The following is a 55,642-nucleotide window of genomic DNA, read 5'->3' as shown; positions in this document are numbered from 1 at the left end:
CTCGGCCAATAAAGTGCCTGGCATCCGTGCTGCTCTGACGCACGACACCTATTCGGCCGAGCGTGCTGCTCTTTCGAACAACGCGCAGATCATCACGATGGGCGCGCGCGTCATTGGACCTGAGCTCGCAAAGTCGATCGCCGACGCATTTCTCGCTCAGACATTCGACCAGAACGGCCGTTCGGCCGGCAATGTCTCCGCGATCGATGAGCTCGACGCAAAATACAGCGCGCGTTGAGAGCGTCACGCAAGCGGCCGGCTATCCGCCGGCCGCTGCGAGCGCATCAGCGTCGTCATCACTATCAACCTCAGCTTCAGGCGATGGCTGCGGTCGTGGTAGGGCCGGGTCTATCAAGTCCTTTTCGCCGTTAGAATCTCCCCTGCGGACGAAATCTTCTCGCCGGTCTCCGCGGTGTCGCGCCCGACCCAAAGTCGCCCCGATCTATTGAGAGGCCTAGACCGGTTTCTCATGAACAACGGCATCTCTAAATGCCTCGCAGATGACGCGATGACCGGCATCGTTGGGGTGTGTGAAATCAGGCGAGGCCAGTGCGCCATCGCCATATGCTTTCATTCGTTCATAGACAGGCGCGTAGAAGATGCGAAAATTTTGCGCCAGTTCTCGCACGGTTTGGACATAGACTTCAAAGCCCTGACGTGTCTGTCCGGTGAAGCCAGTGCTTCCTACCGAAAAACCTCGATCGGGAATATGGGGCGGGCTGCCGATCGCAAGCCTTTCCGCATGGCCTGCCTCGATCAGTTTCTCCAGCATATTCGCATAATCACGACGGAAGCTCTTCGCGTTCATGCTGTCCGGCGCGGCCGTATAGCGGGCGTCGTTATAGCCGTAGAGGATGAGGATCGCGTCGCGATGCGGGGCATCGAGCAGCGCCCCGGCAAATCGGCTGACGCCGTTGTCTGCTCGCGCTTTGCCATCGGCAAGCAGTGAGGCCTGCAGCACCGTCCCCGGGATTGCGTGATTGTAAAGCGGTAAGGCGTCGAGCTCAGCTGGGAAGAGAGCCGGCCAGGCCAGATGCGGCTGGCTGGCGTTGAACCCGGCGGTGATGCTGTCGCCGAAGACGCGGATTCCGGAAATCCCCAGCGATTTCAAATGCTCTGCAAATGTCATCGATCGTCACACATTTTCGCGCTTGACAGCAACTCGGAAAATCCCGTTTATACGTATTAGCTGCTAATACGCATTAGCAGTCAAGAGGAGATCCGGAGGATGCGACGTGGCAGGCACTAAGCGCTTGACTCAGCACGATATTGCCAAACTGGCCGGCGTCAGTCAGGCGACCGTCTCGCTTGTGCTGAACGGTGCACCGACGGCCTTGGCGCGTATTCCCCAGGAAACCCGCGAGCGCGTCCAGCAGGTCATCCGCACGACGGGGTATGTGGCCGATCCGATCGCCCGGCGGATGGCCAAGGGTCTCAACCGCATTCTCGGCGTCTTCACCTACGAGCCGGCTTTTCCGAGCGAGCAGGCGGATTTCTTTGCGCCGTTCCTGCTCGGCATCGAGGAGGAAGCGCAGGCGCAGAATTATGACCTCTTGCTTCTGACCGGCGCCGGCGTCGGCCGGGAGCGGAAGATTTTCGCCGACGGCAACCGGCTGCGGATCGCCGATGGCTGCCTCGTCCTTGGCCGCGAATTCGATCGGGCCGAACTCAAGCGGCTGGTTACCGGCGATTATCCCTTCGTGGCGATCGGCCGACGTGAGGACGCCGGCGGACCCGTTCCCTACGTCGGCGGTGATTACGCGAATGGCACGCGGGCGCTGGTCGAAAAGGCGCGCGCACTCGGTCATGATCGGCTGGCCTTCATCGGCCCAAGCGGATCGGCTGAATCCATCGTTGACCGCTGGCGCGGATTTTCAGGCGCGATCACCGGAAGTGCCGACCTGGTTTTGCATGTGGACGAGGTCGGCCGGAGCGCCGTCGATACGCTCGATGCGATTGTCAGAAGCGGCGCGAGCGCGGTCTTCTTCGTCGAACTGGCCGACGCGGTGCGTGTTGAAGCGGCGGCGCGCGAGCGCGGCCTGTCCATTCCGAACGACTTTTCGGCCGTGGTGCTTGGAAGCCACGTACGGGCCGAGCGCAGCCATGTGCAGTTCACCTCCTTCAACATTCCTCGCGAGGAGATGGGGCGGCAGGCGACCGCAATGCTCGTGCGCCGCATCGAGGATGCCGCGCCCGTCGAACAAATTCTTCTGACCTGCGAACCCGTCGAGGGCCAAACCCTCGGACCAGCAAAGAAACGGACCTGAGAACGTGACAGACATGGCAGCAAAAGAGATGCGAGCGGATATTCTGGTGGTGGGCGGTGGCCTCGGCGGCGTGGCGGCGGCGCTCGGTGCCTGCCGGGCAGGCAAGAGCGTCATCATGACCGAGGAATTCGAATGGATCGGTGGCCAGTCGACCAGCCAAGGTGTGCCATCCGACGAACATAGCTGGGTCGAGCAGTTCGGCATCACGCGCTCCTATCGCAGGCTGCGCAACGGCGTGCGGCAATATTATCGCGACAACTATCCGCTGACCGAGGGCGCCCGCACCTGGGGCGATCTCAATCCCGGCGGCGGCTGGGTGAGCCGCATCTGCGCCGAGCCGCGCGTCAGCCTGGCGGTCATGGAAGCGATGCTGATGCCGTATCGAGGCGCCGGCCGTCTTAGGGTGTTGCAGCCCTATCGTCCCGCCGCCGCTGATGTCGAAGGCGACACCGTGCGCTCCGTCACCGTCCGCCATCGCTATACGGACCGTGAGGTCGTCATCTCGGCCGATTACATCCTTGACGCCACCGAGCTCGGCGATCTGCTGCCGATGACCGGCACGGATTATGTGAAAGGCTTCGAGGCACAGTCCGATACCGGCGAACCGAGCGCGCCGTCCGAAGCGCAGCCCGACAATGTTCAGGCAGTCTCGATCTGCTTTGCAGTCGATTGCGTCGATGGCGATCAGACGATCGACAAGCCTGACAATTACGACTACTGGCGCAAATACCAGCCGCAATTCTGGGGCGGCCCACTGCTCGGCTTCACCGCGCCCCACCCGCGCACGCTGGAATCCACCACGCGCAGTTTCACGCCCAATGTCGACGACAACCCGCTGCTCGTCGATGCCGATCAGCGCAAGGGTGGCGGTGACGAGAATCTCTGGCTCTTCCGCCGCATTGCGGCACGGCGCAATTTTGAGCCCGGCTTCTACCAGTCGGACATTTGCTTCGTAAACTGGCCGATGATCGACTACATGGACGGAACGATTATCGACGTGTCCGAGGAGGACAAGGCCCGACATCTGAAGGCGGCCGCCGATCTTTCCTATTCGGTCTTTTACTGGCTGCAAACCGAGGCGCCACGCATCGATGGCGGCCAGGGTTACCGGGGCTTGAGGCTTCGCGGCGACATCACCGGCACCGAGCACGGCCTCGCCATGGCGCCCTATATCCGTGAAGGCCGCCGCATCAAGCCAGTCACCCGCATTACCGAGCAGGATCTCTCCTATGCGGTGCGCGGCGACAAGGGCGCGATGAGCTATCGCGACAGCATCGGCATCGGCATGTACCGCATCGACCTTCATCCCTCGACCGGTGGCGACAATTATATCGACGTGCCGTCCTGCCCCTTCGAGATTCCGCTCGGCGCGCTGCTGCCGCAGCGCATGACGAACCTCATTGCCGCCGGCAAGAATATCGGCACCACCCATATCACCAATGGCTGCTACCGCCTGCACCCGGTCGAATGGAATATCGGCGAAGCGGCCGGCATGCTTGCGGCCCACTGCCTCGACAAGGGGCTGAAGCCTCACCAGGTCCAGGAAAACGACGCGCATCTCCACGACTTCCAGCAGGAACTCGTCCGGGAGGGCATCGAAATCCGCTGGCCGGTCATCGGGGCCTACTAAGCAGCCATCTCAGCAACCCATCTTTGGAGGAGGAACGGGAATGAACAAGAACAGGACACTGAAAACGGCAATTGCGGCGCTTGCCGTTGCCGTGCCGCTCGCCTGGAGCGGCATCGCCAAGGCTGAGGACGCGATCAAGCTGCGCATGACCATCTGGAGTGCGGCAGAAGCGCATCTGAAGCTGTTCAATGAGATCGCTGCCGGCTTCAAGAAGGACCACCCCAACGTCACCGCGACCTTCGAGTCGCTGCCGTTCGACACCTATACGACGGCGCTGACCACCCAGATTGCCGGCGGCAATGCGCCTGATATGGCCTGGATCTTCGAGACAGCTGCCTATGACTTCGTCAATTCCGGCGCGCTCTATCCGCTCACCGATACGCTGAAGGCGACGCCAGGCTACAATCTCGACGAGGTGAGCGCGACTGCCACGGAGCGCTGGCAAAAGGACGGCACGCTCTATGCCTATCCTTTCTCCACTTCACCCTTTGCGGTGTTCGTCAACAACGACCTGATCAAGGCGGCAGGGGCAAAGACACCTGCCGAGTTGATCGCGGCTGGCGAATGGACCTGGGACAATGCCATTGCTACCGCTTCGGCCGTTGGCGAGAAGGGCAAGGGTGGCCTGATCGTGCGCGATTTCAACTACCAGATCTGGCAGAACCTTGCTTCGATCTGGAACGGCTTTGGTGCGGCCCCCTGGAGCGCCGATGGCAAGACCTGCACAATGACCGAGAAGCCGATGGTCGATGCGCTCACCTTCGTCCATGACGCGATCTTCAAGAAGAAGGCGATCCCCGGTCCCGGTGAAAATGTCGATTTCTTCGCCGGCAATGCGGCGATGACCATCACTCAGATCAGCCGCGCCTCGCTGCTGCCGAAGGATAAGCCCTTCTCCTGGGATCTCGTGCCGCTGCCGAAGGGACCGGCAGGAGATTACGCGCTGATCGGCCAGGCCGGCATCGGCGTCATGCAGTCGGGCAAGAACGCCAAGACAGCCGCTGAATTCATCGCCTATATGACGAACGCGGAAAACTCGGCCAAGCTCAGCCAGTTCTTCCCCTCGGCCCGCAAGTCGCTACTCAACGCCGAGGTGCTGAAGAAGACCAATCCGCTGCTCAGCCAGGAACAGATCGACAAGGTCGTCATCGCGGGCATCGCGACCGGCAAGGTCATTCCCGGCCATACCGGCTTTGCCCAGATCCAGCAGACAGTTCGCTCCGGCCTAGATGCCGTCTGGCGTCCGGATGCGGATGTCGCCGGCACGCTCCAGACGATCTGCGGCCAGATCGGCCCGCTGCTCAAGCGCTGAGGAGATAAGAGATGGCTGTCACGCAGGATAACGCAATACCGGAAGGCCGCTCCTCGTCGCCGTTCTGGACGGTTGCGCGGCGCGACAGCCTTGCCGGCTTTCTGTTCATTGCCCCGCAGTTGATCGGCATCATCGTCTTCGTGCTGATCCCGCTCGGTCTGGTCTTCTGGTATTCGCTGCACGAATGGAACGTGCTTGCCAATACCTTCACCTATACGGGTACGCAGAACTACCAGATGCTGATTGAGGATCCGAACCTGCTGCAGGTGCTCGGTTCGACTGCCATCTTCTCCGCCGGGCTTGTGGTTCTCAACCTGTCGCTGGCCTTGCTGCTGGCGGTGCTGTTGAACCAGAAGCTCGCGGGCATCACGATCTTCCGGACGTTGTTCTTTTCGCCTGTTGTCGTGTCGCTGGTGGCCTGGACGATCGTCTGGGGGTTTCTGTTGCAGAAGAACGGCGGCATCAACGGCATGCTGCTGCTGTTTGGCATCGAGGGTCCGAATTGGCTGCGGGGCGAAACCACCGCGATGATCTCGGTCATCGTCGTGCAGGTGTTCAAGAATGTCGGCCTCAATATGATCCTGTTTCTTGCAGCCCTTCAGGGCGTGCCGAAAGAGCTCTATGAGGCGGCCCGCATCGATGGCGCCCCGCGCTTCAAGCAGTTCCGCCGTATTACCCTGCCGCTGATCAGCCCGACTATCCTTCTGACTTCGATTATTACCATCGTCGGATCTCTGCAGGTCTTCGCGCAGATCGCGGTGCTGACGCAGGGCGGTCCAGGTCTCTCGACGACGGTGCTCGTCTATTACCTCTACCAGCAAGCCTTCCAGTTTCACTTCTTCGGCTACGGTTCGACGCTTTCGATCCTGCTCTTCCTGATCGTGGCCATTCTGACATTCGCCCAGTGGCAATTGCGCAAGAGGATCGTATTCTATGAAAGCTGAGATCTCGCCGCGGATGAGGGTTATTCTCTACGGGCTGATGTGCGTGCTGCTCATCCCCTTCGTCTTCCCGACCTGGTGGATGGTGACGTCTTCGGTGAAGCCGATCAGCGATATCTTCGCCTTTCCACCGCAACTTTTCCCGCAGAGCTATGACTGGACGACCTATGGCAAGGTCTTCGAGCTGCAGCCTTTCGTCAAGCAATACTGGAATTCGGCCTATATCGCCGCCCTGGTGACGATCGGCACGATGATCGTTTCGTCGATGGCCGGCTACGCTTTCGCACGCATCAGGTTTCCCTTCGCCAACACGATCTTCATGGTCGTGCTGCTCGGCCTTTTGATCCCGTCGGAAGTCACGATCGTGCCGCTCTTCCAGATGTTTTTGAAGGCGGGCATGGTCAACACCCATTGGCCGCTGATCCTCGTGCCGATCTTCGGTGCGCCGAGTGTTTTCGCCACCTTCGTCATGCGGCAGTTTTTCGTGACGTTGCCGGTCGAGTTGGAAGAGGCAGCGCGCGTCGATGGTCTCGGACGTTTCAAGATCTTCCGCAAGATCGCGCTGCCACTTGCCAGGCCGGCACTGGCCTCCGTTGCGATCTTCACCTTCCTGCATTCCTGGAATCTCTATCTTGAACCGATCGTGTTCCTGTCGAGCGCGGAGAAGTTCACTCTGCCCCAGGCTCTCACCCAATATACCGACGCCTATGGCGGGCCGATGTGGAATATCCAGCTCGCCGCGGCAACACTCACAGCGTTGCCTGTTCTCGTCGTCTTCATCATCGCGCAGAAGCAATTCGTCGAAGGGCTCGCGCATACCGGCCTCAAGGGCTGAAGAACCGGATTTTCCTCATGGCTGACGTTACCCTTTCCCGTGTCCGCAAGAGTTATGGTGCGCTCGACATCATTCATGGCGCCGATCTCGGCATCCGCGACGGCGAATTCGTCGTGCTCGTCGGGCCATCGGGCTGCGGCAAGTCCACTTTGCTCAGGATGATCGCCGGGCTCGAGACGATTACCGGCGGCGATATCAGGATCGGCGGACGGGTCGTCAACGATCTCGACCCAAAGGACCGCGACATCGCCATGGTCTTCCAGAACTACGCGCTCTATCCGCATATGACGGTCGCGACCAATATGGGCTTCTCACTGGAGCATCGCGGCACCAGCAAGTCGGAGATCGCGAAGCGGGTGAAATGGGCGGCCGATATTCTCGGCCTGTCTCAGCTTCTCGATCGCTATCCGCGCCAGCTCTCCGGCGGTCAGCGCCAACGCGTCGCCATGGGCCGAGCGATCGTTCGCGATCCGCAAGTTTTTCTGTTCGACGAACCTTTATCGAACCTCGACGCCAAGTTGCGCGTTGTCATGCGTGGCGAAATCAAGAGCCTGCACCAGAGGCTCAAGACCACGACCATCTATGTCACCCATGACCAGGTGGAAGCCATGACCATGGCCGACAAGATCGTCGTGCTGAACGCTGGCAGAGTGGAACAGATTGGCGCGCCGCTTGACCTCTACGACCGCCCGGCCAACCAGTTCGTGGCCGGTTTCATCGGATCGCCATCCATGAATTTCCTGAACGGCACAATCACCAACAAGGGTTTCGCAGCACCCGGCATTGTCTTGCCACTGCCACAGACTGCACCTGAATTGAGCGACCGCGAGGCTGTTTACGGCATCCGGCCCGAACATTTCTCGCTCGACGACGCTGGCGTGCCGGCCGAGATTGTCCTGGTCGAGCCGATGGGTTCGGAAACCCAGGTGACGATGAAGCTCGGCGAGACGCAGGTTACCGGCGTCTTTCGGGAGCGCGTATCGATGTCTCCGGGCGTGAGGATCCGCGTCCGGCCGGAGCTCTCCAATATCCACCTCTTCGCCGCCGATGGTGGCCAGCGTCTGAACTGAGGCCGTTCCCATGCCTTCCTATCCGGAAACCAGGCTAACAAAAGCGCTGCGCGAGGGCGAATTCCCGATCATCGTCTCGCTCGCGCGTCACGATCTCGACCTCGCCAGGGCTGCTATCGACGCGGGTGCCTTTGCGATCAAGGTCCATCTCAACGCCTATCATCGCGCCACAGGCACCACCTTCGGCAGCTTTGCCGAAGAGCGACCGTTTTTCGAGGATCTTGCAACGCTCGGCGTGCCGCTTCTTGTCATGGCCGGGCAGGAAAGGGTTCCGAGCCCGCAAGAGATGGACGCGCTCGCCGATCTAGGTTTCGAGGGATTCAACATCTATGTCAGCGACATGCAGCCGCATCTGCTGCAATCGAAGCTACGGCCCATTCCTGCGCTTGGCGAGGCGAGTACCGACGAGGACCTGACGAAGATTCTCGACATTCCCGGTGCGATGATGGAAGCCTCGGTCGCTTCCTTTGCAGACTATGGAAAGCCGCTCGACGGGACCGATCTTGATCGCTACCGGACCATCGCGAGCAAAGCGGGTATTCCGGTCATCGCGCCAAGCCAGAAGAAGTTTGTGCCGGATGATATGCCGAAGCTGAGGGACGCGGGTATCGCGGCCCCTCTGCTTGGCGTTATCGTCACCGGCACGACGCCGGAGAGTATGAGAGCGGCGGTCAAGCCGATCGTCGCCGCAACGCGACGATGAATCTCAGCGCCGATGGCGCGGTCTTACTCCGCGGCCAGCTTCGCCTGGCCGTTGGCCTCGACAATCGACTGCAGCACGGAAAGCTCCTCGGCTGTCAGATCCGTGAGCGGAGCGCGCACGGCGCCCGGATCGCGGCCGATGACTTTCAGCCCGGCCTTGATGATGGAGACTGCATAGCCCTTCTTGCGATTGCGTAGCGCAACGAAGGGGAAGAAGAAGTCCTTCAAGATCTGGTCGACGGTCTTCTGGTCGCCTGCCCTGAGCGCCTTGTAGAACCGTTGCGAAAGAGCCGGCACAAAGTTGAAGACGGCCGAGGAGTATGTGGTAACGCCGGCGGCGAAATAGGCCTGAGCGTAGACTTCGTGGGTCGGCATGCCGCCGACATAGACAAGCCGGTCGCCAATCTTGGTCGTGATCTCGATGACCCGATCGACGTCGCCGACACCGTCCTTGAAGCCGACGAGATTGGGGCACTCATCGCAAAGCTGAGCGATGCTGTCGGCCGACAGGATCGCATTGTCCCGGTTATAGACGATCACGCCGATCCCGACCGACTGGCAGACAGCCTTCACATGGGCGACAAGCCCGGCCTGCTCGGCAAACATCAGATAGGGCGGAAGAAGGAGCAGACCATCGGCACCGGCCTTTTCGGCAGCGCGCGCAATATCGACGGCAAGTGACGTGCCATAGCCAGTGCCGGAGATGATCGGCGTTTTGCCTGCGGCAGCCTTGGCGGCGCGAATGACGGCGGGGATTTCGGCCGGATTGAGGGAGAAGAATTCGCCCGTGCCGCCAGCGGCAAAAAGTGCGCTTGCATCAAAACCGGCTAGCCAGTTCACATGGTCGCGGTAGGCGGCTTCATTGAACTTGTTCTCGCTGTCGAAATGCGTCACCGGGAAGGAGAGGAGGCCGTCGCCCACGGCTTTCTTGATGGCGTTGGGATCCATGTTGAATTCCTTGAATAATTGCTGATTGAAGGTGAGCGCCTCGCTCACATATGACCGGCTTCCATCGCCTCGAGCACCGCGGCTATGTAACCGTAGCAGAAGCTGAAGGCGACGCCCGTCGCGTCGCGGCCGCTGATGCGCGGCACATGGTCTGGCATGACCATATATTTGTAGCCGACCTCGCGGTAGACCTTCAGCGACCGCACCATGTCCATATCGCCTTCGTCGGGAAAGGTTTCCATGAAGGAGAGTTTGCCGCCGCTTATGTTGCGGAAGTGCAGGTTGAAGATCTTTCCACGCGTGCCGAACCAGCGGATGATGTCGTCGATTTCCTCGCGCGGATTGTCGAGCATCTCGCCGATTGAGCCCTGGCAGAAATTCAGGCCATGATAGGGGCTTTCGCGCATCTGCACGAATTTCTTCAGTCCATCCACAGTGCCAAGGACCCTGGTGACGCCGCGATAGCCCGGTGGCGTATAGGGATCGTGCGGATGGCAGGCAAGGCGCACCCTGTTGCTTTCGGCAACGGGAACCACGCGCTCGAGGAAGTAGTCGATGCGCTCCCAGTTCTCATCTTCTGAGAGGACGCCGGCAAGACCGGGCGCGGCCTGCTGATCGGCCCTTTCCCAGCGAAAGGCTTCGTTCAGAGAACCGCCACGGCCTTTTTCGAGCTCCGTCCTGGGAATGCCGATGAGATTGAGATTGTATTTCGTGGCGGGGATCCCGGCCTTTGCGCAATTCTCGATCATCCGGCAGACGGCATCGATCTGCTGGTCGCGTTCCGGACCTCCGAGCAGGATATCGGGATAGGACGCCTTTTCGATCGGCTTGGAGGGGAGGGGAAGCTGGATCATGTCCAGAACGAGGCCGAAGCTCTCTACATGATCACGATGACGCTCGAGATCCTCCAGCGTCCAGCTCGACGGCGCACCGGGCGGGTCAGCGGAAATATGCTTTACGCCTAGCTGAGCAAAAACGCGAAAATCATCGTCGTCCCGCGCAGCGACCTGGGTTCCCAAATACACGATTAACCTCCCGATCATTCAAATCATGTCATATGACATAATATGAATTTCTGTAGTTGTCGAGCCTCATTGCTGCTCTGCAAGCATCCGGTATCGTCGCTGGCTCGCCATCATATGCGCGCGCATGGCCTGTCTCGCGCGGTCGGGATCCTGCTCGGCGATAGCCGCCAGGATCTCACCATGCTCTGCATGGACTTTTTCGAGATAGGCGCGGTCATTGGCCTCCGGCAAGGTCGGGAATTGGCCGCGCGGGATCGCGCGCGGTCCGAAATGACGCAGGGCATCGATGTAGAATCTGTTGTTAGAAGCATTGGCTATGGCGGTATGGAATTCATAATCGGCCTCGACTGTGGGCTCACCGCTCTCGATGAGTTGGGCCATTTTCCGGTTGGCAAGCCGAATTGCCGCCTCCTGTTCGGCTGTTCGGCGATAGGCCGCAATAGCGGCAGCTTCTCCTTCGACAGCCATGCGAAACTCCAGCAATTCCAGCGTTTCCGGAATGCTCTTGACTTCGACCGGCGTCAGGATCAGCCTGCCATGTGCCTTGGGATCGGAGACGAAGACACCCTTGCCTTGAACGGGACGGACGAATCCGGCCGCGCGCAGGTCGGCGATCGCCTCCCGCACGACCGTACGGCTGACGCCGAAGGCCGCCTCAAGCTGCGGTTCGGTTGGAAGCTGATCTCCCTCGCGAAGCTTTCCCGTTTCGATCTGCATGCGCAGCTGGTCGATGACCTGCTGCGCCAAACGCTGTCTGCCACGCGTGCCCGCCACCATTTCGTTGTTCCCCATTTTCTCGTCCTCGTCCGCATGGCACTTGCAAACTTCTTTGAAAAGTCATAATACGACATACGGACGACATATTATGTCTTGTATAGTAACTCAGGGAGGAGTTGCAATGAAGCATTTTTCTAGAAGCCTGTTTGTTGGCGTCGCATTCTGCGCGCTGACCTTGGCGGCGCCGGCACTTCGGGCGGCCACGCCTGCCGATCAGCTGGTCATCGGCACCTCGCTTGCCCAGGTTCTTTCGCTGGACCCGCAGCAGGCGACGGAGGCCAAGGCCAACGAAATCATGTCGAATCTCTACGACCGCTTGGTTGCCTCGACGCCTGACGGCAAGATCGTGCCGCAGCTTGCTGAAAGCTGGCAGGTCGATGACAAGGGGATCACGTTCAAACTGCGCGATGCGACCTTCGCCTCCGGAAATCCGGTGACGTCCAAGGACGTCGTCTATTCGCTCGGCCGTTTGCTGAAGCTCGATCAGGCCGCAGCCGCCAACCTCAAGCGCGTCGGCTATACGAAGGACAATGTCGATCAACTGGTCAAAGCCGTCGACGACAAGACGGTGCGCATCGATCTTTCGGGCGAGGTGACATCGGAGCTTCTGCTTTACCGTCTGGCCATGGTGATTGCGAGCGTCGTCGACAGCGTTGAAGTCCAGAAGCATGTCGCCAACGACGACTATGGCAACGCTTGGCTGAGAACCCATTCGGCCGGCTCCGGACCGTTTACGTTGAACCGCTGGGCGCCCAATGAACTTGTCATTCTCGACGCCAACAAGAATTATGTTGGGGGTGCTCCGAAGATGCGCCGCGTCATCGTCCGCCATGTTCCCGAAAGCCAGGTGGAGCGCCTGATGCTGGAGCGCGGCGATATCGACATAGCAAGCGCAATGACCGCGTCGGATCTCGCCACCTTCGACAACAAGAAAGGTTTCGAGATCCAGCGTGTGCCCACAGGCGGCTTCTACGTGCTGTCGATGAACGCCGGTAACAAATACCTATCCAACCCGAAGGTGCGCGAAGCGATCGCCTACGGTATCGACTACAAGGGGATCGAGAAGACCATCATGGGTCCCTACGGGCGTGCGCGTACAGTGCCTGTTCCGGAGAACTTCGAATATGCAATCCCAAGCCCCGATTGRCACCTCGATGTCGCCAAGGCGAAGGCGCTTCTTGCCGAAGCCGGCTTCAAGGATGGCTTTACACTCAGTCTGAAGACCATCGCACAGACGCCCCGCATCGATCTTGCCACTGCAATCCAGGCTTCGCTCGGTCAGATCGGCATCAAGGTCGACATTCAGCAGGGCAACGGCTCCGACATCATCGCGGCCCACCGTGCGCGGAATTTCGATCTCCTCATTCCGCAGACAGGCGCCTACATGCCGAATGTGCTCGGGGCGATGGAGCAGTTCGCCTCCAATCCCGACAATTCTCTCGAGGCAAACAATGCAGGTAACTTCGTCTGGCGCTCGGCATGGGACATTCCCGAACTGACGGCTCTGACGGCAAAAGCCTCGCTCGAGGCAGACCCGAAGAAACGCGGCGAACTCTACGTCGAGATGCAGAAGATGTTCGTGGATCAGAAGCCGGCCGTCCTGCCGATGTTCGAGCGCTTCGAGCCCATCGTGCTGAATGGTGACGTCCATGGCTATGTCGGCCATCCGAACCAGACGACGCGCCTTGAGGGCGTCACGAAAGCCGAGACCGATTAAGCAAGGTCGCCGATCATGAAGGAACTCTCCGTCAAGGAACTGGCGCTCCGGGTGGCACACCTCGCCGTCAGCCTGTTCATCCTGCTGTGCGTCACTTTCGTGATCGGCCGTATTCTTCCCGCTGATCCGGTCGGAGCGATCGTCGGCGAGCTGGCAGATCCAGCCGCCTATGCCGCCATGCGCCAGAAGCTTGGTCTGGACCTGCCGATCTACCAGCAGTTCCTGATCTACCTGAATGGCCTGGCGCATGGCGATTTCGGAACGGCGGTGCTGACAGGCAATCCGGTCTCTTCGGACCTTGCCCAGGCATTTCCGGCGACCTTCGAACTCGCCACCCTGGCGATCCTGATCTCGACCTTCGTCGGCGTTCCGCTTGGGCTGACGGCGGCGCTCTTTCGAGACACTTTTATCGACAAGATCGCCCGGATCGTGGCGCTTGTCGGTCATTCGATCCCGGTCTTCTGGTTTGGGATTGTCGGCCTGGTCATCTTCTACGCCGGACTGAACTGGGTTGGAGGCCCCGGCCGTGTCGATGTCTTCTACGAGGGCATGGTGACGCCGCAGACGGGGCTGCTGCTCGTCGACAGTCTGCTGCAGGGAGAAACGGAGATCTTCTGGAACGCGGCTGGTCACATCATCCTGCCGGCTGTCATCCTGGCCTATGCCGCCATGGCCTATATCACCCGCATGACCCGCAGTTTCACGCTTGAGCAATTGAGCCAGGATTACGTGATTGCCGCGCGTGCAAAGGGTGTCGGCCCGGCACGCACTGTCATCGGTCACGTCCTGCCGAATATCGCCGTCCAGTTGATCACTATCCTGGCTATTTCCTACGGTGGCCTCCTGGAAGGCGCCGTCGTGACGGAGATCGTCTTTTCCTGGCCGGGTATCGGTCAATACATGACGAACGCACTGATGATCGGCGACATGAACGCCGTCGTTGCCGCCACCATCATCATCGGCTTCATCTTCATGTTCCTCAATTTCCTGGCGGACATCGCCTATGCGATATTCGATCCGCGGACTCGGGAGGCTGCTCAATGAGCGATGCAATCCAAACGGACCTCACTGTGCGCCCACCGAGCCTACCGGCACGGATCTCGGGCTCAACGATGCGGATCGTCTCAAGACTTGGGCAGGAACCGCTCGGCATGGCCGGCTTCGTCATTCTGGCGGTGCTCTGCGTCGTCGCGATCCTTGCGCCTTTGCTCGCGCCCTATGATCCCAACATCCAGGTCCTGTCCGACGCGCTGCAGCCGCCGAGCGCCGAGCATTGGGCAGGCACCGACGAGTTCGGCCGGGATATTCTGAGCCGTCTGATCTACGGGACGCGGATCACCGTCCAGACCGTGTTTTCGATCTCCCTGATCGTCGGCCCGATCGGTCTGCTGATCGGTGTTGTCGCCGGCTTCTTCGGAGGTCGAACGGACGCGCTCTTGATGCGGGCAACGGATATCGTCCTGTCCTTTCCCTCGCTGATCCTGGCGCTGGCATTCGCTGCCGCACTCGGAGCCGGACTGACGACGGCGATCATAGCCATTTCACTCACAGCATGGCCACCCATCGCGCGTCTGGCGCGCGCCGAGGCGCTGGTCGTCAGGAATGCCGACTATGTTGCCGCGGCCCGCCTCTATGGTGCCTCGCCCCTGCGCATCCTGTTGGTCTATATCGCTCCCATGTGCATTCCGTCGGTGATCGTACGTCTGACCTTGAACATGGCAGGCATCATTCTGACGGCTGCCTCGCTAGGCTTCCTCGGATTGGGCGCGCAGCCGCCGGCGCCCGAATGGGGCGCGATGATATCGAGCGGGCGCAAGTTCATGCTCGACTATTGGTGGGTTGCCGTGATGCCAGGTGTTGCCATTCTCGTCACCAGCCTCGCCTTCAACGTCGCAGGCGATGCGCTTCGCGACATTCTGGATCCCCGTCATGCCAGGTCCTGATATGAAGCCAGTTCTCTCCGTCGAAGACCTCAATGTCAGCTTCGGCAGGAACGCCGTGCCTGCCGTTTCCCATGTCAGCTTCGAAGTCGGGCGCGAGCGCGTCGGCATTGTCGGCGAGTCCGGCTCCGGAAAATCGACGACCGGTCGCGCGATCATGCGCCTTCTTTCGGCAGGCGCCACCGTCTCGGCAAGGCGTCTCGAACTCGATGGCAGTCCGCTTCTGTCTCTGTCCGAGAGGCAGATGGGAAAGATACGCGGCAAGGATATTGCGCTTATCATGCAGGACCCTCGCTATTCGCTCAATCCTGTGCTCAGCGTCGGCAAGCAGATCGCCGAAGCGGCCCGCCTGCATCTCAACCTGCATGGCGCAGCGGCGACCGCTGCCGCCAAGGCAATGCTCGAGCGCGTTCGCATCAGGGACGCCGAGCGCGTGATGGCGCAGTATCCGCATCAGATATCTGGTGGCATGGGGCAGCGTGTCATGATTGCGATGATGCTGCTTGCCAAGCCAAAGCTCGTCATCGCCGATGAACCGACCTCGGCGCTCGATGTCAGCGTGCGCAAGGACGTGCTGACGCTGCTGGACGAACTCGTCCGGGAGAACGATTCCGGCCTGCTGTTGATCAGTCACGATATCCGGATGGTCTCCGCCTTCTGTGAGCGGATCATCGTCATGTATGCGGGGCGCATCGTCGAGACGCTGACGAGGCTGGAAGATGCCAGCCATCCCTATACGAAGGGGCTGATCGCTGCGATGCCGGATCCACGACATCCCGTCCGGCGGCTTGCGGTTCTCGACCGCTCGAAGATCGACCTGGAGAGAGCATGATGATCGAAGTCCGCGACCTCAACGTCACATTCTCGTCCGGCAAACAGCAAAACCATGTCGTCAAGGATATCAGCTTCAGCGTCGCTCGTGGGGAAACGCTGGGCATCGTCGGCGAGTCCGGCTGCGGCAAGTCCACTGTCTTGCGATGCCTGTCAGGCATGGAAAAAGGCTGGTCGGGCGAAATCGCGCTCGCCGGTCGCACCGTCGGCAAGTCGAGAAGCCTCGACGACCTCAAATGCGCTCAAATGGTGTTTCAGGATCCCTATGGCTCGCTGCATCCGCGCCACCGGATCGGCACGGCACTTGCCGAGCCTTTGCGGGCCATGGGCAGACAGGAGATCTGGCAAACTGTGGAGCATTCTCTGCGCCAGGTTGGTCTGCCGACCGCATTTGCAAACCGTTTCCCACACGAACTTTCCGGCGGCCAGCGCCAGCGTGTCGCAATCGCACGGGCGGTGATCCTCTCCCCGCCTATCCTGCTTCTCGACGAACCGACCTCAGCGCTCGATGTGTCGATACAGGCGGAAATCCTGAACCTGCTGGCGGACCAGCACGACGAGATGGGGCTGACCTACGTGCTTGTCAGTCACGATCTGGCAGTGATCGCCCATATGTGCGATCGCGTGCTGATCATGAAGGATGGCCGGTTCGTCGACGAGCTCTCGAAACGGGATCTGCAGGATGGAAAAACGCACAACGAATATGCGCGTGAGCTGTTCGAAGCGACTTTCATCTGACACTTTCTATGTTGCGGCGACGGACCATGGGCGCTGCGGCGCCTCGGCATGATGCCGACCGGCCAGAAATCATTCCTAGGCTTCGGGCGCATAGACCGAGGCGGATCGCTGTCGCAGCGACGTGCGGCGCACCTTGCAGATCCTGGCGGATAGCTCAGTAACTGATCAGTGAATAGGGAACATCATTCGAACCGAAGCGAGGCTGGACGCCGAGCAGCGGGGCTGCTCGACCGATGATTTCCTTCACCATCGGGGCAGCGGTTGACGCTGCAGTTCGCCCGCCATGCTCGCCGGTTTTCGGGGCATCGATGATCGAGAGAACCATGTATTTCGGCTTATCCATTGGAAAGGCCGCGACGAAGGCGTTGAAATTCAGGTCGCTGGCATAGCGTCCATTGACGACCTTGTCGGCGGTGCCGGTCTTGCCGCCGACGTTGAAGCCCTCGACCTGGGCGCCGCGGCCGGAGCCCTTCAGCCCGTTCCAGGTGAAGAGGTAGCGCATATCCGCGCTCGTGCTTTGCTTGATGACGTTTCGCGACAATGCTGCGGCCTGTTCCGGCGACCGTGGTAGGAAGGTCGGCGAAATGAGGTTGCCGCCATTGATAAGAGATGCAGCCGCAGACGCCGTTTGCAGCGGGGTCGTCGCGACGCCGTGGCCGAAGGAGATCGTGACGGAGTTGATCTTCTTCCAGGTGCGTGGCTGTGTCGGCGTTGCGACACCCGGCATCTCCGTCTCCATCTTGGAGAGAAGGCCGAGCTTGGTCAGGAACTGTTGATGCCCTTCAATGCCGACCATATCCGCGACGGCGGCAGTGCCGATGTTCGACGAATACTGAAAGACTTCCGGGATCGACAGGGGCCTGTGCTTGCCTTTGAAGTCCTTGATCGTGAAGCCGCCCATGCGGATCGGACGGGATGCATCGACGACGGAGTTTAGTGTGATCTTTTCCGCGTCGAGGCCCATTGCCAGGGTGAAGCTCTTGAAGGTCGAGCCCATTTCGAATGTCGCATTGCTGATCCGATTGAACCAGCCTTTCTCGTAGTCCTTGTCCGGTCTGCCGTCCGCCAATGTGCGCGACGGCTCGTTAGGGTCGTAGTCCGGCACCGAGGCCATGGCCAGGACCTCGCCCGTCTCGACATCGAGAACGAGTGCGCCGGCGGCGTCTGCCTGATAGGCGTTCATCGCCTTGGCGGCGACCTCTCGGGCGATGTTCTGGACGCGGATGTCGATCGACAGCCTGACGGGCTCAAGTGGAACCCCAGATGTCAGTCCCACAGCCCTCAGATCGGCCAGGCCCTGCTGGTCGAGATACCGCTCCATGCCGGCCAGTCCTTGATTGTCGACATTGACGTGGCCGAGAATATGCGACGCAGCGCGCGCGCCGGGATAGAAGCGACGTTTTTCCGGTCTGAAGCCTATGCCGGGAAGGCCAAGGGCCAGGATGTCAGCTTGCTGCCTCGGCGTGAGTTGGCGCCGCAACCACTGGAAGCCGCTGTCCATCTTGAGTTTCTTGTGGGTCTCCCTCCAATCGAGGCTCGGGATGACGGCTGCGAGTTTCTCCACCACTTCGTCGGCGTCGATGATGCGACGGGGGTCTGCATAGAGGGAGACCATGTTCAGGTCGGTAGCAAGGAGCTGGCCGTTGCGATCGATGATGTCGGGCCGGGAGGCGACGCTGTTGGGATTGCCAAGCGAGCTGGCGGCAAACGGCTCAGCCAGCCCATACTGGAGGAGGCGACCTCCGATCAGTAGGAAGCCGAATACGAAGCCGGCGATCAAGATTCCCAGGCGCCGCCTTGCCTGGCCGCTCCGCTTTTTTCTCGTGCCCGGGATCTTGTCGTGAATGCCGATCCTCTGACGTTCGACGCGGATGTGGGAACGGCTTTTGATCTTTAAAATTCGCGAGATGATAGTCATTGCGCTAATCCAGAACAGGCGGCGGAAATCGAAGAAGCACCTCCGAAAACGCGGCGCGTTTTCAGGCCTGTTTCTCCTGGGGCAACTGGTGACGAGATTTGCGTCGAATAATCTAAGAATTTGTTAACCGTCGCTTCTAGAAGTGCCACCGGCACCGTGCTCGACGCCACGTCAAGCCATCCGCGGAGCGTTGTCTGGAGATCCAGATGGCGGCCAGCAATATCAGCCGCATCGTCGGGGTGATGAAGGACGCCGGCCTCTGCGGCATGCGATAAACTCCCGATCGCCTGAAATGAGCGATAGAGGTGCGGATTGGTCACCATTGTACCAACAGCTACCACTCCCGAACAAACCGCAACCCCTCACGGCGAAACGTCATGACGTCAATATTTTCCGCGCCGTTCTCGGGACCAGTTGGTTCGCTGGCGAGTTCCTATACGTCGATCAATCGTTGAGCGGTAAACTTATCCGTTACCAGCATGTCGATGACGCCAACGCGAAGGGCGCCTGAGATCGCTGCCGTCTTCTTTGCGCCGCCAGCCAGCGCGATGACCCGATCCACCCGCGCAAGGTCCTCGAGTGGAAGGCCTATGACCCGGTCATCCAGCGGCGTTTTCACCGGTTTGCCGTCCTTGTCGAAGAAACGCAGTGAAATGTCACCGACGGCGCCGGCCTCGGCGAGATCGGCGAGTTCTCGCGACGAAAAGATGTTGCCGGAACGGGCAAGCAATTCGGACGGCTCAACCGCGCCGATGCCGACGATGGCGAGCGTGATGCTGCCGAAGAGATCCATGGTCTCACGGACGAAGGGATCTGACTGCATCAGGAGCCTGGCTTCCCTCGACGTTGTCACGCCCTGTACGGGAAGCAGCTTGGGTTCGGCCCCGGTGAGGCGAGCAAGCCGCGTGGTGAGCTGCGTTGCATGTGTCTGCACCGAGGGGTCGCCCATGCCGCCGAGGGTCTGGACGACGTATTTTACCTGGGCGCTTTTCTGCGGATGGATGTTTTCGACCATCTTGAAGATGGTCTGGCTCCAGCTCGACACCCCGACGATCTCGCCAGGTGAAAGTGTGATCTCCAGAAGATGGGCTGCGGCTTCCCCGATCCGGGCCATGATTGCCCCGTCCCGGTCCTCGCTGCACTCGACGACAATTGCTTCGGGAAGGTCGAACTTTTGTCGCAGCGCCCCCTCGAGCTCGCTATAGGTGCCGACCGGCGGGATGACGCTGGTTCGAACGATATCCTCGGCCTCGGCCCTCTTCAGCATTCGCGAGACAGTCGCCTGGGAAAGCCGCAGATGCTGTGCGATCTCCGCCTGCCGCCGCCCTTCGATGTGGTACATCTGGGCAACCCTGGAAATCAGGCGGAGTTCGTTGAGGCGGGACATGGGCGATACCGGCTTGAATTTTTATTCACATTTAACCGGTGTCGGTCGCGACGTCGAGCGGGCCAGCGCATCATTCCATGTATTGAGAAGGCCGATGCGGTCGATCTCTTCGGGGCGGATCACTTCGGTGCTTCGGGGCAGTGCCTCGATCACATCGAGATCCTTCCACAGGCCGAGCGAAAGCCCGGCCAAATAGGCTGCACCGAGGGCTGAAGCCTCCGGCGCTTGGCATTGTATGACGGCATGTTCGATGAGATTGGATACGCACTGCATCAGGAAGCGGTTCTGGCTCGGGCCGCCATCGACGTATAGGGCGCCGAGTTGACCGCCGCTCTGGGCGCGCATGGCGGCGATCACGTCATGCACCTGGCAGGCGATCGAATCCGTCACCGAGCGGGCCATCTGGGCGCGGGTCGTGGAAAAGTTGATCTGAGCGAAGAGAGCGCGGGCGTCGGAACTCCAATAGGGGGCGCCAAGGCCGACGAAGGCCGGCACGAATCCCGGTCCGCCCGGCTCGGCCGTCGCCGCAAGGTCGACGAGGGCGGCCACATCGGGAAGGCCCAGAATGCCGGCCATCCAGGGAAGGCTTGCGGCCGAAACGAGGATATTGCCTTCGAAGGCGAAGGTCGGCACGCCAGCGATCCGCCAGGCGAGCGTCGTCGTGATGCCGTTTTGCGGCGCGATGAAGCGCGGCAATGTCGTCATGACGGAGGAACCGGTTCCAAACGTCACCTTGCCGTCGCCGGGCTTGAAGGCGCCGTGACCGAAGAGCGCTGCATGGCTGTCGCCGATGGCGGAGCGGATCGGCGTGCCATCGGCAATGCCGGGAAGCCCCTGTGTCGTGCCGAAATCGGCAGAGCTGTCGAGCACTTCAGGGAGCAGGGTAATATCAACGCCGAAGATTTGGCCGAGTTCTTCGCTCCAGACTTGGTCATTGAGGTCGAACAGCTGGCTGCGGGCGGCATTGGAGGCATCGCAGACATGGCGGCGTCCACCCGTCAGGCAATGGATTAGCCAGCTGTCGATCGTGCCGAGACGCACGCAGCGTCCGGCCGGAACGCGATCGAGCAGCCAGCGGAATTTCGATCCGGGAAACATCGGGTCTAAGGGCAGGCCGGTGAGCGCCTGTACGCGGTTGAGATGACCTTCGGCGATGAGGCGCTCGCAGTCAGGCGCGGTACGGCGGCACTGCCAGCTGAGCACGGGACCGAGCGCTTCGCCGGTCTCAGCATCCCACACCGTGACAGATTCGCGCTGGTTGGACACTGCCACCGCCTCGACAGTGACGTCGGACACTTTCGTCAGGCAGGTCTCGATCGCTTCGCAAACGGAGGCAAAGATCCGGCGAGGATCCTGCTCGACCCAGCCCGGTTGCGGATAGGAAATGCCGACGGCGGCCGAGCCTCTAGCGAGCACCTCTCCTGTTTCGGAAACCAGAACTGCCTTCGAATTGGTGGTGCCCTGGTCGATTGCCAGAATAGCCCGCATCGTCTTCTCCTCAGACAATGGCCGGGGCGGATGCACGCCCCGGCTCAATAGACCTGCTATCAGATTATTTGCGCTTGATCAGCGCCTCTGCCGCATCGGCGATCGCCGCCGGCGCCATGCCGAATTCGTCGAGGAGGAATTCGGCCGAACCCGTCGGCGCATAGATGCCGGGAACGCCAAGACGCTTCATCGGCACGGGCGCGTTGTCGACGACCACTTCGGCGACGGCGGAACCGAGGCCGCCGAAGATCGAATGTTCTTCCGCCGTTACGATCGCACCGGTCTCGTTGGCTGCGGCGATGATGGCGGTCTCGTCGATCGGACGAACGGTCGCCATGTTGAGCACGCGTGCCTTGACGCCGCGCGCGGCCAGGATCTCGGCGGCTTTCACCATGCGATGGGTCAGCGTGCCGTTGGCAATCAGCGTGACATCGGAGCCCTCACGCAGCAGGTTCGCCTTGCCGACTTCGAACTTATGGCCTTCGGGCAGCAGATCCGGAACGCCGACGCGCGACAGGCGCAGGAAGCAGGGACCATTGTAGCTTGCGGCCCATTCGACGGCGGCGGCGGTCTCGATCCGGTCGCAGGGGGCAATGACAGGCAGGTTCGGCAGCACGCGCGTCCAGGCAAAGTCTTCGATCGAATGATGGGTCGGGCCGAGTTCGCCATAAGCCATGCCGGAGGAAATGCCGACGAGTTTGACATTGGCGTTCGAGTAGGAGATGTCGGCCTTGATCTGCTCGAGCGACCGGCCGGTCAGGAATGGCGAAGCGCCGCAGACATAGGGCAGGCGTCCGCCATTGGCGAGGCCGGCGCCGACGCCGACCATGTTCTGTTCGGCAATGCCGACATTGACGAGGCGATCAGGGAATTTTGATTTGAAGCCGCCGAGCTTGGAGGAGCCGACCGAGTCGTTGCAGACGGCAACGATGGTTTCATTCTCGGCAGCCAGCCGTTCGAGCGTCGCGGCAAAGGCATCGCGGCAATCATAGAGCTTCGGTGGGTTTACGGGCGCGTTCATTAGAGTGCCTCCGACAGTTCTGCCAATGCGGTTTCATACTGTTCCTTGCTCGGAACCTTGTGGTGCCAGTCGACTCGATCCTGCATGAACGAGATGCCGTGGCCCTTATTGGTGTGCGCGACGATGCAATGCGGGCGGTCACTGCGATGCTCGAGAGCGGGCACGATCGCGTGCATGTCATTGCCATTGATTTCGCTGACCTCCCAGCCGAAGGCCTCGAGCTTGGGGCGAAGCGGCGCGAGATCGTTGGTGTCCGATAGGGAGGCGCCCTGTTGGAACCTATTGTGGTCGATGACCAGCGTCAGGTTGTCCAGGCGGAACTGGTATGCTGCCATGATGGCTTCCCAGTTGGAGCCTTCCTGCATCTCGCCGTCACCGGTGATGACATAGGTGTGGTATTTCGCGCCCGAGAGTTTCGCCGCCTTCGCCATGCCGACAGCGACAGGCAGCCCGTGTCCCAGAGGCCCCGTATTGGTTTCGACACCCGGCACCTTGTTGCAGTTCGGGTGGCCGTTCAGCCGGGAATGCGGCTTCAGGAAAGTCGCGATTTCCTCTTCCGGAATGAAGCCCCGCTTGGCGAGCGTCACATAGAGCGCGCAGGCCGTATGGCCCTTCGACAGCACGAACCTGTCGCGATCGGGATGTTTGGGCTGGTCGGGCCAGATATGCAGCACACGGAAGTAAAGCGCGGTGAGGAGATCGATCACCGACATCTCGCCACCAATATGGCCGGCGCCTGCCTCGTATACGGCCTGGAGGTCGCGCAGACGTATCTGGCGAGCAACACGTTCAAGTTCGGAAGGCTCCATCGTTTCCTCTTGTGCATAAATATTCATGTAGTTATATTTTTGCATACAAGCGGCCTTAGTCAAGCCCCTTATTGGTCATTGTGCTTCGCTCATCGGCCGAAAAGCTGGTTGACAGCATCTAAGCAAGTTGTTAATGAATTTTCCAGCAGGCATGAATAAATATTCTTGTTTGAAGAAATATTGGCCGCCGGCCTTAATCCCAGGGAGGAACGATGGTGGCGATCGACGTGAATGAACAGAGCCGTCCGTCCGGCACGTGGGTAAGCAAGCTCACGGGGGCAACCGGCCCGCTCATCGGGCTGCTTTTGCTCTGCCTGTTCCTGACCTTCAGCACTGATGCATTTCTCTCCGTCCGCAATGGTCTGAACATTCTCGACCAGATCACCGTGCTCGGGATCATGGCAGTGGGCATGACCTTCGTGATCCTGATCGGCGGCATCGACCTTTCAGTCGGTTCGGTTCTGGCTCTCGCGATGATGGTGATGGGCTGGACGGCGAATGTCGCCGGCCTGCCGCTCGGCATCGGCATCGTGGTGGCGCTTATTGCCTCGATGATCAGCGGCCTGATCGTCGGCATCATGGTCACCTGGTTCAGGGTGCCTGCCTTCATCGCGACACTGGCGATGATGTCGGCTGCGCGCGGCGTGGCGAACATGATCACCGACGGCCAGCAGATCGTCGGCTTCCCCGACTGGTTCATGATGCTGGCCATTGACCGCCATTTCGGCATTCTGACTGCAACCGTCTTCCTGATGCTGGCTGTCGTCGCCGCTGCCTGGGTTTTCCTGCACTTCCGCGCAGAAGGCCGCATGCTCTATGCGGTCGGCGGCAATCCCGAAGTTGCTCGTCTTGCCGGCATCAACGTCCAGCTCGTGACTATTCTTGTTTACATGGCGAGTGCCGTCCTTGCAGGTCTTGCCGGTATCGTTCTTGCTGCCCGTCTGGACTCGGTTCAGCCATCCAGCGGTTTTGGCTACGAGCTGGACACGATCGCGGCCGTCGTCATCGGCGGAACCTCTCTGTCGGGAGGCGCAGGCGGTATTGGCGGCACGCTGATCGGCGTCCTGATCATCGGCGTGCTGCGCAATGGCCTCAACCTTCTCAACGTCTCGCCCTTCCTGCAGCAGGTCATCATCGGCGTCGTCATCGTTCTCGCTGTCGGCGCAGAAACGATCCGGAAGCGGCGGGCTGCCTGATCATTCCGCCCGCAGACGATGCGGGCGTGAAGAAATTCCTCTCCGAGAGGTTTGGAGCGGAGCTATTGCCCGAGGGGGAGGATACCCGAGGGTTCACTAACAACGGAGGAACTGACATGAAATTTGCGCGCACTCTGCTCGCGTCTGCCGCCCTGCTTGGCCTCAGCCTCGGATCCGTTCAGGCGGCCGAAGTCAAGAAGCTCGGCCTTGCCGTCGCCAATTTGCAGGCAAACTTCTTCAACCAGATCAAGCAGTCCGTCGAAGCTGAAGCCAAGAAGCGTGGCATCGAGGTCCTCACCGTCGACGCCAAGGGCGATGGCCCGACCCAGGTCAACCAGATCCAGGACCTGCTGACCCAGAATATCGACGCACTGATCTACATCCCGGCAGGCGCTGCTGCAGCCAGTGTGCCGGTCAAGCTCGCAAAGCAGGCCGGCATTCCGGTCGTCAACGTCGACCGGAATGCTGAAGGCGCTCCGGGCGATACCTTCCTGGCGACCGATTCCGTCGCCTCCGCCAAGGCGGTTTGCGACTACATCCTCAAGGAAGCCGGCGGCAAGGGCAAGATGGTCATCATCCATGGCCAGAAGGGCACCACGCCTGAACTGGACCGCACCAAGGGGTGCCAGGAATCCCTGAAGGCCTATCCGGACGTGAGCGTCGTCGCCGAGCAATATTCCAACATGTGGAGCCAGGACGAGGGCTTCCAGATCATGCAGAATATGCTCCAGTCGAATTCTGATGTCTCGATCGTCTTTGCCCAGGCAGATGGACTGGCGCTCGGTGCGGCCCAGGCGATCAAGGTTGCTAATCCATCGCAAAAGATCGTGGTCGGTGGTTTTGATGGCGACACCGCTGCGCTCGAGGCCCTCAGCAAGGGTGTGTTCGACGTGACCGCGACACAGCAGACGCAGAAGATGGGCCGCGATGCGGTGGAGAACGCGGTCAAGCTCGCTGCCAAGGAAAAGGTGCCACCGGTTCAGCTGATGGACGCCACGCTGACGACCAAGGAAAACGTGGCAGGCTTCATCGCCAACCATCCGTAATCAGTCAAAATCTCGAGGAGGTGTGCTGTGACCGAGCCGGTTCTTTCCCTGAGGGGCATATCCAAGCGCTACGGACCGCTCCAGGTTCTGAAAAATGTGGACCTGGACGTCTATCCCGGCGAGGTGGTGGCACTTCTCGGCGAAAACGGCGCCGGCAAGTCGACGCTGTCAGGCATCATTGCCGGATCACGCACACCGTCCGAGGGCACGATGACATGGCTGGGGCAGCCTTATGCCCCGGCCGCTCCACGCGAGGCGATCGACAAGGGCGTCGTGCTGATCCATCAGGAACTGCAGCTTCTGCCGCATCTTTCAATCGCTGAAAATGTCTTCATCGGTCGTTGGCCGATGAAGAACGGCGTGGTCGACCGTACCCAGATGGTCCGCCGCGCCCAGGAACAGCTCGCACGGCTGAACCTGCACATTCCCGCGACCCGAAAGGTTGCCGGTCTTTCGACCGCCAACCAGCAGCTGATCGAGATTGCCAAGGCGCTGGCGCTCAATGCAAAACTCCTGATCCTTGACGAGCCGACCGCAGCCCTTGGCGGGGCGGAGACGGAAGCCCTGTTCGAGCAGGTGCGCAAGCTCCGCGCCGAGGGCGTAGGCATCATCTACATCTCCCACCGCATGGAAGAGATCAAAAAGATCACCGATCGCATCGTCGTGCTTCGCGACGGAGAGCGCGTCCATGAATTTGCCGACAGTTCGACGCCGGTACGCACGATCGTCGAAAGCATGGTCGGCCGCTCGCTCGATCGCATGTTTCCGACCCTTCCCGAGCCGACCAGCAGGCCCGTGCTCGAAGTGTCCGGCCTGACGTCGCCGGATGATTCCTTCCGGGATGTAAGTTTCGACGTTCACGCGGGCGAGATCCTCGGCATTGCCGGCCTCGTCGGTGCCGGCCGCACCGAGCTCGTGCGCGCGATTTCCGGTGCCGATCCAATCAGCGCCGGCTCGGTCCGGCTGGAAGGCGAGGCGCTGAAGCTGCGCAGCCCTGCGGATGCGATCGCCAAGGGCATCGTGATGGTTCCGGAAGATCGCAAGGATCAAGGGCTCGTCGTTGCACACAAGATCAGCGAGAACATCATCTACGCCAATCTCGACAAGCTTGGCGGGCGCTGGCTCACTTCGAGCGTGAAACGCGTTTTCGCCGAAAAGGCGGTGGCGAAATTCGGCGTCAAGGGGCGTGCGGAGCAGTTTGCCTCCGACCTCTCGGGTGGCAACCAGCAGAAGGTCGTCATCGCCAAATGGCTGATGCGCGATCCGAAGGTCGTGGTGCTGGACGAGCCCACACGCGGTATCGATGTCGGAGCCCGCGCCGGCATCTACGATATCATCGTCAACCTCGCCAAACAGGGCGTCGCGGTCATCGTCGTAAGCTCCGATCTCGAGGAGGTTCTCGGCGTATCTAACCGCATTCTCGTGCTGGCGCAGGGCAAACAGGCAGGCATTTTGAAGCGTGACGAGGCGAACGACGTCTCGGTCATGGAACTGGCGACAATCTAGGCAAAGACAGAAAGGAAGAGCGGTGTCCGACATCTCTCTGAACGCACCTAAACTATTTGATCTCAGCGGCCAGGTTGCCATCGTGACGGGCGCCGGCAGCGGCATCGGGCAAAGGATCGCCATCGGTCTTGCCCAGTGCGGCGCCGACGTGGCGCTTCTCGATCGCCGCACTGATGACGGTCTTGCCACGACTGMCAGCCATATCAGGGCTGCCGGTCGCCGCTCGATCGAGATTGCTGCCGACGTCACCAGTAAATCGTCGCTTGCCGAAGCCGTCGCCCGCACCGAAGCCGATCTCGGTGCGCTCTCGCTTGCTGTCAATGCCGCCGGTATCGCCAACGCTAATCCCGCCGAGGAGATGGAAGAGGATCAGTACCAGACACTGATGGACATCAACCTGAAGGGCATCTTCCTGTCCTGCCAGGCCGAGGCGCGGGCCATGTTGAAGAACGGCCGCGGGTCGATCGTCAATATCGCCTCCATGTCGGGCGTTATCGTCAATCGCGGTTTGAGCCAGGCCCATTACAATGCCTCGAAGGCGGGCGTGATCCATATGTCGAAGTCGTTCGCCATGGAGTGGGTCGGGCGCGGCATCCGCGTCAACACGATTTCGCCGGGCTATACCGCAACGCCGATGAACACCCGGCCGGAGATGGTACATCAGACCAAGCTCTTCGAAGAACAGACGCCGATGCAGCGTATGGCCAGTGTCGATGAGATGGTCGGTCCTGCGGTCTTCCTGCTCTCGAATGCTGCAAGTTTCGTGACGGGTGTCGATCTGCTCGTTGACGGCGGCTTCTGCTGCTGGTGATGACATGCGTAAGCTGATCGCAGGCAATTGGAAAATGAACGGTCTCGTCTCCTCCCAAGCTGAGATCGAGGCGCTGAAGGGGCTAACGGGCAGTGCGACGTGCGATATCGTCGTCTGCCCGCCCTTCACGCTGATCGACCGCGCCGTGGCGCGGGTCAAGGATACGGATCTCGCCATCGGCGCGCAGGATTGCCACGCGCAGTCGTCGGGTGCCCACACGGGCGAAATTTCTGCCGAAATGCTTGCCGATCTCGGTGCGCGCTATGTCATCCTCGGACATTCCGAACGCCGTGTCCTGAACGGCGAGGACGATGAGATTGTGCTGGGGAAGGCGCTTGCCGCGCATCGGGCAGGCTTGATTTCGATCGTCTGCGTCGGTGAGACACGCCATGAGCGCGACGAAGGCCGGGCAATCGAAGTCGTCGGCGAACAACTGCGGGGATCCGTCCCCGAGGGTGCTACCAGCCGAAATCTTGTCATCGCCTATGAACCCGTCTGGGCAATCGGAACCGGACTGGTGCCGACCCACGAACAGATTGAGGAGGTCCATGCGGCGATCCGGCAGATGCTCGAAGAGCGGCTGGGCAGGGATGGCCATTCGGTCAAGATCCTCTATGGCGGCTCGGTCAAGGCATCCAATGCAGAGGCGATATTCGGGCTTCGCAATGTGGACGGAGCGCTGGTCGGCGGCGCATCGCTGAAGGCCTCGGAATTCGCAGGAATTATTTCGGCAGCCGTTTGAACTCTGAGTGCGGAGACAAGTGTCGCCGGTGCAGATCGGTGCGCTCACGCCGGCGCCGTTGAAAGGAAAAGAGAATGCAACGTTTTGAAAACAAGACCGTCGTCATTACCGGCGCAAGCCGCGGTATCGGTGCAGCGATCGCCAAACGCTTTGCGCGCGAAGGCGCCAATCTCGTCGTTTCGGCCAATGAAGACAGCGTGCATGGCGTGGCAGAACAGATCAAGTCAGATGGCGGCAAGGCTATTTCCTTCGTTGGCGACGTCACTGACAAGTCAAGCGTCAAGGTCCTTTATGACGCAGCCGAGCAGGCATTCGGCGCTGTCGACGTCTCCATCCAGAATGCCGGCGTCATCACCATCGCCCGCATCGAGGATATGACCGAGGGCGAGTGGGACAAGGTCATGGCCGTCAACACCAAAGGCGTGTTCCTCTGCGCCCAGGAAGCGATCGCCCGCATGCGCAAGCACGGCCGCGGCGGCCGTCTCATCAACACGGCCTCCGGCCAGGCGCGCGACGGCTTCATCTACACGCCGCATTATGCCGCCTCGAAGATGGGCGTCGTCGGCATCACCCAGAGCCTTGCCAAGGAAGTCGCCACCGACGGCATCACCGTCAACGCCTTCTGCCCGGGCATCATCGAGACCGACATGTGGGCCTATAACGACCAGGCATGGGGCAAGCTGCTCGGCAATTACGGCCCCGGCGAACTGATGAAGGAATGGGTCGAAGGCATTCCGATGAAGCGCGCCGGTTCCGGCGAAGACGTCGCCGGCCTCGTCACCTTCCTTGCCAGCGACGATGCAGCCTACATTACCGGCCAGACCATCAATGTCGATGGCGGCCTCATCATGTCCTAGCTCTGTTCGACAATAGGAAACGGTGCTTTCACCTCTGCGAGGCAGTTCCCGCGGCGAGATCTGCACCCAACCTCTTGCAGAACAAGGCCTTCATCATCTATCTAAGTAATGTTCTCAGGGCGGGGTGCAATTCCCCACCGGCGGTATCGAGGCAACTCGGAGCCCGCGAGCGCCTTCGTGGAAGCGAAGGGTCAGCAGATCCGGTGAGATGCCGGAGCCGACGGTCATAGTCCGGATGGAAGAGAGCAACGCAGAGGACACCGCTCGGCACGCGGTGTTTCATATGCTTGTTCGCCCAAGGGAAAATGGTGGCTTTTGACAGGCCATGTACGCCGCACACTGCGGCTAACCCTTGAAAGGCAGAGAAGATGGCAATTTCCAAAATCGAAGATGCGATCGTCGCGATTGCGCGTGGCGAGATCGTGGTCGTCGTCGACGATCGTGATCGTGAAAACGAGGGCGACCTCGTCATCGCATCCGAGGCAATCACCCCGCAGGCGATCGCCTTCATGATGAATTATGCTCGCGGCCTCATCTGTGTGGCAATGGAAGGCGAGCGGCTGGACGARCTGCAGATCCCGCAGATGGTCCCCAACAATACCGAACTTTTGAAGACGGCTTTCACCGTGTCGGTTGACTATATTCCTGAAACGACGACCGGAATTTCGGCGGCTGACCGCGCCGCGACGGTTCGCGCACTCATTGCCGAGACGTCCCGCCCCGAGGATTTTGCGCGGCCCGGCCATATCTTCCCGTTGCGTGCGCATCCGAACGGCGTGCTTTCTCGTCCAGGTCATACCGAGGCGGCTGTCGACCTCGCAAGGCTTGCCGGCCTGTCGCCGTCAGGTGTCATCTGCGAGGTGGCCAATGATGATGGCACGATGGCACGCCTGCCCGAGCTTGAGCAGTTTGCCGAACGGCACGGCCTCCATCTGATCACAATCGAGGATCTCATTGCTTATCGGGGCGTGAGAGCGCCTGTTAAGGCCGCCTAGTAAGCGTGTCTTGGCCTGGCGTAAAAGAGCCACGGCGAGCCAAGATCGCGTGGGTGCCGTTTGTGTAGTCTGCAACGAGGCACTCGCGCTCTGGCACGGATAAGCAGCGTGAGCTATTAGCTCGACGAAGGCCCGATCACGCGGGCCTTCGATGTTTCACCATGCCTTCAGACGACGAGTGCTAGCGCCGGTCCCTGATCGTCCGTCTTGCGTTCCTGGCCGGCCGTGCCTTCCAGGCTCTCGGAAGCCAGCAGATTGAACTCCCGACGTTCTTTCTCCGATACGATCGCGAGGTCGATGACCTTCTGCAGGTTGGCGGCATGGCGGAAGGTGGGATCGTCCTGCTTTCCGGTTCTGACCGCTTCGGCAAAGCGCTGGTAGTTGGTCAGCACTGCCGGCACCTCGATGTCACGCCAGGTGGCGCTTTCAATATCGTCACCGAAGCAGCCCCGAAGATCTGAGCCGTCAGGACGATGGATGACTTCGAGGCTGCCTTTTTCGCCATAGATGCGCAGCTTCAGTTCGTTGAGATGACCGGTCGCCCAGCGTGTCGCATGGATGACGCCGAGAGCGCCATTGGCGAAATCGACAGACATGGTGAAGCTGTCATTGGCGTCGAGCATATATTCACCGATCTGTCCGCCCGGCGCCTTGTTGAAGGTCTTGAGGCGCGCAAAGACATGGTCGATATCGGTCGCGGCGCCATAAGCGGCGAAATCGAGAATATGAATGCCGACATCGCCGAGCACGCCGTTCGATCCATGGCCGGTGGACAAGCGCCACAGCCAGCGCGATTCCGTGCGCCAGTCGCCCCAGGCGCGAGACACCAACCAGCTCTGCAGATAGGAGGCCTCCACATGGCGGATGGTGCCAAGTTCGCCTGATAGCACCATCTCGCGGGCGCGCTGCAGCGGTGCGACGTTGCGATAGGTGAGGTTGACCATGTTGACGACGCCGGCGGTCTCAGCCGCTTCCGTCATCTCCAGCGCATGGGCGTAGTTTTCTGCCAGCGGCTTTTCACAGAAGACGTGCTTGCCGGCGGCGATCAGCGCCAAGCTCGTCGCATGATGTATCCGGTCAGGCGTGACGTTGGTGGCGGCATCGAATTCGCCCCAGGCGATCGCTTCCTCGAGCGTGCTGAAGCGCTTTGCGATGTTGAAATGATCAGCGAACTCATCAAGCCGGGTCCGATCGGTGTCGACGGCGCCGACCACCTCGACACCATCGATGGCGAGGAAGTTGGCAACCTGGTTTTTGGCCATCATGCCCGTGCCAAGAACAAGTAGACGCATTGCTCTTCTCCTCAGCGGTAACCGGCTTCGCCGGCTTGATGCAGTCTCGGACCACGCTCGACGATCGGCTCCAGTGCCTTCTCTACCGGCACATTTGGGGCATCGGTGATGCTCTTCAGGTCGCCCTGCGGGTTGTAGGCCCACTTCACGCCGTTGATCAGCACCTTCTGCACGTTGGCATCGTGATAGGTCGGGTAGGTTTCGTGGCCGGGGCGGAAATAGAAGATATTGCCCGCACCACGGCGCCAGGTCAGGCCAGACCGGAAAACTTCGCCGCCCTGGAACCAGGAGATGAACACCGTTTCCAGTGGCTCCGGCACCGAGAACTGCTCGCCATACATTTCTTCGTTTTCCAGCACGAAGTTTTCGCCAATGCCGGCCGCGATCGGATGGCGCTGATTGATCGTCCACAGGCGCTCGCGCTCGCCCGCCTCGCGCCATTTCAGCGCACAGGGCGTGCCCATCAGCCGCTTGAAGATCTTCGAGAAATGGCCGGAGTGCAGCACGAGCAGGCCCATGCCTTCCCACACCCGCTTGGCGACGCGCTCGACGACGGCATCGGAGACGGCACCATGGTCCTTGTGGCCCCACCAGGTCAGAACGTCGGTCTCGGCAAGCCGGGCCTCCGTCAACCCATGTTCGGGCTCCTGCAGCGTTGCCGTGGTCGCGGAAATAGCCGGATCGGTGTTCAGCGCCTTGGCGATCGTGGTGTGCATGCCGTCCGGATAGATCTCCCGGACAATGGCGTTGGTATTTTCGTGGATGTTCTCACCCCAGACGATGGTGCGAATAGACAAGTTTCTGCTCCTTCACAGCAAGTAGCGGACCGGAACCGATGGGAAGCGGTCGGATCCTGTTTGTTTGATTGGTGGTCAGGCTGCGCCCTTGAAAGGGACCTTTTCGAGTGCGCGTCCGGATTGGTCGAAACGGTGAATGCGATCCTTGACCGGCGACACGCCCAGTTGCTGGCCGGGCTGGTGGCTCGATACGCCGGTCTCTCGCACGGTCAGCGGTTCGGCCGAGCCGATGTCGAGATAAACGAAACTGTCCGAGCCGAGGATTTCTGAGTGGATGACGGTGCCGGTCCAGACAGGATCCTGATCTCTAAACTCGATATGTTCGGCTCGCACCCCGATCATGTGGGCATTATAGGGAGCCGCGAACGGGCCGGAGAGGAAGTTCATTTTCGGCGAGCCGATGAAGCCGGCGACGAAGATTGAGTTCGGGGTCTCATAGAGCTCGATCGGAGTTCCGACCTGTTCGACGACGCCATCGCGAAGAACGCAGATGCGATCGGCAAGCGTCATGGCCTCGACCTGATCGTGGGTGACATAGATCATCGTGGTGTCATGCATGCCACGGTGAAGCTTGGCGATCTCCAGCCTTGTGGCGACGCGCAACGCAGCATCAAGGTTCGACAATGGTTCGTCGAACAGGAAGACCTTCGGGTCACGAACGATGGCGCGGCCAATGGCCACGCGCTGGCGTTGGCCGCCTGAAAGCTGGCGCGGCAAGCGCTCCAGATAGGGTGAGAGCTGCAGCATGCCGGCTGCCTGTTCGACGCGCGCCTTGCATTCTTCTCTGGTTCGGCCGGAGAGCTTCATGCCGAAGGCCATATTTTCGTAGACCGTCATATGCGGATAGAGCGCATAGGACTGGAATACCATCGCGATGCCGCGCTTCGACGGGGAAAGACGATTGACCGGCTGACCATCGAAGGAAAGCGTGCCTGACGTTATGTCCTCCAGTCCTGAGATCAATCTAAGCAAGGTGGACTTGCCGCAACCGGACGGGCCGACAAAGACCATGAACTCCCCCTTCCGGATGTCCATGCTGACGCCCTTGATGACTTCGAATGCCCCGAAGCTCTTGCGGATATTGTCTAATCTAATTTGTGCCATGTCGCGCTTTCCTCAGCCTTTGACGCCGCCGGCGGTCAGCCCGGAAATGATCCGGCGTTGAAAAATAAGAACAAGGATGACGACGGGCACGGTAACGATGACCGATGCCGCCATGATATTGCCCCAGGGGATTTCGAACTGACTGCCGCCCGAAAGGAGAGCGATCGCTACCGGCACTGTCCGTTGCGCATCCGACGAGGTGAAAGTCAGGGCGAACAGAAATTCATTCCAGGCCGTGATGAAGGCAAGCAGACCGGTGGTGACCAGGGCCGGCCACATCAGCGGCATGAACACCTGCGTGATGATGACCCAGGGGGAGGCGCCATCGACGATGGCCGCTTCCTCGATCTCGATCGGCAGATCCCGCATGAAAGTCGTCAGCACCCACACCGTGAAAGGCAGAGTGAAGATCATATAGGAGAAGATCAGCGCGAAGGGCGTGTTGAAGATGCCGATCCAGCGGATGAGTTCGAATAGCCCTGCGAGCACAGCGATCTGCGGGAACATCGAGACGGACAGAATAGTCAGCATCAAGAGGGCCCGACCCCGGAAATGCACGCGGGCAAGCGCGTAGGATGCGGTCACGGCGAGCAGCAAAGAGGCGGCGACCACGAGGCAGGCAATGAGCAGCGAATTGCCGAGGCTGCGGATGAAGCTGCCGGTCGTCAACACGCCGGTATAGTTTTCCAGCGAGATCGAGGTCGGCCAGTAGGTGACCTCGAAGAGCGCGGTGCCGGCTTTGAAGCTTGTTAGGATCGCGTAATAAAACGGGAAGACCGCGATGATGACGATGACCGCGACCAGCAGATAAAACAGCGTATTCTTCGTGGCTGTGAGCAGCATCAGCGTTCGCCTCCGCCAAGATTGACGCGGCCGAGCCAGATGTAGAGCACGGTAACGGACGCGATGATAAGAAAGAGAACAGTGGAGGCGGTTGCGCCATAGGCGAACTTGTCGAAATCGAAGAGGTTTTCGCGCGCCATCACCGACATTGTCTTGGTCTGGGCGTTGTTCGGTGTCAGCACGTAGATCAGGTCGAAGATGCGCATGGCATCGAGCATGCGGAAGATCACGGCGACCATGATTGCCGGGCGGATCAGCGGCAGGGTCAGACGCCAGAACACTTTGATGGGGTTGATGCCGTCGATCTTTGCGGCTTCGTAAATATCGGCCGGAACCATTTGCAGGGCGGCGAGGATCAGCAGCGCCATGAAGGGCGTTGTCTTCCAGACGTCGACGATCAGAACGGCGATCATCGCTGTCTGAGGATCAGCGGTCCACGCGATCTTCTGGCTGATGAGCCCGAGGCTGAGAAACATGTCGTTGAGGATGCCGAACTGGTCGTTGAGCATCCAGGCCCACATTTTCGCGGAGACGATGGTCGGGATCGCCCAGGGAATGAGGATAGCGGCGCGCACGATGCCGCGGCCAACGAATTGCGCGTTCAACACAAGGGCGACGATGAGGCCGAGCGCGGTTTCGATCGTCACCGACAACAGCGTGAACTTAGCCGTATTCCAGACGGCGCCCCACCAGGCGGGATCGGCCAGCAGTCCCCTATAGATCGTGCGGCCGCTCTTCAGGGTGACCCAGGAGAGGTAATTGTCGAAGCCGACGAACTGGGCATCGCCGAGGTTCGTCAGCGACGCGTTGGTGAAGCTGAAGTATATGGTGCGGAACAGCGGCCAGCCGGCAACGATGGCCAGGATCAGCAGGGTCGGAGCTAGGAAGATCCAGGCGGATCGGACACGTTCCGAGCGCAGATCCGAAGAGATTGCCTTCGTGTGCGCGCCTGTGCTCAGATTTTGGGAGACTGCAACTTCACTCATGGAATATCCGCTTCATGAGACAATCGACGACGGCGTTATCGGAAGCGGCAGCGACGAGATATCCGACGCTGCCGCCTTGATTTGCTACCAGCCGCTGCCTTGCAGCGTCGTCAGATCGGCTTCGAGAAGCTCTAGGTTTTCTTCGGCTGTCCCGCTGCCGGAGAGCGTATTGTGCACGGCGGTCCAGAACTTGGCGGAAACCTCGTTATACTTGACCTTGGCAACAGCCGACGGCCGCGGCACCGCGTTTTCGAAGATCGGCTTCCAATTCGGCATGAACGGTTGCGCAGCAGCAATGTCCTTGTCGTCATAAAGCGCCGACAAGGTCGGCAGGTTGGAAAGCTCGATGGCGCGCTGCTTCTGGCTTTCCTTCGACGTCAGGAACTTGACGAGTTCGATCGCCGCATCCGGGTTCTTCGAATATTTCGAGACGGCGAGATTCCAGCCGCCGAGCGTCGAAGAGGGCTTGTCGCCTTCTGCGGCAACGGGAAGTGTCGTCACGTCGAACTTGCCCTTGACCGGGCTGTCGGCGCCGTTGCCCAGCGCATAGGCATAGGGCCAGTTACGCATGAAGACGGCGTTGCCGGTCTGCCAGACACCGCGGGATTCTTCCTCCTGATAGGCGAGCACACCGCTCGGTGAAATCGTGCCGATCCAGCCCTTGGCGCGATTGAGCGCTGCCGCGGCCTTCTCGTTGTTGATCGAAATCGTGCCGTCGGTCTCGATGATCTGGCCACCGCCCGAGGACTTGACCCATTCCAGTGCATCGCAGGTCAGGCCTTCATAGGCATTGCCCTGGAAGACGTAGCCCCAGAGATCCTTCTGGCCGGCGGCGCGTTCCTTATCCTGGATTTCCTTGGCGGTTGCCTCCATCTCGTCCCAGGTCTTCGGCGGCTGCTTGCCGTATTTCTCAAGCAGATCCTTGCGGTAGAAGAGGGCCGGTGCATCCGTATAAAGCGGCATTGCGACCAGACGGCCGTTCACGGTCTGGGAGGCAACGATCGCCGGGAAAAAGTCGCCGACGACGTCCTTGGTGGCATCCTTGAGATCGACGAACTGGTCTGCCAGCTGCGGGGCCCAGATAACGTCCGTCTGGTAGACATCGACATCCGTGTTGCCGGCTGCGAGCCAGAGCCGATATTGCGAAAACTGTTCAGTGGATGAGGGCGGCATGGTGACGATCTTGACCGTATTGCCGGTCGCCTTCTCGAAGGCATCGAGCTGCTTGCGGAACAGATCGAGGTTCTTGCCGGTAGAGCTCGCTGAAATGCTGATCTCGGCGGCAAAGGACGGAACTGACACGCCAATAAGCGCAGCCGCGAGGGCGGCCGCAGTGAAACGAAACTTCATTTTCTCCTCCCAAAGACCAAATTGAAATCGATTTGGTTGTGAAAAACTGTCAGAAGGTCGATACMGTGTCAAGGGAGGTTCGTGATTGCGACCTATACTTGTTCATAAATGCAGAATATCGTTTAAAATCAACTAGAAACCCAAATGCCGTGATTTCCTAATTCGCGCTAGTGTTCATCTGGCGGCAGATGAAATTGAAATCGATTTGAGAAAATATAATCGACGGCATAGAATGTGGAATTTGCGAGGCCGATGGTATAGATGCCCGGCAGCGCAGGCGATGAAAGTTATTTCGGTCAATGAAACTCAAAGAGTTCGCAAAACAACTTGGATTGTCTCCAACGACCGTCAGCCGTGCGCTCAGTGGCTATCCCGAGGTAAGCGAGGTGACGCGCGCCCGCGTCGTCCAAGAGGCGGTGCGGCTGGGCTACCGGCCGAACGTCAATGCGGTCAGACTGAAGACCGGCCGGGTTGGCGCCATTGGCGTCGTCATGGGGCGCGCCGGCGAGTTTCATTTCGCGGAATTCATGGCCGGCATGGCGGAGCGTCTTATCACGGAAGACACCGATATTCTGGTCATTCCCATGGCCAATCCCGAATATGATGCCGAGATGCAACTTTACAGGCGGCTGGCGGAAAGTCAGCGGGTGGATGCGATCATCGTGCATTCGCCTCGGCCCAATGACCAGCGCATCGCGCTGCTGCATGAGCTGGGAATGCCGTTTCTCGTTCATGGCCGTTCAGACATCGACGTGCCGCACCCCTGGCTCGATATCGACAATGAAGGGGCTGTACGCCGCGCGACCTCGCATTTGATCGATCTCGGTCATACGAGGATTGCGATGATCAATGGCCGCGAGGGCGCAACTTACGCGCTGCATCGCGACATCGGTTACCGCAGCGCCTTGCAGAGCCACGGGATCGAGGTCGATCCGCAACTGATCGCCAACGGCAATTTCACCGACGAGCTCGGTTTCCGCTTTGCGCGGTCATTTCTCGAGCAGCCGAAGCGGCCGACCGCGTTTGTCGCGGGGTCGATGATGACGGCGCTCGGTATTTACCGCGCCGCACGTTCGCTGGGGCTCCAGATCGGCAGCGATGTCTCGGTCATTGCCCACGATGACGTCTTTCCGTATCTGACAGCCGACAACATGGTCCCCTCGCTGTCGGCAACCCGGTCGTCGATGCGAGCGGCTGGTACGCGATGCGCCGATCTCGTCCTGCAGCTTTTGGCCGGGCGTTCGCCGACGGAGATTCACGAATTGTGGCCGGTTGAACTCATCCTGCGCGAGTCCACCGGACCGGTGCGGACGCCCCGGACCTGAGCGATTGACGTTTGTAAAGCCTTCCTGACATCATCGCGCTGTCTTGTGCGATCGCCAGGAGCCCGCGCGTCGACATCGGATACAAGGTCGAGTTGGGACCGGCCGCGATAGTGTCAGCGATTCACGAAGCTTTGGCCTCGAAAGTGGGGGCGAAATCACCCAGCGATTTCGCCTTCAGGATCGTGCCTTCGATATCCTGCCCCACGATTGCTTCGAGATCGGCAAAGCTGTCGATGACGTAGTAGATCGGCTGGAGGATATCGATCCGGTAGGGCGTCCTGAGCACGCTCAGCAGATCGAACGGCCGAAATTCGCATGCCTTGCTTTCCGTCGCCGCCTTCGCTTCGCTTGGCGATGAGACGATCCCTGCGCCGAAGCAGCGGCGGCCCTGCGGCGTATTGATCAGGCCGAACTCGACGGTGAACCAGAAGATGCGGAACAGATGCCAAGAATAGCCTTTGCCGAGGCGAACAGCTGTTTCGCCGAAATGCCGTACGAAATTGGCATAGCTCTGGTTGGTGAGCATCGGGCAATGGCCGAAAACCTCGTGGAACAGGTCCGGTTCCTCGATATAGTCGATATGCTCGCGACGGCGTAGGAAGGTTGCGAGCGGGAATTTGCCTTGTGACAGAAGTTCATAAAAGCGAGAGGGCGGAATGAGCGCCGGCACGCCTTCCACGCCGAAGCCGGTGGTCTCGTTTAGGCGTCTGTTCACATCGAGAAGCTGAGGCACCTTGTCGGGCTTCAGCCCTAGCATTTTCACGCCATCCAGATATTCGCGGCAGGCCGCATCGGCGAGCAGCTTCATCTGACGCCGGTAGAGTTCGCCCCAAATCGCATCTTCCTCAGGGGTATAGGCATATAAACCGTCCGAGCCAGGCAGTTTGGCGGTGTAGCTGCTTTCCTTGGTCATATTCTGATCCTCCCGGGATAGCGTTTCTGCCATTATCCCCCGGATTTTGAGGATTTTCTTTTCTTTCGTGCTGCCAATTGCCATAGTGATGGCAAATATTCCCAAATGTGGTACAGAAAATGAAAGAACCTGGGAATTTTCGCCGCAAGCTTCTGCAACTTATCCAAGCCGACGGCAGTCTTTCGCTGGCAGACCTGGCGGAAAAGGTCGGCATGTCGCAAAGTTCGGCCTGGCGGAAGATCCAGGAACTGGAAGCCGACGGTGTCATCCGTAAGCGTGTGACACTACTCGATCCCGGAAAACTCGATCTCAAGCTCTGCGTGATCGCGCATGTGACGCTGGAGGATCACCACGAAGAGGCGGTCGCCTCTTTCGCTTCGGTGGTTCTGGAGCGGCCGGAGATCATGGAGTGCTATGCCTTGTCAGGCGCTTTCGACTACATGCTGAAGATAAGGGCGAGGGACGTGGAAAGCTACGAAGCCTTCATGACCCGCTACCTCATGCGCAATCCGCATGTGCGCACAGTCGTATCGAGCTTTGTGCTGCGGGAGCTGAAATTCTCGACCGAACTGCCGCTCTGACGCTTGGTGCCAGATCACCGCGTGCTGTCGCCATGCCGATGACCCGGCATGTGTATCGGAAAGCCTTCGAATGTCTTCAGCGTGTCGAGCACGATCGAGGTTTTTACGTGCTGCACCGACTCGTGGGGTAACAGGACGTCGTTGACGAATTTGGAGAGGTCCGCGAGCCCGCGGGTCGCGACCTTCAAGTGATAGTCCATTTCACCTGTCAGCGCATAGGCTTCGAGAACTTCCGGCAGTCCATTGATCAACTGCGAAAATCTGCGGGCATTGTCTCTGTTATGGGTGGCAAGCGTCACGGAAATGATCACCAGCATATCCAGGCCTAGCTTCTGTTGATCCAGATAGGCCCGGTAGCTGCGAATATATCCCTCAGCCTCCAGTCTCGTCCGCCGGCGCGAGCATTGCGAGGGTGAAAGCGCGATCCGCTCCCCCAGCTCATTGTTCGTCAAACGGCCGTCTTTTTGAAGCTCCTGGAGCAGGCGCAAATCCAATTTGTCGAGCTGTTCATCCATTGCGCGGAATCTCCAAAATTCTCACGAACCGTGCATAATCTCTTCCTCTGGCATGAAGAATGCAAGAACTTTGCATGCGTTTTGGGCCACACTTTGCATATCGAAGTCCAGTTCCCAGGAGGAAAAAATGGGCCCTTTTCCGCATGATGCACCGCCCTCGGAAATTACCGCCGACAACCCGGCCGGCACCGACGGATTCGAATTCGTCGAATTCGCCCATCCTGAGCCCGAGAAGCTGCGCGAGCTCTTCACGCGCATGGGCTACATCCCAGTCGCCAAACACAAGACGAAAGACATCACCGTCTGGCGTCAGGGCGACATCAACTATGTCCTGAACGCCGAACCCGGCAGCCATGCCGCGCGTTTCGTCGCAAATCATGGTCCCTGCGCCCCGTCGATGGCATGGCGCGTCGTCGACGCCAAACACGCCTTCGATCACGCGGTGTCGAAAGGCGCCGTTCCCTATGAAGCGGATGACAAGGCGCTCGACGTCCCGGCGATTGTCGGCATTGGCGGCTCATTGCTCTATTTCGTCGAGACATATGGTGCAAAGGGATCGGCCTACGATGCCGAGTTTGATTGGCTCGGCGAGCCTAACCCGCATCCTCAGGGGATCGGTTTCTATTATCTCGACCATCTGACGCACAACGTCTTCCGTGGCAACATGGACAAGTGGTGGGACTTTTACCGCAACCTGTTCAATTTCAAGCAGATCCACTTCTTCGATATCGATGGGCGCATTACCGGTCTGGTGAGCCGCGCCATCACGTCGCCCTGCGGCAAGATCCGCATCCCGCTGAATGAATCGAAGGACGACACGAGCCAGATCGAGGAATATCTGAAGAAATACAGGGGTGAGGGTATTCAGCACATCGCCGTTGGAACGGAAGATATCTATGAGGCCACTGACAGGCTTGCCGACAATGATCTGCGCTTCATGCCGGGACCGCCGGAAACCTATTACGACATGTCCTATGAACGCGTGAACGGCCATAGCGAACCTGTCGACCGTATGAAGAAGCATGGCATCCTCATCGATGGCGAAGGTGTGGTGAATGGCGGCATGACGAAAATCCTGCTCCAGATCTTCTCCAAAACAGTGATTGGACCCATCTTCTTCGAATTCATCCARCGCAAGGGCGACGASGGCTTCGGCGAAGGCAATTTCCGCGCTCTCTTCGAATCGATCGAGGCCGATCAGATCAAGCGTGGTGTCATCGGTACTGCGGCGGAGTAAACTCTCGGGGCCACCTCGCGCGTCTGAAAGGACGCGCGACGCCGAGAGTTTCCGGGGAGGAGTTGAGCAATGGACCAGACATCAATCCAGACTTCCGAGGGTGAAGCCTCGACGGCAAGCAAGCTGAAATATATGCCGGGGTTCGGCAATGATTTCGAAACGGAGTCGCTTCCCGGCGCCTTGCCGCAGGGCCAGAACAGCCCGCAGAAATGCAACTACGGTCTTTATGCCGAGCAGCTTTCCGGCTCGCCATTCACCGCGCCGCGCGGGACGAATGAAAGGTCCTGGCTTTATCGCATTCGCCCGAGCGTGCGTCACACAAGCCGCTTCTCGAATGCGTCCTATCCGCTCTGGAAAACCGCGCCTTGCCTGGACGAGCATTCGCTTCCCCTGGGGCAGCTTCGCTGGAATCCCATCCCCACGCCAACCGAGAAGCTGACGTTTCTCGAAGGGGTGCGGACAATGACGACGGCAGGCGATGTGACGACCCAGGTGGGCATGTCAGCACATGCTTACGCCTTCAATGAGGACATGGTGGATGATTACTTCTTCAATGCCGATGGTGAACTGCTGATCGTGCCGCAGCTCGGCGCCATCCAAGTGTTCACCGAAATGGGCATCATGGACGTGGAGCCCCTGGAAATATGCCTCATCCCGCGCGGCATGATGTTCAAGGTTCTCCGTAATGGCGAGCAGGCGGTCTGGCGCGGATACATATGCGAGAATTACGGCGCGAAGTTCACGCTGCCGGACCGCGGCCCCATCGGCGCCAACTGCCTGGCTAACCCGCGCGACTTCAAGACTCCTGTCGCCGCTTTCGAGGACAAGGAAAAGCCTTGCCGCGTCCATGTGAAGTGGTGCGGAAAATTCTATGTCACTGATATCGGTCATTCGCCGCTCGATGTGGTCGCTTGGCACGGCAACTACGCCCCCTTCAAATACGATTTACGGACGTTTTCTCCTGTTGGCGCGATCCGCTTCGATCATCCCGATCCGTCGATTTTTTCAGTGCTGACCGCGCCCACCGAAGATGCGGGCACGGCGAATGTCGATTTCGTGATCTTTCCGCCGCGCTGGCTGGTGGCCGAGCACACGTTCCGTCCGCCTTGGTACCATCGCAACATCATGAGCGAGTTCATGGGCCTGATCCATGGCCAGTATGACGCCAAGGAGGAGGGCTTCGTCCCCGGCGGCATGAGCCTGCACAACATGATGCTCGCCCACGGGCCGGACGCCCTCGCCTTCGAAAAGGCATCCAATGCCGAGCTCAAGCCGGTGAAGCTGGATCACACCATGGCCTTCATGTTCGAGACCCGGTACCCGCAGCAATTGACGAAATACGCAGCCGAGCTTGAAACGCTGCAGGATGATTATCTGGAATGCTGGGACGGCCTGGAACGCAAGTTCGACGGAACCCCCGGTATCAAGTGATGGCCTCAAGTGAGGATCGGTCAGGCATCCTCTGGCACAGGAATGGGATATGAAGCTTGCGACGTTGAAAGACTCCACGAGAGATGGCCGGCTCGTTGTCGTCTCCCGCGACCTTACCCGCTATTCCGAAGTCGGTCACATTGCCCGCACGTTGCAGGCGGCTCTCGATGACTGGCAGCACGTGGCTCCAAGACTCGCGCAGATTGCCGAAGGTATCGAGACAGGTGCCCAGCCGACGATCCGGTTTCACGAACACGACGCCGCATCGCCCTTGCCGCGGGCCTACCAATGGGCTGACGGTTCGGCCTATCTCAACCATGTTGAATTGGTACGCAAGGCGCGGGGTGCCGAGATGCCGGCGAGCTTCTGGACCGATCCGCTGATGTATCAAGGTGGTTCGGACGGTTTCCTCGCGCCGCGAGATCCGATCGTGGTGGCTGACGAGACTTATGGGATCGATATGGAGGGTGAGGTTGCCGTCATCGCCGGTGACGTTGCTATGGGTTCCGGTCCTGAAGCAGCGCGCGATGCCATCCGTCTGGTGATGCTCGTCAATGATGTGTCGCTGCGCGGTCTCATACCGGACGAGTTGGCAAAGGGATTTGGCTTCTTCCAGTCCAAGCCGGCATCGGCATTTTCTCCGATCGCGGTGACGCCGGACGAGCTCGGAGCGTCGTGGGACGGCGGCAAGGTGTGTCTGCCGCTGCTTGTGAGCTTGAACGGCAAGGCATTCGGCAAGGCGAATGCGGGCATCGATATGACGTTTGATTTTGGCCAGCTCATCGCCCATGCCGCCAAAACCCGCAATCTGGTGGCCGGAACGATCATCGGCTCGGGAACGGTTTCCAATAAGCTGGATGGCGGAGCGGGCAAGCCCATCGAAGACGGAGGAGACGGCTACTCATGCATCGCCGAGATACGGATGATTGAGACGATCGAGACCGGATCGCCGAAGACTCCGTTCATGAAGTTCGGGGATCAGGTCCGCATCGAGATGAAGGATCGTGCCGGCCATTCGATCTTCGGGGCGATCGAGCAGACGGTCGAAAGATACAGGGGAGCCGGGCTGCAATGAACGAGGTCGTTCTCTACGATTACTGGAGGTCATCGGCGAGCTATCGCGTCCGCATTGCGCTCAATCTCTTGGCGATCGACTACAAAACAGTGTCCATCAACCTGTTGGAGGGAGCGCATAAGAAGCCGGAATATCTGGCGCTCAACCCGCAGGGGTTCGTGCCGACATTGGTGATCGACGGGAAAACTCTGACCCAGTCGCTGGCAATCATCGAGTATCTGGCCGAGGTTCGGCCGGAATGCGGATTGCTGCCAGCGGATATTGCCGATCGCCAGAAAGTGCGCGCCTTCGCATACGCGGTCGCCATGGACATCCATCCGATATGCAACACGCATGTCGTGGCGCACCTCATGACCGTAGCGGACAAGACCGACGCCCGCGAGGAATGGATGAAGCATTTCATCACGGACGGACTTCGTAAACTGGAAGCGATGATCGACCCAGCCGACAAAGGGTTCAGCTTTGGGGATACACCGACGATGGCGGACCTCTGTCTTGTTCCTCAGGTCTACAATGCCCGCCGCTGGGGAGTGGACATGACCGATTTCAAGCGCATCGTCGATATCGATGGCAAATGCGCCAAGCTGCCAGCCTTCCAGGCTGCCCATCCTGACTGCGCGAAACCTCAACGCAAAGGGCACGTTTGGAGTGCGCGGGAACACGACCGATGAGGCGGCGCACGCCTATTGCGACCACCGCTTTTCCCGCCGCTTTTCTCAACCACATGCTGCTATGTTTCTCCGGTGCCGAGGCCAAGGCTGAATCCTGTTGCATCAGTTGAGTTAGGTCGAGATCACCGAATGACCCGCGACGCCTCTCGTGGCGCTCATCGCGCCGACCGCCGGCTGAGCTTCCCTAAAGTCGGGCTCGGATATCGTACCTGATCCCGTGGCATGAGCAGAAGAGGGGCGGACGATATCAACCGTGTGGTGATATACTCACCCCAGGAGGAACTCTCGCGCTGGCAGTCGAGGGTTTGCGCGATGACACAGGGCTTGGCCGCGGCATCCCGCCTCGGCCCAGGAAGGGAAGGAGACAACGCATGAACAATGTAGCGATCCACCCAATCGTGGATTCAGGATACCGGGCGACCGATGCGTCATTTGTCGGCGGCACGCTCGTATGCAATTGCGCGAGCAATCCGGTCAAAGTCCGCGTCAAGGGCGATATTGCCCACAACCATGCTTGCGGCTGCACGAAATGCTGGAAGCCGCAGGGTGCGGTCTTTTCCGTAGTTGCCGTCGCGCCAACGGCGAACGTCGAGGTTCTGGAGAACGGAAACAAGCTCGCGGTCGTCGACACGTCCGCGCTGATACAGCGCCATGCCTGCAAGGATTGCGGGGTTCACATGTACGGGCCTGTCGAGCGCGATCATGCCTTTCAGGGGCTCTCCTTCCTCCATCCCGAACGGTTCCAGGAAAGAGGCTGGGCAGCACCCGGCTTTGCCGCCTTCGTGTCGTCCATTATCGAAAGCGGATACGACCCCGGGAAGATGGGCGCCGTACGCTCGCGTCTCAAGGAGGTTGGGCTTGAGCCCTATGATTGCCTGTCGCCCGGGTTGATGGACTTGATCGCCACCTGGACGGCGAAAAAGGCAGGGGTTCTCCCGGCCTGACACGTCGCGGAAATTCGCTTTCGGTACCGTCGCGATTCTCGCGGCGGTGCCCCAGGATAAAGGCACTCGACGCGCCTTCTCCCGGATGCGGGTCAGTCCTTGTTCGTCATGGCTGCCCGCAACGCGTCGTTGATACGCTCCTGCCAACCTGAGCCGCCGGCCTGGAAGTGGGCGAGAACCTCGCTGTCGAGCTTCAAGGTTACAAGTTCCTTCACATTCGGCAGAGTGGGCCGCTCGACGGCCGGTGTCGCCGGTTTCTTGACAGGTTTGAACAGGGCCTCGGCCGCTTCATGCGGGTTAGCGGGGCGTCTCGGGGTGCGCATGAGCGTTTCTTCCTGTTTTTCGAGCCCGACCATTCGAGCTCGAGACCGGGTTTGTCGACAGGATCTGTCGCATCGTCAAGTGGAAACACCGGAGGCGATCTTCAAGAGTGGGAAAACTGCCGCCCATCTCAGGGAGAATCCGCCTTCAATCCCGCATGTCCCATGTCCCTAAGCAGCGCATCCCTTCAGGAAGATATCGGCGCACATTCTCGCCCTCGCGGCGATCTCTTCAATGTCGGGCGCCGGCAGCTGACGCAGCATGGCGGCGCGCTGGGGTTCCATGATCATCATGCCGCGCAGCATGCCGCAGGCGGCGTGCGGGTCTTCGAGCTTGATCAGCCCGTGTTCCACCTGGCGGCGCAGCCAGTTTTCCATCGACGTGTTGGTGCGCACGATCGCCTTCTCGTAAAACGAGGTGGCGAGTTCGGGAAAGCGGTCGGATTCGCCGATGACGAGGCGGGTAATCGTGATCGTGTCCTGCGAAAGCGTCAGCATGCCATAGGCCATCAGCATGCGCTCCAGTCCCTGGCGAAGCTCGGCCGTCGCCAGTGTGCCGGGGTCGAGTGCCAAGAGGAAGCGTCCGGTGCGATCCGAGACCATTTCGGAAAACAGATCTGCCTTCGTCGGAAACAGGCGATAGAGCGTCTTGGTTGAAACGCCAGCTTCCTGCGCGATCGCAGCGATGCTGACCGCGGCATAGCCATTCTCGTGGAACTGCCTATTGGCGGCCTCGATGAGCACGCCGCGCGTATCTTCGTCACACCGTACCTGCGGCCTGCCGCGCGGCTTTTTCTCGATATTGTGATTTTCGACCATCGCGATTTTCCAAATTCTTGTTGACTTCTCCTTTTTAGCTCATATTTTGGAAAACATCAAGTTTCCTAAATTGGGCTTGAGCCGAATTTCAAGGCCGCGGCCAAGACGACAGCGACCTTCCACAAGGAGAGAGACGATGTCCGTCACGAAGCTGCATGCTCTGAACAACAACGGTGTCCCGGACGATATGCCGGCCACCGAAACCACCGCTGAAGCCACACCTGCAACGCTTGACGCCGGCAAGACGCCGCGTGTCACCGAGCCTGCTGCCGCGCCTGCTGCAGAGGCACCGGTCCGCAAGCGCGGCGGCCGCTCGCTGCTGATCGGCGGTGCCGCCATCGCCATCATCGCCGCCGGCGCCTATTACGGCCATAATTACTGGACGGTCGGCCGCTTCGAGGTCTCGACCGACGATGCCTATGTCAAGGCCGACAGCACCACGGTTTCCCCGAAGGTTTCAGGCTATCTTATGGAGGTCCTTGTTGCCGACAATCAGGCGGTGAAGGCCGGCCAGCCGCTCGCCCGCATCGACGATCGAGATTTCCGCACTGCGCTCGATCAGGCCAAGGCCGATGTTGCCGCTGCCGAAGCAACCGTCAACGCCAAGCAGGCTTCGCTCGATATCCAGCAGTCGACCATCGCCGCCGCTCGCGCCACGCTCGACGTTGACCGGGCCAACGAGACCTTCGCGGAACAGAACAACAAGCGCTATACGAACCTGGCCACCAACGGTTATGCACCAGTTCAGACCGCCCAGCAGGCGGCTTCGGCAATCGCCGCCGCTCAGGCTACGATCGTGCGCGACAGCGCTGCCCTCGACGCCTCAACGAAGCAGGTCGAGCTACTGAATGCCGAGCTTGCCCAGGCCAGGGCGACACTTGCCCATGACCAGGCTGTCATGCATCAGGCTGAGCTCAACCTCTCCTATGCGACGATCGTTGCGCCCGTCGATGGCACGGTCGGTAACCGTACGCTGCGCGTCGGCCAGTATGTTCAGGCCGGCACCCAACTGATGGCAGTGGTGCCGACGACAGCTGCCTATATCGTTGCCAATTACAAGGAGACACAGCTGACCGATGTCCATGCCGGCCAGCCTGTTGCTATCGAGGTCGACATGTTCCCGGGCCGCACCTATCGCGGCCATGTCGACAGCCTGGCGCCGGCAAGCGGCCAGGAATTTGCGCTGCTGCCGCCCGACAACGCCACCGGCAACTTCACCAAGGTTGTCCAACGCATCCCGGTGAAGATCGTGCTTGACGGAGATGCCGCCGAAAAGGGCGATCTGCGACCCGGCATGTCCGTCCAGCCGAGCATCGACACTAAGGTCGATGCTACCAGCAACTAAGCGAAGGGGCAGGAGATCGTGTCATGTCCAGTATCGCAACAACATCAGGCGCTATCCCGCAGCCGGGCGCCAGCACCAAGGCCAGCACAAGGGATTGGATTGCCGTTCTCGCCGGTATGATCGGCGCCTTCATGGCGATCCTCAATATCCAGATCACCAATGCCTCCCTCCTTGATATCGAAGGCGGCATTGGCACAGGCGTCGACAACGGCGCCTGGATCTCCACCTCCTATCTGATCGGCGAGATCGTCGTCATTCCGCTGACGGCCTATTTCAGCAATGTCTTCTCGTTCCGCCGCTATATCCTCGTCAATTCCATCCTCTTCCCGATCTTTTCGATGGCCTGTGCCTTCGCCCATGATCTCGGCACGATGATCCTGCTGCGCGGCCTGCAGGGCTTTGCCGGCGGCGTGCTGATCCCCATGGCCTTCACCATGGTGCTGACCAAGCTGCCGAAGAGCCAGCAGCCGCTTGGCCTTGCCGTCTTTGCCTTGTCGGTCACCTTCGCCCCGGCCATCGGCCCGACGATCGGTGGCTACCTGACCGAGAACTACGGCTGGCAGACGATCTTCTTCATCAACACTATCCCGAGCCTCATCATGGCGGCGGCGCTCGCTCTGACGCTTGAAAAGCAGCCGATGCAGCTTCACCTTCTGAAGGAGGGCGACTGGGCCGGCATCGTCACTATGGCAATCGGCCTTTCGGCGCTGCAGACCGTACTGGAAGAAGGCAACAAGGACGACTGGTTCTCCTCGCCCTTCATCGTCAAGCTCGGCATCGTGGCCTTCGTCTTCCTGGCTGCCTTCATCTGGATCGAGCTGGCCGTCAAAAAGCCGCTGGTAAAGCTGCGCCTGCTCACACAGCGCAATTTCGGCATCGGCGTGCTGGTCAACGTGCTGGTCGGTGTGGCGCTCTTCGGCACGGTCTATATCCTGCCGCAATATCTCGGTCAGGTGCAGCGCTACAACGCCGAGCAGATCGGTAACGTGCTTGCCTGGACCGGTCTGCCACAGCTCTTGCTGATCCCGCTCGTGCCTGTTCTGATGAAGCGCTTCGATGCTCGCTATATCGGCTTTCTCGGTATCTCGATCTTCGCAATCAGCTGCTTCATGAACATCACGCTCTCGGCCAACAATGCCGGTGACCAGTTCTTGATCCCGAATATCGTGCGCGCCATCGGCCAGGCCCTGGTGCTGACCCCGATCACTGCGATCACCACAGCCGGCATTGCGCCCGCAGATGCCGCTGCTGCCTCGGGCCTCACCAACATGCTGCGCAATCTTGGTGGTGCGGTCGGCACGGCTTCGCTCGGCACCATCCTGACCAAGCGCGAGCAGTTCCACTCCAACATCATCGGTCAGTCGATCACATTGACCCGTGACGAGGTGCGCGATCGCCTGACCCAGCTCACAGCTTATTTCACCCAGCACGGTGTTACCGATCCGGCCGTCGCATCGCAGAAGGCGATCGTCGCGCTCGGCCAGATCGTCAAGCGCCAGGCGCTGATCATGGGCTTCAGCGATACGTTTGCGGTCATCGGCGTGGTGCTGGCGCTGGCAGCAATTGCCTTGCTTTTCACCAAAAAGCCGCAGGCTGGTGGAGGCGCAGGCGCGCATTGAGGCGCCCGGTCGAAACAGAAACAGGCCCACCGGGCCCGTTTTTTTGTTGCGTCTCATGCGGACCGATTACCGGCGATGGGGATATGCTTTTCAGACGCCGTCATGCCGCCTTCAGCAAGGGCAGCAGCTGTGCGCCCTGCCGTTTGATCTCCGAAAGATAGGGCGTGTCGGACAGAACGAAATGGGTGATGCCGAGCTCCTGGTATTTGCGCAGCGAACGGGCGACATCTGCGGGGGAGCCGACCAGCCAGGTCGTGCCCGCGCCGCCGCCGCCGAATTTGCCGGGCGTGGTGTAAAGATTGTCGTCGAGCACTTCACCGCGCTGATGAAGGTCGAGCAGGCGCTGCTGGCCGACGGCGACGGCCCGCTGGTGGTCGTGCCAGCCGGCACCGCTATTTTCTGCCATTTCGGCGACCTTCGCCTCGGCATCGGCCCAAGCTTCTTCTGTCGTGTCGCGGACCAGCGTCGTAATCCTCAGCCCGAATTGAAGCGGCGGCAGGTCGCGGTCGAGGTCGCGGCTCAGCCGCTTCAAGCGATCGATCCGTTCCCGCACGCCATCAAGCGGCTCACCCCAAAAGAGCTGGACGTCAGCTTCGGTGGCCGAGACGCGCTCGGCCGCTTCCGATGCGCCGCCGAAATAGAGCTTCGGATGGCGGCGCTCGCCGCGCGGCTCGATGCGTGGAACGACGGTGGATTCGCTGACCCCGAAGTGCTCGCCGGCAAAGGTGACGTTTTCCTCGGTCCATAGTTTTCGCACCAGCCGCATGAATTCCTTGGTGCGGCCATAGCGATGCGCCTGATCGCCTTCGCTGTCGCCATAGGCGGCCAGATTGTCCTTGCCGGAGACGATGTTGACGCGCACACGTCCACCGGTGAGATGATCGAGCGAGGCGGCCGCCGATGCGAAATTCGCCGGTCGCCAGTAGCCGGGGCGGATCGCGATCAGCGGCTCGAAGGTTGTTGTCCGTGCGGCAAGTGCAGTTGCCAGAGTAAAGGTGTCCGGCCGGCCCCAGCCGGTGCCGATGAGCGCGCCCTTCCAGCCATGCTCTTCAAGTGCCTTGGCATGGCTCGTCAGCGTTTCCAGGCTATTGTGGTTTTCTGCTGCTGAATCGCCGCGGTGGCCGGGTTTGACGGCATTGGGGATGTACCAGAGGAATTCCGGATTGCTGCTCATGCGATGCGCCTGCGGTTCTCTATGATTGGATAGGATAGCCGGGTTTCCCTGCGAGCCCGGCTGCCCCGTGTCTCTGCGGTGATGTATTACCCGGCGGCCCGGGCGGCTTCGCCCTGCTGCGCCTTGAGTGCCAAGCCATTCGGCGGGCGGCGAAGGCCGAGGTTCTCGCGCAGTGTCGTGCCCTCGTACTCTTCCCGGAAAAGACCGCGCTTGCGCAGGATCGGCACCACCTGATCGACAAAATCCGTCAAACCTGTCGGCAGGACAGGCGGCATGATGTTGAAGGCGTCGGCGGCACCCTTGTCGAACCATTCCTGCATCGCGTCCGCCACCTGTTCCGGCGTGCCGACCACCGTGCGGTGGCCGCGGGCAGTCGCGACCGCCAGATAGAATTCGCGCAGCGTCATATTGTTGCGGGAGACCAGATCGGTGACCAGCTTCAGGCGGCTCTTGTTGAGCTCGGTGTTGTCAGGAAGCGGCGGGGCAGGATCGTCGAGCGAATAACCGGAGAGATCGACGCCCTTGTAGTGCCGCGACAGGATGTTCCAGGCGACCGAGGGGTGAACGAGCGACTGGATGTAGTCGTAATTTGCTTTCGCCTCAGCCTCCGTGCCGCCGAGCACCGGGAAAATGCCGGGGCTGATCAGTAGCTCGTCCGGGCTGCGGCCGTAGCGGGCAAGACGTCCTTTGACGTCGGAGTAAAATTCCTGAGCGTCTTCCAGCGTCTGGTTGGCGGTAAAGATCATCTCGGCGGTGCGCGCTGCGAGCTCGCGTCCGGGCTCGGATGCGCCGGCCTGGACGATGACGGGGTAACCCTGAACCGGGCGTCCGACATTCAACGGCCCGCTGACACTGAAGAACTGGCCCTTGTGATTGAGCTGATGCACCTTGTCCGGATCGAGGTAGACGCCGCTTTCCTTGTCGCGGATGAAGGCATCATCCTCGTAGGAATCCCATAAGCCCTTCACCAGGTCGACGAATTCCCCGGCCCGTGCATAACGGTCGGCATGGGCCGGGTGGCCCGGGATAGAGAAATTCTTGGAGACATCGGCGCCTGTGGTGACGACATTCCAGGCCGCACGCCCCTTGGAAATATAGTCGAGCGAGGCGAATTTACGGGCGAGCAGATAGGGGTCCTCGTAGGTGGTGGAGGCAGTCGCGACAAAGCCGATATTGCTCGTCACCTGCGAAAGCGCCGCCCATAGGGTCACTGGCTCGAAATGAGCGCCCTGGGCCGTGCGGCGCAATGCTTCCGGATCCTTGGCGCGCTCCCAGCCGGCGGGGCTGTCGGCAACGAAAACCAGGTCGAACTTGCCGCGTTCGGCGGTCTGAGCCAGTTCGCGATGGTGATCGATATTCAAGCCGGCATCGGCTTGCGCGTCCGGGTGGCGCCAGGCGGCAATATGATGGCCCGTTGCCATGATGAATGCGCCAAGCCGTATCTGTCTTTTCTGACTAGCCATGATGACGATCTCCGTTGGTTTCAGGCGGCGCGGCGGCCGGGGGCATCAACCCCGAGCCTGCTCAGAAGACGGGTTCGGATCTGTGCGAAGCGCGGATCGCCGTGATCGCGCGGCGCCGGCAGGTCGATGCGCAGATCCTCCACGAAACGGCCCTCGTCGAGCACCAGGATCCGGTCGGCGAGCGAGATCGCCTCATCGACATCATGGGTGACGAGGAGAACGGCGGGGCGGTGTTTTGCACAAAGCTCCCGCAAGAGGTCATGCATCTTCAGCCGGGTCAGCGCATCGAGCGCGCCGAAGGGCTCGTCTGCCAGCAGCAGGGCCGGCTCGCGCACCAGTGAGCGGGCGAGCGCCACCCTCTGCTGCTCACCGCCGGAAAGCTGGTTCGGCCAGGCAGTCTCCCGTCCTTCGAGACCGACTTCGGCGAGCGCCTTGCGTCCGGCTTCCTGCCCGGTTTCACCCGTCAGACCGAGCGTGACGTTCTGGATGACCGTGCGCCAGGGCAGCAGGCGGGCATCCTGAAAGACCACCGAGAGTTTTTCCGGCGTCACGAGCGTACCCGTTCCCTCGACCTCGTGGTCGAGGCCGGCAAGGGCCTTGAGGAAAGTGCTCTTGCCTGATCCGCTTTTCCCGAGCAGGGCCACGAACTCGCCCTCGCCGATATCGAGATCCACGCCGTCGAGGATCGACTTTGCCGCAAAACGCCGCACGAGATTTGCGACGTGGACGGCAGGCTTTAATTGGCAAGAGTGCGGCGCCATGACAGGACCCTCCGTTCGAGCAGTCGGACGAGACCGTCCGAGACGAGGCCGAGAAGCACATAGACCACGAGGCCGACGAGAATGACGTCGGTCTGGCCATAGGTTCGGGCAAGATCGATCATGTAGCCGAGGCCGCTGGTGGAGTTGATCTGTTCGACCACCACGAGGGACACCCAGCAGAGCGTGACGGCAAAGCGCAGACCGAGAAGGAAACCGGGCAGGGCGCCGGGCAGTACGACCTGGAAGACGAAGTCCTTCTGGCTCATGCGCAGCGTCTCGGCGAGCTCGACGTAACGGCTGTCGATGCTACGCAGTGCATTGTGAGTGTGGATGTAGATGGGGATGATGACGGCAAGCACGATGGTCGTGACCTTCATGCCTTCACCAATCCCGAACCACAGGATAAAAAGCGGGATCAGCGCCAGCGTCGGGATGGCGCGCTTGATCTGGATCGGGCCATCGATCAGCGCCTCGCCGATGCGGGACAGACCGGCGATGACCGCGAGGGCCGTGCCGATGACAAGGCCGATGCTGAGACCGAGCAGCGCGCGCGTCGCAGACGTCACGAAGTTGTCCTGCAGGCGGCCCTCGGCGATCAGCCGTCCGAAGGCCTCGACGACCGTCCAGGGCGCCGAGAGAATGCGCGGATCGATCCACCCCAATGCCGATCCGGCAACCCAGGCCAGCACCAGCAGTGCCGGACCGATCTGCAGTCCGAAGGGTATCTCGCGTCCGGGGCCGAGCCTGCGGCGGGCGCGGGAGGCCGCGGGTTTTGTCGAGGCGGTGACACCAGCGCTTCCGCGCGACGATATCCGTGATGTCTTGACGTTATCTGCATCCCAAGTGGTTGCCATGCTTGCGATCTCCTCTTTTCGCTACGGAACGGCACGCGCGATCACTGGCTTCTTGGCAGAGCGCCTGCAGCGATTTTTTCGAAGCGGTTGTCGAAGATCTGTTCGACGTCGAAGGGCTTGTAGCCAAGCTCGCTGGCCAACAGGTTGATGGTTTCCTGATGGCGCTTCTTCACGTCCGCCCAGCTATCGGGGATGACCTGGGTACCTGCGAGCTTGATAAGAAATTCGGCATCCTCGCGGCTCAGGCCCTGCTGGCCGATGTAATATTCCTTGATCCAGATCTCGGGATTCTGATCGACCCATTCGGTTGCGCGCGCCCAGAGGCGGACATATTCAGCAAGGGCGGCTGCTTTTGCGGGATCGTCCAGCACCCATTGCGGTGCATAGAGATGGGAGGGGTCATCACGCAGGCCGTGCTCGACGAGGCTTGCGCCATCGGAGCCATACTGGCTGATGTAGCGGCGGATATTGACACCGCCGAGCGGCGCGATATCGACCTGCTTGCTGGCAAGTGCCTTCGGATAGACATCGCCGGTGCTCGGCAGCTCGACCAGCGTGGCGTCTTTCTTCGTCAGGCCTGCGGCATGGAGCGCGCGAAGCACGAGCGTGCCCTGGGCCTGGCCGGGGCTGAAGGCGATGCGCTTGCCGCGGAAATCTGTGAGCGACTTGACGTCGACGCCAGGCGCGATGCCGAAACGGTAGATTGGATTGGCAATGGGGTCCTTGCGTTCGCGATAGGCGATGTTGCGGACGGGCAGGTTGTTCCATGTTGCGAAGATCGACGGGATTTCGGCGACGGAGCCGACATCGAGAGCGTGCGCGCGGAAGGCCTCGGAGGTCTGCGGGCCGCCGCTGAGATTGGCCCATTTGACCTCGAAGGTGAGTTCCTTGATGAGGCCGGAAACCTCAAGAGCCTTCTGCGTCACCGGATCGCCGATCGTCAGGACCGTTCCCGACGGCAACTTGTCGAGCAACGGCGCGCTCGTCTCGGCCACCGCCACGTTGCTGAACATGCCGAGGGAGATGAGGCTGAGCACAGCCGTTCCCAATGTTTTTGCCAATGTCATCGTTGATGTTTCCCGTTTGAGGTTGCAATGTCAGGAAGCGATGACGCGAAGGGTGGCGAATTCTCTATAAAATCTATAGACTATTTATTTCTTTCGTTCGCCGGTTCATAAAAAATTCTACCAATTGTACAGGCGTGACAGACGCGCGTGTTGCCTGTTGAGCACGTGGCGATTTCCAGCTCAGGCGAGAAGACGCGGCCTTGCGTTGTGATGTGGTGGGGTCAGAGCAGTGAAGCCAATGCAATACCCAAGCCATTTCGTCGTGGAACATTACATCAGGATCTTCTGTTAACTTTCGAGAAACCTTGTCTTGCTTCGGAGTGTGTATGAAATGCTCGCACTGTGAGGCTTGGTTACATTCCTTTACGTTCCGCTGTTAAAGTCACATCCGAAAGATCTGCTGAAGCGACTTTACGGTTGGACTAATGATGCTTGGTGCCGAGATCCTTGCATTCCTGGAGGCATGTCCGATGGCGGTGATCGTGCTCGACACCACAGGTCACGTCGTCTTTGCCAATGCCGAAGCCGGGCATCTCCTCCACCTTGAAGACCGGCCTCACGGCGCGGGTATTACCGAACTCATGCCGGAATGGCCGTTGCTCTCGGGCGTCTCCACTGCCTTCATCAGCGATCATTCTGGTCATCGT

Annotated in this window: 55 protein-coding genes and 1 riboswitch (2 of these 56 cut by a window edge); of the genes, 30 read left to right on the top strand and 25 right to left on the bottom strand. The window is 60.2% G+C overall.

Annotated elements, in window-relative coordinates; translation table 11 throughout:
• Positions 1-238: the 3' portion of a D-erythrulose-4-phosphate isomerase gene (derI, locus tag AC1DTN_RS13485; protein WP_439017503.1), read on the top strand. Its footprint begins 218 nt before the window's first position; 238 of the gene's 456 nt are visible here — the last part of the coding sequence; its start codon lies beyond the left edge, outside the window; the stop codon is at positions 236-238.
• Between the two features lie 216 nt (positions 239-454).
• Here the strand turns inward: derI and AC1DTN_RS13480 are convergent, their stop codons facing one another.
• Positions 455-1,129: an SGNH/GDSL hydrolase family protein gene (locus tag AC1DTN_RS13480; RefSeq protein WP_439017504.1), complete on the bottom strand. Its 675-nt coding sequence runs from the start codon at positions 1,127-1,129 to the stop codon at positions 455-457.
• A gap of 106 nt (positions 1,130-1,235) precedes the next feature.
• Here AC1DTN_RS13480 and AC1DTN_RS13475 point away from each other — a divergent pair, with 106 nt between their 5' ends.
• The 7 genes from AC1DTN_RS13475 to AC1DTN_RS13445 are packed head-to-tail and all read left to right on the top strand — an operon-like array spanning position 1,236 to position 8,758.
• Entirely contained in the window at positions 1,236-2,267 is a 1,032-nt protein-coding gene (locus tag AC1DTN_RS13475; protein ID WP_477921367.1) for a LacI family DNA-binding transcriptional regulator, read from the top strand.
• Between the two features lie 28 nt (positions 2,268-2,295).
• Complete coding sequence (locus AC1DTN_RS13470) at positions 2,296-3,897, top strand: FAD-dependent oxidoreductase (protein ID WP_477921407.1); 1,602 nt, start codon at positions 2,296-2,298, stop codon at positions 3,895-3,897.
• A 40-nt stretch (positions 3,898-3,937) separates the two neighbouring features.
• Positions 3,938-5,209 carry an ABC transporter substrate-binding protein gene (locus AC1DTN_RS13465; protein WP_477921365.1) on the top strand — a complete coding sequence of 424 codons (1,272 nt, stop codon included), beginning with the start codon at positions 3,938-3,940 and terminating at the stop codon, positions 5,207-5,209.
• An 11-nt stretch (positions 5,210-5,220) separates the two neighbouring features.
• Positions 5,221-6,153: a carbohydrate ABC transporter permease gene (locus AC1DTN_RS13460; protein ID WP_477921364.1), complete on the top strand. Its 933-nt coding sequence runs from the start codon at positions 5,221-5,223 to the stop codon at positions 6,151-6,153.
• Positions 6,143-6,985, top strand: coding sequence for a carbohydrate ABC transporter permease (locus tag AC1DTN_RS13455; protein WP_113324584.1), 843 nt, complete (start codon positions 6,143-6,145; stop codon positions 6,983-6,985). Before AC1DTN_RS13460 ends, AC1DTN_RS13455 begins: the two co-directional genes overlap by 11 nt.
• 17 nt (positions 6,986-7,002) lie before the next feature.
• A complete protein-coding gene (locus AC1DTN_RS13450) occupies positions 7,003-8,055 on the top strand; it encodes an ABC transporter ATP-binding protein (RefSeq protein WP_477921362.1) in 1,053 nt (350 codons plus the stop codon).
• A gap of 10 nt (positions 8,056-8,065) precedes the next feature.
• The gene (locus tag AC1DTN_RS13445; RefSeq protein WP_439017509.1) at positions 8,066-8,758 is read left to right on the top strand and encodes a hypothetical protein; all 693 of its coding nucleotides are present in this window, start codon (positions 8,066-8,068) and stop codon (positions 8,756-8,758) included.
• A gap of 23 nt (positions 8,759-8,781) precedes the next feature.
• On the opposite strand, the gene kdgD is transcribed toward AC1DTN_RS13445, so the two are convergent.
• The 3 genes from kdgD to AC1DTN_RS13430 form a co-directional block, all read right to left on the bottom strand.
• Positions 8,782-9,705 carry a 5-dehydro-4-deoxyglucarate dehydratase gene (gene kdgD, locus AC1DTN_RS13440; RefSeq protein WP_477921360.1) on the bottom strand — a complete coding sequence of 308 codons (924 nt, stop codon included), beginning with the start codon at positions 9,703-9,705 and terminating at the stop codon, positions 8,782-8,784.
• Positions 9,706-9,749: 44 nt separating this feature from the next.
• A complete protein-coding gene (locus AC1DTN_RS13435) occupies positions 9,750-10,730 on the bottom strand; it encodes a mannonate dehydratase (RefSeq protein ID WP_477921358.1) in 981 nt (326 codons plus the stop codon).
• Positions 10,731-10,796: 66 nt separating this feature from the next.
• Entirely contained in the window at positions 10,797-11,507 is a 711-nt protein-coding gene (locus tag AC1DTN_RS13430) for a FadR/GntR family transcriptional regulator (RefSeq protein WP_477921405.1), read from the bottom strand.
• A 121-nt stretch (positions 11,508-11,628) separates the two neighbouring features.
• Between AC1DTN_RS13430 and AC1DTN_RS13425 the strand changes: the two genes are divergently transcribed.
• The 5 genes from AC1DTN_RS13425 to AC1DTN_RS13405 are packed head-to-tail and all read left to right on the top strand — an operon-like array spanning position 11,629 to position 16,733.
• Positions 11,629-13,224 (top strand): ABC transporter substrate-binding protein, encoded by a 1,596-nt coding sequence (locus AC1DTN_RS13425; RefSeq protein WP_477921356.1) that lies wholly within the window; start codon positions 11,629-11,631, stop codon positions 13,222-13,224.
• Positions 13,225-13,239: 15 nt separating this feature from the next.
• Positions 13,240-14,268 carry an ABC transporter permease gene (locus tag AC1DTN_RS13420; protein ID WP_477921355.1) on the top strand — a complete coding sequence of 343 codons (1,029 nt, stop codon included), beginning with the start codon at positions 13,240-13,242 and terminating at the stop codon, positions 14,266-14,268.
• Complete coding sequence (locus AC1DTN_RS13415; protein ID WP_477921353.1) at positions 14,265-15,167, top strand: ABC transporter permease; 903 nt, start codon at positions 14,265-14,267, stop codon at positions 15,165-15,167. The genes AC1DTN_RS13420 and AC1DTN_RS13415 overlap by 4 nt, the downstream gene beginning before the upstream one ends.
• Positions 15,154-15,996 (top strand): ABC transporter ATP-binding protein, encoded by an 843-nt coding sequence (locus AC1DTN_RS13410; protein ID WP_477921351.1) that lies wholly within the window; start codon positions 15,154-15,156, stop codon positions 15,994-15,996. The genes AC1DTN_RS13415 and AC1DTN_RS13410 overlap by 14 nt, the downstream gene beginning before the upstream one ends.
• A complete protein-coding gene (locus AC1DTN_RS13405; RefSeq protein ID WP_477921403.1) occupies positions 15,996-16,733 on the top strand; it encodes an ABC transporter ATP-binding protein in 738 nt (245 codons plus the stop codon). Before AC1DTN_RS13410 ends, AC1DTN_RS13405 begins: the two co-directional genes overlap by 1 nt.
• Positions 16,734-16,887: 154 nt before the next feature.
• Here the strand turns inward: AC1DTN_RS13405 and AC1DTN_RS13400 are convergent, their stop codons facing one another.
• The 6 genes from AC1DTN_RS13400 to AC1DTN_RS13375 all read right to left on the bottom strand — a co-directional run bounded on the left by AC1DTN_RS13400 (position 16,888) and on the right by AC1DTN_RS13375 (position 23,356).
• Positions 16,888-18,651, bottom strand: coding sequence for a peptidoglycan D,D-transpeptidase FtsI family protein (locus AC1DTN_RS13400; RefSeq protein ID WP_477921349.1), 1,764 nt, complete (start codon positions 18,649-18,651; stop codon positions 16,888-16,890).
• Positions 18,648-18,974 carry a hypothetical protein gene (locus tag AC1DTN_RS13395; RefSeq protein WP_310382357.1) on the bottom strand — a complete coding sequence of 109 codons (327 nt, stop codon included), beginning with the start codon at positions 18,972-18,974 and terminating at the stop codon, positions 18,648-18,650. The genes AC1DTN_RS13400 and AC1DTN_RS13395 overlap by 4 nt, the downstream gene beginning before the upstream one ends.
• Before the next feature lie 110 nt (positions 18,975-19,084).
• Complete coding sequence (locus AC1DTN_RS13390) at positions 19,085-20,038, bottom strand: sugar-binding transcriptional regulator (protein ID WP_310382358.1); 954 nt, start codon at positions 20,036-20,038, stop codon at positions 19,085-19,087.
• Positions 20,039-20,059: 21 nt separating this feature from the next.
• Complete coding sequence (locus tag AC1DTN_RS13385; RefSeq protein WP_477921347.1) at positions 20,060-21,526, bottom strand: FGGY family carbohydrate kinase; 1,467 nt, start codon at positions 21,524-21,526, stop codon at positions 20,060-20,062.
• 64 nt (positions 21,527-21,590) lie between these two features.
• Positions 21,591-22,547 carry a transketolase family protein gene (locus AC1DTN_RS13380; RefSeq protein ID WP_477921345.1) on the bottom strand — a complete coding sequence of 319 codons (957 nt, stop codon included), beginning with the start codon at positions 22,545-22,547 and terminating at the stop codon, positions 21,591-21,593.
• Positions 22,547-23,356, bottom strand: coding sequence for a transketolase (locus AC1DTN_RS13375; RefSeq protein WP_113324572.1), 810 nt, complete (start codon positions 23,354-23,356; stop codon positions 22,547-22,549). Before AC1DTN_RS13375 ends, AC1DTN_RS13380 begins: the two co-directional genes overlap by 1 nt.
• 212 nt (positions 23,357-23,568) lie before the next feature.
• Between AC1DTN_RS13375 and AC1DTN_RS13370 the strand changes: the two genes are divergently transcribed.
• From AC1DTN_RS13370 to ribB, 7 genes are all read left to right on the top strand, one after another.
• On the top strand, positions 23,569-24,552 hold the full coding sequence (locus tag AC1DTN_RS13370) for an ABC transporter permease (RefSeq protein WP_310382361.1): 984 nt from the start codon (positions 23,569-23,571) through the stop codon (positions 24,550-24,552).
• Positions 24,553-24,668: 116 nt separating this feature from the next.
• Positions 24,669-25,598 (top strand): sugar ABC transporter substrate-binding protein, encoded by a 930-nt coding sequence (locus tag AC1DTN_RS13365; protein ID WP_113298805.1) that lies wholly within the window; start codon positions 24,669-24,671, stop codon positions 25,596-25,598.
• A 27-nt stretch (positions 25,599-25,625) separates the two neighbouring features.
• Positions 25,626-27,104 (top strand): sugar ABC transporter ATP-binding protein, encoded by a 1,479-nt coding sequence (locus tag AC1DTN_RS13360; protein WP_439017519.1) that lies wholly within the window; start codon positions 25,626-25,628, stop codon positions 27,102-27,104.
• A gap of 22 nt (positions 27,105-27,126) precedes the next feature.
• Positions 27,127-27,915 carry an SDR family oxidoreductase gene (locus AC1DTN_RS13355; RefSeq protein ID WP_477921342.1) on the top strand — a complete coding sequence of 263 codons (789 nt, stop codon included), beginning with the start codon at positions 27,127-27,129 and terminating at the stop codon, positions 27,913-27,915.
• A gap of 4 nt (positions 27,916-27,919) precedes the next feature.
• Positions 27,920-28,657: a triose-phosphate isomerase gene (tpiA, locus tag AC1DTN_RS13350; RefSeq protein ID WP_477921340.1), complete on the top strand. Its 738-nt coding sequence runs from the start codon at positions 27,920-27,922 to the stop codon at positions 28,655-28,657.
• 74 nt (positions 28,658-28,731) lie between these two features.
• A complete protein-coding gene (locus AC1DTN_RS13345) occupies positions 28,732-29,514 on the top strand; it encodes a glucose 1-dehydrogenase (protein WP_477921338.1) in 783 nt (260 codons plus the stop codon).
• A 106-nt stretch (positions 29,515-29,620) separates the two neighbouring features.
• A riboswitch (FMN riboswitch) is annotated at positions 29,621-29,765 on the top strand.
• 117 nt (positions 29,766-29,882) lie between these two features.
• Positions 29,883-30,509 (top strand): 3,4-dihydroxy-2-butanone-4-phosphate synthase, encoded by a 627-nt coding sequence (gene ribB / locus AC1DTN_RS13340; RefSeq protein ID WP_113321781.1) that lies wholly within the window; start codon positions 29,883-29,885, stop codon positions 30,507-30,509.
• Between the two features lie 167 nt (positions 30,510-30,676).
• Here ribB and AC1DTN_RS13335 read toward each other — a convergent pair whose 3' ends face one another.
• The 6 genes from AC1DTN_RS13335 to AC1DTN_RS13310 all read right to left on the bottom strand — a co-directional run bounded on the left by AC1DTN_RS13335 (position 30,677) and on the right by AC1DTN_RS13310 (position 36,881).
• The gene (locus AC1DTN_RS13335) at positions 30,677-31,801 is read right to left on the bottom strand and encodes a Gfo/Idh/MocA family protein (RefSeq protein WP_477921336.1); all 1,125 of its coding nucleotides are present in this window, start codon (positions 31,799-31,801) and stop codon (positions 30,677-30,679) included.
• An 11-nt stretch (positions 31,802-31,812) separates the two neighbouring features.
• Complete coding sequence (locus tag AC1DTN_RS13330; RefSeq protein WP_477921335.1) at positions 31,813-32,598, bottom strand: ThuA domain-containing protein; 786 nt, start codon at positions 32,596-32,598, stop codon at positions 31,813-31,815.
• 75 nt (positions 32,599-32,673) lie between these two features.
• A complete protein-coding gene (locus AC1DTN_RS13325; RefSeq protein ID WP_477921333.1) occupies positions 32,674-33,702 on the bottom strand; it encodes an ABC transporter ATP-binding protein in 1,029 nt (342 codons plus the stop codon).
• 12 nt (positions 33,703-33,714) lie between these two features.
• Positions 33,715-34,545, bottom strand: coding sequence for a carbohydrate ABC transporter permease (locus AC1DTN_RS13320; RefSeq protein WP_037097340.1), 831 nt, complete (start codon positions 34,543-34,545; stop codon positions 33,715-33,717).
• Positions 34,545-35,531, bottom strand: coding sequence for a carbohydrate ABC transporter permease (locus AC1DTN_RS13315; protein ID WP_477921332.1), 987 nt, complete (start codon positions 35,529-35,531; stop codon positions 34,545-34,547). The genes AC1DTN_RS13320 and AC1DTN_RS13315 overlap by 1 nt, the downstream gene beginning before the upstream one ends.
• Positions 35,532-35,615: 84 nt before the next feature.
• Positions 35,616-36,881 (bottom strand): ABC transporter substrate-binding protein, encoded by a 1,266-nt coding sequence (locus AC1DTN_RS13310; RefSeq protein ID WP_477921330.1) that lies wholly within the window; start codon positions 36,879-36,881, stop codon positions 35,616-35,618.
• 299 nt (positions 36,882-37,180) lie between these two features.
• Between AC1DTN_RS13310 and AC1DTN_RS13305 the strand changes: the two genes are divergently transcribed.
• Positions 37,181-38,206 (top strand): substrate-binding domain-containing protein, encoded by a 1,026-nt coding sequence (locus tag AC1DTN_RS13305; RefSeq protein WP_113322516.1) that lies wholly within the window; start codon positions 37,181-37,183, stop codon positions 38,204-38,206.
• Between the two features lie 121 nt (positions 38,207-38,327).
• Here AC1DTN_RS13305 and AC1DTN_RS13300 read toward each other — a convergent pair whose 3' ends face one another.
• Positions 38,328-39,119 (bottom strand): phenylalanine 4-monooxygenase, encoded by a 792-nt coding sequence (locus tag AC1DTN_RS13300; protein ID WP_477921329.1) that lies wholly within the window; start codon positions 39,117-39,119, stop codon positions 38,328-38,330.
• A gap of 119 nt (positions 39,120-39,238) precedes the next feature.
• On the opposite strand from AC1DTN_RS13300, the gene AC1DTN_RS13295 reads away from it, so the two are divergent.
• A complete protein-coding gene (locus AC1DTN_RS13295) occupies positions 39,239-39,700 on the top strand; it encodes an Lrp/AsnC family transcriptional regulator (RefSeq protein ID WP_113322518.1) in 462 nt (153 codons plus the stop codon).
• Between the two features lie 14 nt (positions 39,701-39,714).
• On the opposite strand, the gene AC1DTN_RS13290 is transcribed toward AC1DTN_RS13295, so the two are convergent.
• Positions 39,715-40,215: an Lrp/AsnC family transcriptional regulator gene (locus AC1DTN_RS13290; protein ID WP_477921327.1), complete on the bottom strand. Its 501-nt coding sequence runs from the start codon at positions 40,213-40,215 to the stop codon at positions 39,715-39,717.
• 127 nt (positions 40,216-40,342) lie between these two features.
• Between AC1DTN_RS13290 and hppD the strand changes: the two genes are divergently transcribed.
• From hppD to gfa, 5 genes are all read left to right on the top strand, one after another.
• Positions 40,343-41,452, top strand: coding sequence for a 4-hydroxyphenylpyruvate dioxygenase (gene hppD, locus AC1DTN_RS13285; RefSeq protein ID WP_477921326.1), 1,110 nt, complete (start codon positions 40,343-40,345; stop codon positions 41,450-41,452).
• A gap of 69 nt (positions 41,453-41,521) precedes the next feature.
• The gene (gene hmgA, locus AC1DTN_RS13280; protein ID WP_477921325.1) at positions 41,522-42,883 is read left to right on the top strand and encodes a homogentisate 1,2-dioxygenase; all 1,362 of its coding nucleotides are present in this window, start codon (positions 41,522-41,524) and stop codon (positions 42,881-42,883) included.
• Positions 42,884-42,932: 49 nt separating this feature from the next.
• Positions 42,933-43,958: a fumarylacetoacetate hydrolase family protein gene (locus AC1DTN_RS13275; protein WP_477921324.1), complete on the top strand. Its 1,026-nt coding sequence runs from the start codon at positions 42,933-42,935 to the stop codon at positions 43,956-43,958.
• Positions 43,955-44,629 (top strand): maleylacetoacetate isomerase, encoded by a 675-nt coding sequence (gene maiA / locus AC1DTN_RS13270; protein ID WP_477921323.1) that lies wholly within the window; start codon positions 43,955-43,957, stop codon positions 44,627-44,629. The genes AC1DTN_RS13275 and maiA overlap by 4 nt, the downstream gene beginning before the upstream one ends.
• Before the next feature lie 371 nt (positions 44,630-45,000).
• Complete coding sequence (gfa, locus tag AC1DTN_RS13265) at positions 45,001-45,573, top strand: S-(hydroxymethyl)glutathione synthase (protein ID WP_477921321.1); 573 nt, start codon at positions 45,001-45,003, stop codon at positions 45,571-45,573.
• 92 nt (positions 45,574-45,665) lie between these two features.
• Here the strand turns inward: gfa and AC1DTN_RS13260 are convergent, their stop codons facing one another.
• Entirely contained in the window at positions 45,666-45,896 is a 231-nt protein-coding gene (locus tag AC1DTN_RS13260; protein WP_442207131.1) for a BrnA antitoxin family protein, read from the bottom strand.
• 168 nt (positions 45,897-46,064) lie between these two features.
• On the bottom strand, positions 46,065-46,712 hold the full coding sequence (locus tag AC1DTN_RS13255; RefSeq protein WP_477921320.1) for a TetR/AcrR family transcriptional regulator: 648 nt from the start codon (positions 46,710-46,712) through the stop codon (positions 46,065-46,067).
• A gap of 136 nt (positions 46,713-46,848) precedes the next feature.
• Here AC1DTN_RS13255 and AC1DTN_RS13250 point away from each other — a divergent pair, with 136 nt between their 5' ends.
• A complete protein-coding gene (locus tag AC1DTN_RS13250) occupies positions 46,849-48,057 on the top strand; it encodes an HlyD family secretion protein (RefSeq protein ID WP_477921319.1) in 1,209 nt (402 codons plus the stop codon).
• Positions 48,058-48,080: 23 nt separating this feature from the next.
• Entirely contained in the window at positions 48,081-49,676 is a 1,596-nt protein-coding gene (locus AC1DTN_RS13245; RefSeq protein WP_477921318.1) for a DHA2 family efflux MFS transporter permease subunit, read from the top strand.
• A gap of 100 nt (positions 49,677-49,776) precedes the next feature.
• On the opposite strand, the gene AC1DTN_RS13240 is transcribed toward AC1DTN_RS13245, so the two are convergent.
• The 5 genes from AC1DTN_RS13240 to AC1DTN_RS13220 all read right to left on the bottom strand — a co-directional run bounded on the left by AC1DTN_RS13240 (position 49,777) and on the right by AC1DTN_RS13220 (position 54,995).
• Positions 49,777-50,850 (bottom strand): LLM class flavin-dependent oxidoreductase, encoded by a 1,074-nt coding sequence (locus AC1DTN_RS13240; RefSeq protein ID WP_477921316.1) that lies wholly within the window; start codon positions 50,848-50,850, stop codon positions 49,777-49,779.
• Between the two features lie 86 nt (positions 50,851-50,936).
• Positions 50,937-52,313: an LLM class flavin-dependent oxidoreductase gene (locus AC1DTN_RS13235; RefSeq protein WP_477921315.1), complete on the bottom strand. Its 1,377-nt coding sequence runs from the start codon at positions 52,311-52,313 to the stop codon at positions 50,937-50,939.
• Positions 52,314-52,333: 20 nt separating this feature from the next.
• The gene (locus AC1DTN_RS13230; protein WP_477921314.1) at positions 52,334-53,074 is read right to left on the bottom strand and encodes an ABC transporter ATP-binding protein; all 741 of its coding nucleotides are present in this window, start codon (positions 53,072-53,074) and stop codon (positions 52,334-52,336) included.
• A complete protein-coding gene (locus tag AC1DTN_RS13225) occupies positions 53,050-53,928 on the bottom strand; it encodes an ABC transporter permease (RefSeq protein ID WP_477921313.1) in 879 nt (292 codons plus the stop codon). Before AC1DTN_RS13225 ends, AC1DTN_RS13230 begins: the two co-directional genes overlap by 25 nt.
• 41 nt (positions 53,929-53,969) lie before the next feature.
• Positions 53,970-54,995 (bottom strand): ABC transporter substrate-binding protein, encoded by a 1,026-nt coding sequence (locus tag AC1DTN_RS13220; RefSeq protein ID WP_477921312.1) that lies wholly within the window; start codon positions 54,993-54,995, stop codon positions 53,970-53,972.
• Between the two features lie 425 nt (positions 54,996-55,420).
• On the opposite strand from AC1DTN_RS13220, the gene AC1DTN_RS13215 reads away from it, so the two are divergent.
• Positions 55,421-55,642, top strand: the 5' end (the start) of a protein-coding gene (locus AC1DTN_RS13215; RefSeq protein WP_477921310.1) for a diguanylate cyclase domain-containing protein. The gene runs 1,353 nt beyond the window's last position; 222 of the gene's 1,575 nt are visible here — the first part of the coding sequence; it begins with the start codon at positions 55,421-55,423; its stop codon lies beyond the right edge, outside the window.

The organism is Rhizobium sp. 01T444 (genome assembly GCF_056398305.1).
This window is presented reverse-complemented; position numbering and strand designations above follow the sequence as displayed.

What these genes read in the sequence shown, in the direction of transcription:
- AC1DTN_RS13430 (WP_477921405.1), bottom strand. Translation starts at nt 11,507, where the DNA reads ATGGTGGCGGGCACGCGTGGCAGACAGCGTTTGGCGCAGCAGGTCATC.
- AC1DTN_RS13325 (WP_477921333.1), bottom strand. Translation starts at nt 33,702, where the DNA reads ATGGCACAAATTAGATTAGACAATATCCGCAAGAGCTTCGGGGCATTC.
- AC1DTN_RS13245 (WP_477921318.1), top strand. Translation starts at nt 48,081, where the DNA reads ATGTCCAGTATCGCAACAACATCAGGCGCTATCCCGCAGCCGGGCGCC.
- AC1DTN_RS13255 (WP_477921320.1), bottom strand. Translation starts at nt 46,712, where the DNA reads ATGGTCGAAAATCACAATATCGAGAAAAAGCCGCGCGGCAGGCCGCAG.
- AC1DTN_RS13365 (WP_113298805.1), top strand. Translation starts at nt 24,669, where the DNA reads ATGAAATTTGCGCGCACTCTGCTCGCGTCTGCCGCCCTGCTTGGCCTC.
- AC1DTN_RS13290 (WP_477921327.1), bottom strand. Translation starts at nt 40,215, where the DNA reads ATGGATGAACAGCTCGACAAATTGGATTTGCGCCTGCTCCAGGAGCTT.
- AC1DTN_RS13400 (WP_477921349.1), bottom strand. Translation starts at nt 18,651, where the DNA reads ATGACTATCATCTCGCGAATTTTAAAGATCAAAAGCCGTTCCCACATC.
- AC1DTN_RS13410 (WP_477921351.1), top strand. Translation starts at nt 15,154, where the DNA reads ATGCCAGGTCCTGATATGAAGCCAGTTCTCTCCGTCGAAGACCTCAAT.
- AC1DTN_RS13345 (WP_477921338.1), top strand. Translation starts at nt 28,732, where the DNA reads ATGCAACGTTTTGAAAACAAGACCGTCGTCATTACCGGCGCAAGCCGC.
- AC1DTN_RS13300 (WP_477921329.1), bottom strand. Translation starts at nt 39,119, where the DNA reads ATGACCAAGGAAAGCAGCTACACCGCCAAACTGCCTGGCTCGGACGGT.
- AC1DTN_RS13465 (WP_477921365.1), top strand. Translation starts at nt 3,938, where the DNA reads ATGAACAAGAACAGGACACTGAAAACGGCAATTGCGGCGCTTGCCGTT.
- AC1DTN_RS13320 (WP_037097340.1), bottom strand. Translation starts at nt 34,545, where the DNA reads ATGCTGCTCACAGCCACGAAGAATACGCTGTTTTATCTGCTGGTCGCG.
- AC1DTN_RS13230 (WP_477921314.1), bottom strand. Translation starts at nt 53,074, where the DNA reads ATGGCGCCGCACTCTTGCCAATTAAAGCCTGCCGTCCACGTCGCAAAT.
- AC1DTN_RS13450 (WP_477921362.1), top strand. Translation starts at nt 7,003, where the DNA reads ATGGCTGACGTTACCCTTTCCCGTGTCCGCAAGAGTTATGGTGCGCTC.
- AC1DTN_RS13470 (WP_477921407.1), top strand. Translation starts at nt 2,296, where the DNA reads ATGCGAGCGGATATTCTGGTGGTGGGCGGTGGCCTCGGCGGCGTGGCG.
- AC1DTN_RS13295 (WP_113322518.1), top strand. Translation starts at nt 39,239, where the DNA reads ATGAAAGAACCTGGGAATTTTCGCCGCAAGCTTCTGCAACTTATCCAA.
- AC1DTN_RS13260 (WP_442207131.1), bottom strand. Translation starts at nt 45,896, where the DNA reads ATGCGCACCCCGAGACGCCCCGCTAACCCGCATGAAGCGGCCGAGGCC.
- AC1DTN_RS13480 (WP_439017504.1), bottom strand. Translation starts at nt 1,129, where the DNA reads ATGACATTTGCAGAGCATTTGAAATCGCTGGGGATTTCCGGAATCCGC.
- AC1DTN_RS13445 (WP_439017509.1), top strand. Translation starts at nt 8,066, where the DNA reads ATGCCTTCCTATCCGGAAACCAGGCTAACAAAAGCGCTGCGCGAGGGC.
- AC1DTN_RS13455 (WP_113324584.1), top strand. Translation starts at nt 6,143, where the DNA reads ATGAAAGCTGAGATCTCGCCGCGGATGAGGGTTATTCTCTACGGGCTG.
- AC1DTN_RS13335 (WP_477921336.1), bottom strand. Translation starts at nt 31,801, where the DNA reads ATGCGTCTACTTGTTCTTGGCACGGGCATGATGGCCAAAAACCAGGTT.
- AC1DTN_RS13375 (WP_113324572.1), bottom strand. Translation starts at nt 23,356, where the DNA reads ATGGAGCCTTCCGAACTTGAACGTGTTGCTCGCCAGATACGTCTGCGC.
- AC1DTN_RS13275 (WP_477921324.1), top strand. Translation starts at nt 42,933, where the DNA reads ATGAAGCTTGCGACGTTGAAAGACTCCACGAGAGATGGCCGGCTCGTT.
- AC1DTN_RS13380 (WP_477921345.1), bottom strand. Translation starts at nt 22,547, where the DNA reads ATGAACGCGCCCGTAAACCCACCGAAGCTCTATGATTGCCGCGATGCC.
- maiA (WP_477921323.1), top strand. Translation starts at nt 43,955, where the DNA reads ATGAACGAGGTCGTTCTCTACGATTACTGGAGGTCATCGGCGAGCTAT.
- gfa (WP_477921321.1), top strand. Translation starts at nt 45,001, where the DNA reads ATGAACAATGTAGCGATCCACCCAATCGTGGATTCAGGATACCGGGCG.
- AC1DTN_RS13395 (WP_310382357.1), bottom strand. Translation starts at nt 18,974, where the DNA reads ATGGTGACCAATCCGCACCTCTATCGCTCATTTCAGGCGATCGGGAGT.
- AC1DTN_RS13225 (WP_477921313.1), bottom strand. Translation starts at nt 53,928, where the DNA reads ATGGCAACCACTTGGGATGCAGATAACGTCAAGACATCACGGATATCG.
- AC1DTN_RS13415 (WP_477921353.1), top strand. Translation starts at nt 14,265, where the DNA reads ATGAGCGATGCAATCCAAACGGACCTCACTGTGCGCCCACCGAGCCTA.
- AC1DTN_RS13390 (WP_310382358.1), bottom strand. Translation starts at nt 20,038, where the DNA reads ATGTCCCGCCTCAACGAACTCCGCCTGATTTCCAGGGTTGCCCAGATG.
- AC1DTN_RS13460 (WP_477921364.1), top strand. Translation starts at nt 5,221, where the DNA reads ATGGCTGTCACGCAGGATAACGCAATACCGGAAGGCCGCTCCTCGTCG.
- AC1DTN_RS13405 (WP_477921403.1), top strand. Translation starts at nt 15,996, where the DNA reads ATGATCGAAGTCCGCGACCTCAACGTCACATTCTCGTCCGGCAAACAG.
- AC1DTN_RS13235 (WP_477921315.1), bottom strand. Translation starts at nt 52,313, where the DNA reads ATGGCTAGTCAGAAAAGACAGATACGGCTTGGCGCATTCATCATGGCA.
- AC1DTN_RS13310 (WP_477921330.1), bottom strand. Translation starts at nt 36,881, where the DNA reads ATGAAGTTTCGTTTCACTGCGGCCGCCCTCGCGGCTGCGCTTATTGGC.
- AC1DTN_RS13250 (WP_477921319.1), top strand. Translation starts at nt 46,849, where the DNA reads ATGTCCGTCACGAAGCTGCATGCTCTGAACAACAACGGTGTCCCGGAC.
- AC1DTN_RS13240 (WP_477921316.1), bottom strand. Translation starts at nt 50,850, where the DNA reads ATGAGCAGCAATCCGGAATTCCTCTGGTACATCCCCAATGCCGTCAAA.
- AC1DTN_RS13315 (WP_477921332.1), bottom strand. Translation starts at nt 35,531, where the DNA reads ATGAGTGAAGTTGCAGTCTCCCAAAATCTGAGCACAGGCGCGCACACG.
- tpiA (WP_477921340.1), top strand. Translation starts at nt 27,920, where the DNA reads ATGCGTAAGCTGATCGCAGGCAATTGGAAAATGAACGGTCTCGTCTCC.
- AC1DTN_RS13220 (WP_477921312.1), bottom strand. Translation starts at nt 54,995, where the DNA reads ATGACATTGGCAAAAACATTGGGAACGGCTGTGCTCAGCCTCATCTCC.
- kdgD (WP_477921360.1), bottom strand. Translation starts at nt 9,705, where the DNA reads ATGGATCCCAACGCCATCAAGAAAGCCGTGGGCGACGGCCTCCTCTCC.
- hmgA (WP_477921325.1), top strand. Translation starts at nt 41,522, where the DNA reads ATGGACCAGACATCAATCCAGACTTCCGAGGGTGAAGCCTCGACGGCA.
- AC1DTN_RS13305 (WP_113322516.1), top strand. Translation starts at nt 37,181, where the DNA reads ATGAAACTCAAAGAGTTCGCAAAACAACTTGGATTGTCTCCAACGACC.
- AC1DTN_RS13370 (WP_310382361.1), top strand. Translation starts at nt 23,569, where the DNA reads ATGGTGGCGATCGACGTGAATGAACAGAGCCGTCCGTCCGGCACGTGG.
- AC1DTN_RS13385 (WP_477921347.1), bottom strand. Translation starts at nt 21,526, where the DNA reads ATGCGGGCTATTCTGGCAATCGACCAGGGCACCACCAATTCGAAGGCA.
- AC1DTN_RS13420 (WP_477921355.1), top strand. Translation starts at nt 13,240, where the DNA reads ATGAAGGAACTCTCCGTCAAGGAACTGGCGCTCCGGGTGGCACACCTC.